Origin of the sequence: Acinetobacter tandoii DSM 14970 = CIP 107469 (assembly GCF_000400735.1) — a bacterium.
Lineage (GTDB): Bacteria > Pseudomonadota > Gammaproteobacteria > Pseudomonadales > Moraxellaceae > Acinetobacter > Acinetobacter tandoii.
The window spans coordinates 91308-148978 of sequence record NZ_KE007360.1 but is presented as its reverse complement, the minus strand read 5'-3'; the positions used below and the strand labels follow the sequence as shown (position 1 = coordinate 148978).

Sequence of the window (57671 nt, the reverse complement as noted above, 5' to 3'; positions counted from 1 at the left end):
CTAAAGCAATACCCACAAACCCAAGTGCTATTTTCTCGTCAACTGACTGAGTTTAGCCAAGATGCTCAATCTGTCACGCTTAAAATGCAAAATAAGCAGGGGCAAAATGAAGTCGTTAAAGCTCAGTACCTGATTGCTTGCGATGGCGGCAACTCTGTTGTGCGTCGTACTTTAAATATCGGCTTCGATGGTAAAACAGCACCAAATCAATGGATTGTGATTGATATTGAAAATGATCCATTGGCAACACCACATATCTATTTATGCTGTGACCCAGTACGCCCATATGTATCGGCTGCATTACCACATGGTATTCGCCGTTTCGAATTTATGGTGATGCCTGGTGAAACCCAAGAAGAGCTCAGCAAACCAGAAAACATCAATAAACTTTTGGCAAAAGTATTACCCAATACTCAAAATATTGAAGTGATCCGTCAACGTGTTTATACCCACAATGCTCGTATTGCAGACGAATTCCGTGTAGATCGTATTTTACTGGCAGGTGATGCTGCCCATATTATGCCTGTCTGGCAAGGTCAGGGGTATAACAGTGGTATGCGAGATGCCTTTAACTTAGGCTGGAAGATGGCATTGGTCGTAAAAGGAAAAGCTGGACCTGAACTCTTAGATTCATACCAAATTGAACGTAAAGATCATGCCAAGGCGATGATTGATCTTTCGGTTATGGCGGGTCATGTACTGGCACCACCGAAAAAATGGCAAGGTTTTGTCCGTGATGGGATTGCTTATGCACTTAATTATATTAAGCCAATTAAACAATACTTATTGGAAATGCGTTTTAAACCCATGCCGCAATACCATGATGGCGTGTTGATTCAAAATAAGCTGAAAAACTCACCTGTCGGTAAAATGTTTATTCAGCCAAAAATTGAATTGGTTTCTGGTGAACAAGTTTTATTAGATGAAATCATTGGCAATGACTTTGCGATTCTGGCTTGGGGTGTAGATCCGCAATGGGGATTGTCTGAGACAAGCTTGCAGCAATGGAAAAAATTGGGGGTGAAATTCATTCAGGTTTTACCTGCTGTTCAGCTACAAAACGAAAAGCGCAAACAATACGATGGTGTCATTTGTGTTGGCGATATTGGGACTGACATTCGGACTTGGTTTGGTCGTACCAATGACTCGATGGTGATTTTACGCCCTGATCGCTTTGTCGCAGCCCTCGCAATTCCACAAAGTGTCGATCAAATTAGCCAAGCCTTGTTCTCAAAACTACATAGCAAAGCTTAAGTTATTTGAATTATCTCCCCCTGTAAAATGACAAAGCCCAGAACATATTCTGGGCTTTGCTCACTCATCAAAACAATTATTCAAAGGCATCAAACCAAGCGATTCCTTGTAGCGAAGCTCGAGTTTTCATCTGTCTTAAAAATGGTTTCGCTTCTTCAAAATACGGAATCAACTTAAACGACATGGCATACACCAACCAATATGCCAAATATAAATCTGCCGCGGTGCACTTTTCTCCAAGTAAATAAGGGTTTGCCTGACTTAGACCTTGCTTTAAAAATTGGAATAATCGTTGCTCATCGCCAAAACTTAAGCCCATTTTCTTACTTTCAATCAGATCATCAGCAACATTCAAGTTTTTAATGTCCATATATTCAGTTAATGGACCATGAATGTAGAACAGCCACTTTAAATAAGCTCCGCGCTTCGGGTCATTCAGTGCGGGAGCAAAATCCTGCTGAATATATTTATCTGCCAGATAGGCAATAATTGCAGGTACTTCAGTGATGACAATGTCGCCATCTTTCAAACAAGGTACTTTTGCCATGGGATTAATGGCTAAATATGTTGCCTGATGCATCTCTTCATAGCTGATATTTATCAGTTCGACCTGATCTTCAATCTTTAGCTCTTTGAGGAATGGTAAAATGATATTACCGCGAGATTGCGGATTGGTATAAAGCTGCATCATTGTTATTGCTCCACTATTGTTATTTTGCGCTACCTTAGCATAGCTTAGCTCATCACTGCGTAGCGATTCTGTCATCCATGACCTAGAATTGGAGCATATTTTCAGTGCTGAATTAGAAAATTCCAGTATAAAATTGTTCTTTTAAAATTTTTAAAATCAGTTCAATCGCTTCACTACGCTGCTCTTTACGATAGCTGGCATACAAACCAATGGTCGGCAAAGGTTCAATGGTATTTTTTACCACAATTTTATCGCCCAATAAGGGAATCACATAAGCAGGCACCAAACTCCAACCTACACCCATTCCCACCAAATTCACATTTAAAAGAATGTTGGTTGAATGCTGAACTACATTTACATTGAGTTTGGATTGTTTAAAAAAGTCCTGAATAATTTTATAAAGTTGAGGCGAAGCCCCTTCATCGCTGATAATAAAATCTTGCTGATTAAAACTTTTGATACTGACGTGACGCTGTGCTGCTGCGGCTGAATCTTTAGGCACAATGAGTGCCAATGGTTCATTAAAGATTTGTACAAATTCCAATTCACTCGATTCATCAACATAACGGGTAAAAGCAATATCAATGTCGCCTTTCTTTAAGGCTCTGAATTGATCTGCATCAGTCAAACTATGGAAATGAATTTTTAAATCAGGAAAATGCGCCCGAATATTGGGCATGATGTAGGGAAAAATTTTCATTTCTGCTACAGGTACAAAACCAATATGCAATTGGTCTTTGCTAATATTTGCGACTTTACGCGCATCCTGAATGGCTTTTTCTGCATGCTCCAAACTGAGCAAAGCTTCTTTTAAAAATGCTTTCCCTTCTTCTGTTAATTCCACTTTACGGTTAGAGCGAACTAATAATTGCACCCCAACCTCTTGCTCTAAATCTTTAATTTGCTGGCTTAAAGAAGGTTGCACGGTACACATGCGCTGTGCTGCTTTGGTAAAATTTAACTCTTCAGCCACTGCAACAAAATAGCGTAAATGACGTAATTCCATCAGTGTTCTCCTTCCTGTTGAACAGATACAACCTTAGCTGCCACTTTTACTCGATACACCATCAGTGTAACTAAAGTCATCATGGCACAAAACAGATAAGTCACAGCATAGCCCCAATAGGCAATTAATACGCCCATAATGACGGAACCCACCGCTAAACCTAAATCAAACAACGTAAAGTAGGTCGAAATTGCATGTCCAATCCGTTGCCTTGGTACACTCTGAATCGCAACAGTCTGCAAGCATGGAAATAGCGTGCCATAACCTATACCAATGAGAACTGCTGATAACCAGAGCACCCACGGTTGATTCAACTGACTCACCACCGCCAAACCAATCGCAAATAGTATAAAGGACGGATAAATCACCACACTGGCACCTTTTTGGTCAAACCAACGTCCTACCCAAGGTCGAACCAAAATCATGGAACAGGCAAAGACCAGAAAAAAACTACTGGTGTACGCCATCAACTGTTTGGTTTCAGTATAAGCTGCAATAAAGCTCATCACACTCGAATAAGCAAATGCAGTTAATAACGCCACCATCCCCACTGACAGAACTCGAAACTCAATAATATCGTGTCGTGTTAAACTGGATAATGATGGCTTGACTAAAGACTGGCTGTCTTCATCATGAATAGGAATACACAAACAGAAAATAAATCCTAGCGTCATCAGTCCCGATAAAATGGCAAATAACACTGTAAAACTGGCATATTGGGTAATGGTTAAAGCCAATAAGGGGCCAAACACAACCCCTAAATTGGTCGACATGACAAAATAGCCCATGCCTTCGCCTTTGCGTTGCTCAGGAATAAACTCATTGGCAACAGGTACCGTGACTGTCGTTAAAATACTGAACCATATGCCATGAATAAAACGCACCAATAACAGGCTCCACATGCTGTCGATACATAAATAACTAAATGCAAACAGCACAAAGAATAATTCTGAGCCACGAAAACTGAGCTTCTTGCCAATTTTTTCCGAAATCAGTCCTGAAAATGGACGTACCAAAATGGATGAAATCAGAAATAATGTCAGTGCCAAGCCTGCTTCTTTGACTGTGCCACCCAAATCTTTCATGATGTACACAGGTAAAATTGCCAGCAAGGCAAAATAATAGGTAAATAAAAATAGATTATTTAAAACACAAAATATGAATGCCCGATTCCATAGCCTGTCTACACATAGTGCCGATTTCATTTATGGACTCACTTTCTTGCCAGCATTCACACGGGCAGGTTGTAGCACCATGTCCAGCAATGCCTGAATATAAGCATCATCAGGCTGATGATTAAAGAAGATCATCTGATAATGAATCGGTGCATATAAGGTATCCAGCATCAGTTCAAATGGATAATCGGCACGAATCTCTCCATTTTGAATGGCCAATTGAATTAACTTGCGGGTCGCTTCACGGCGGGGTAATAAATACTGGCTAAAGAACTCCCCTGCGGCTTGACGATGCTCGGATAACACCACCAATAATGCTCGTCCTATTGGACGATTTAAAGCATGCGATAACTTGAGTAATTGTTGTTTTAAATTAAATTCCAAACTTTGTGCATAATCCAGTTCAAATACCGAAGCCGTTTCCTGCTTAAATGCTTCAAAGACCAAGTCAGATTTATGTTTCCACCAACGGTAGATGGTGGACTTACCCACACCTGCCCGAGCAGCGATCTCTTCAATTGTCAATTTACTGTATTCATAATCTTCTAAAGCTGTGATTACAGCATCTAAAATACATTGCTTACGACGTGAAGATTTTTCTAACTCAGACATAAACCACCATAAATCGAAACGATACGTATCGTTTTATATTAATGTAATTTCACTGGCTAAACTAGAGGATTAAGACTAAGGACTATAAATCAGTGACATAAAAAAACCCGTAAGTTAGTACACTCACGGGCTTCGCTTGAACACAGTTAAATTTTAACTGGCTGCTGAAGACTTTTTATAAATACTACAAGAAGGGTGATGATTTTCCTGCAAACGAGCTACTTTGCGCTGTTCTGCAGCTTCAAAACGACAACGCTTCCATTCATTGCTTAAGTCTAATGGTGGAATTTGTTTAGGCTTACCTGTTTCGTCCACTGCAACCATGGTGAAGTAGCAGCTATTGGTATGTCGTACCGTACGCTTTTGAATATTTTGTGCTTCTACACGAATACCGATTTCCATAGAAGTACGGCCTACGTGGTTTACACTGGCAAGGAAAGTGACCAATTCGCCGACATGAATCGGCTCTTTAAAATTCACTTTATCAACTGATAGTGTCACAACATAACTACCCGAATAGCGACTTGCACAGGCATAAGCCACCTGATCCAGCAACTTTAAAATAGTTCCACCATGAACATTACCCGAGAAATTTGCCATATCTGGAGTCATCAATACAGACATGGTCAACTCCGACTGATCATCTAAAATTGGAGTAATTTGATCTAATGGGGACATCGCGTTCTCTAGACTCTTGCAAAGATAGTAGAATATGTACGCATTATTATATAACTTTTGTCATAAATAACATGTTCAAATCGGCAATTAAGTCATCACTATTATTTATAGTGATTACCATATCATTCAGTAAAATATATATTAATGCGCTCAACTTTAATATAAGCCTATAATTTTATTATATTTATATTAAAGACATTCAATAATGATCATAACTTAATCACCGACCTTATCTTCGCAAAGTTCTATTTCAATGACTTAGAACCTGAAAAAAACACTCCACCAGCAGAAATGAGAAAGTGAAAGTTTTTGAAAATTTTAAAATTGGATGAATTTAGACAGATCAGTTGAAAATGACATTCTGCTTAAATTAACTGGTCTCTCCACAAGAAACGGGCTAATCGTTGTTCTTATTTTCACGCGCTCGATAAAATGAATTAAAACAGTAAACTCTAATGTTTCTGAGTGGCACAAAGCTAGTTTTGAACAGAATATTGAGGAATTTTATAACCGCGTGAATAATTCTGTTGATCGAAGACTTTCAGAATATTGCTTAATTGTTTATCCGCAGCATTCATACCTGCCTGCATGGTTTCTTCACGCCCTTTGATATCAAAGATATGCGCTTTTTCACGTAAATCTGGCTGAATGACAATATCAGCATGTTTTAATTCTTCTTGAGCCAAACGATTCTGCATAATGTTGATATTTTGGTTAAAGAGACCCCAAACATTCTTGGTTTCGGTATGTTCAGGTTGCGCCAAAATATCTACAGCTATCACAATATCTGCACCTAATTCCCGAGCAACATTCACAGGCACAGGGCTGACGAGTCCACCATCGACATATTCCTCTCCTGCAATTTTTGTGGGAATGAACATACTGGGGATAGAAACTGAGGCGCGGACTGCTTGTCCCGTATTACCATAATTGAAAACTACTTTTTTACCTTCTTTTAGCTCAGTCGCCACTACATACATTGGCGTTTTTAAAAGTTCCAATGGTGTGTCGAGCACTTGTTCATTAACATAATTTTCAACTTTTTGACCGTCAAAGAAACCCGTCATTGCCAGTTTTATATCACGGACATCATTGGCTTTCATATTCAGCGCAATCTCACGTAATTGTTGGGCATTTTTCCCACTGGCATAAATTGAACCCACTACACTGCCTGCACTGGTGCCCACAATCAAATCTGGATGAATCCCGTATTGCTCTAGCACCTGAATTACGCCAATATGTGCATAACCACGTGCACCACCACTACCCAAAACCAATGCCACAATCGGACGATGTTCTGTTTGTTTGAGTTTTTTGAAGTCGATACGATTCGCCTGCACTTGAGCTTCAGCAACTATAGGTGTAGTTGTTGGCTGGACAGAGGGCAATAATGATGACTGAGCCATACTCTGCCCCGAGAACATTCCCAAAATAATGCCAATAACTAAACTAGATTGAAGCGGTTTCAAGGTAGGTAAACTCTCTGATCGTGACTCATAGTTATTCTATGCAAAATAGATGGTTTCACTGTTGCATTTCGTAAAAATGAAACCTTAGCTCATTAAGATAATGAATAAAAAACGTAAAATCATGAAGACTGTGCTGCATTTTTGCAATGTGGTTTCAATGTGCTAGGTTAAAACCTTTATCTAATCAGATCATCATCAGCAAAATAAAAAAGCCAGCCTTGCAGATGCAGACTGGCTTTTTTAGTATCAGGTAATCTTTTTTATGACCAGATATCTGAATCGACTTTTTTCTTCAACTCTGGATATTTATTAATTTTAAATTCTGGTTCTTTAATACCTTGTTTTAATTGCTCGCGGTAATCTTTCAACAATGTGCGTGCCATCGGTGTTAACAATAAAATTGCAATCAGGTTAATGGTTGCCATGATACCCATAAACAAGTCAGCCATTGACCAAACGAGCGGAACACTACCAATTGCACCGAAGTACACCATCACCAATACAAAAATACGGAAGATGAACATGACTTTCGGGTTGTTATTAATAAACTGTACATTACCTTCTGCATAAGCATAGTTACCGAGTACAGCTGAATAACAGAATAAGAATAATAGAACTGCAAGGAAGTCTGACCCCCAATGTCCCACTTGAGTCTCTAATGCACGTTGAGTTAATTCAACACCAACAAAGCCTGCCTCTTGGTATACACCAGAAACCAAAATGATGATTGCTGTACTTGTACAGACAATGAACGTATCTACAAACACACCCAGCATTTGTACCAAACCTTGGTTTACAGGATGTTTTACATCAGACGCAGCCGCTGCGTTTGGTGCAGAACCCATACCTGCTTCGTTTGAGAACAAACCACGTTTAATCCCTTGCATCATCGCCATAGATATAGCAGCACCAAAGAAACCACCTGCCGCAGCATTAAAATGGAAAGCTTCAGTCACAATCAGCTTTAAAATATCAGGCAAAATTGCATAGTTACTGATTGCAATATAGAGAGCAACAGATAGGTAAAGACCTGCTTTTAAAGGTACAAACATCTCTGCAAATTTAGCGATACGCTTAATACCACCAAAAATTGCCAATGCCACTAAAACGACAAGCGCAAGACCAACCCAAGAGATTTCTAAATCAACACCACCTAAATGAGCAATAAGATTGGCTTTATCCCAACCCCATGCATGTGAAGATGCATTAGCAATTGCATTGATTTGTACTGAGTTAAATACAAAACCGTAAGTAAAGATTAATGCTAGTGCGAAAACCACGCCAAAGGTTTTACTACGTAAACCTTGGGTAATGTAGTAAGCTGGTCCACCGCGGAACTGTTTGCTCTTGCTATCTCTAACTTTAAAGAGCTGAGCAAGCGTAGACTCAATAAAAGCCGAGCTCATCCCAAGAACAGCGGTTACCCACATCCAGAACACTGCACCAGGACCACCAATTGCAATAGCGATTGCTACACCAGCAATGTTACCTACCCCAACACGGCTCGCAAGACCTGTTACAAATGCTTGGAAAGGTGTAAGACCATGCTCATCTTCGCCTTCTGTACGACTGCTTTTCATCACTCGGATACTTTGCAAGAACATGCGAATTTGCACTGCACCTGTTAAGACCGTATAAAAAATACCGACAGCCAGTAAGAAAATAACTAGGAAATCCCATAAAGGGTCATTAAAAAATTTTACCCACGACATCAGTGTGGCATTGAGTTGTTCGTTCATTTCCTTATTCCTAAAGACTCAGCAGATAGTATTTCGCAATTCAAAAAAGGCCTTGTGACCAAGACCTTTTGCTTTCTCTTAAGCAAAGAACTTAAGAATAATTTGAATAACAGTTGCGTTGATTAAGTCAACGAAGAATGCCCCACAAAGTGGAACAATCAAAAATGCTTTATGTGAAGCGCCATACATGTTCGTGATGGCTTGCATATTGGCAACCGCAGTCGGTGTTGCCCCCATACCAAAACCACAATGACCCGCAGAAAGTACGGCTGCATCGTAATTTTTACCCATGACTCGGAAGGTCACAAATGCTGCATACAATGCCATAGTGATGGTTTGCGCACCTAGAATCACAACCAATGGGCCAGCAAGGTCTGCAAGTTGCCATAATTTCAGCGAAAGTAAAGCCATTGCTAAGTACAGAGAAAGTGATGCATTACCAAACACATCAATCGCACGGTCAAAGATATTTACTTTGAATACACCTTCAAGGATGTTACGAAGAATTACGCCTCCACCCAGAGTCCAAACAAAAGTTGGTAATTCAAACCATGTACCCTTACTAAAACCTGTCATGAACTCGGCAAAAGCCAGACATGCGGCGAACATCCCTAAGGTAGTGATTGCATTATCTGCTGTAATTAAGCGTACTTGATGCGGATATTCAAACGGCGCAGACTCTTCCGCCTCTTGGTCTGTCATTGGCGTATGATCACGCTTCTCGATCTGAGCATCTGTATTGGCTTGAGCAAGTTGATAGCGATTAATCAACATTTTCGCCAATGGACCACCAATTAAACCGCCGATGATTAGACCAAAAGTCGCACTTGCCATACCCAGTGCCAATGCACCATGAATGCCATGCTTAACTTCTAAAATTTCACCCCAAGCACCCGCAGTACCATGACCACCTGTTAAAGTAATTGAACCTGCAATTAAGCCAATGAGTGGATCAATCCCAAGTAAAGTCGCCAGACTTATACCAACAAAGTTCTGTACCACAATGAATGAAGCAACAGCGATCAGGAAGATCACCAAGCCCATGCCACCCTCTTTAAGTTTAGAGAAGTTTGCACTTAAACCAATCGAAGCAAAGAAAATCAACATGAAACTGGTTTGCAACTCGCTACTGGTACTAATGCTGAACCCCCAAATGTTGTATACAACAAGAGAGAGAACAGCCGCAACTAAACCACCTGCCACAGGTTCAGGGATATTATAACGACGTAAGAAGTCGATGCGATTCACAAGGAATCGACCCAACAACAATACAATGACTGCTGCAATCAGTGTATAAAACGCATTAAAAGTAAGTGCCATAATTCTTGTCCGTCAATTTTATCTGTTGTTATACAGATAAATAATAACGCTCTATGTCAAAAAAGCTGCAATTCGCTTTGTACAAACAGTGAAACACGCGGCTGGTACAAAGCGTTTGTAGTTTGACTTTTAGAGCAAGAGTTTTTAGAAATCGTAACGTGTCATAACACCAACGCGATTATCTTTCCTTATTTCCCAGCGAAAGTTTCTCGCTTCCCTTAGACATATTTCATCCCTAGCGTGACTGGCATCATATTGCGCCAACCTTGTTGCAAGGTCTTAATCTGTATTGCATCTGTGGATGCTAAGTTGTCAGCAAAGTTATTCATATCATTTGCCAACATAAGGCCATCTCCTAAAGTACTCTGAGCCTTAGGATGGAATTGATAAGTTGTGTTTACGGTTGTTGCAGCAGAATGAACCGGTGTTTTCTCAACAACTGTAGATATTGTCGTTTTTAGTTTTATTGTGTTGCTTACCAATGGTGCTTGTTTTACTTGTGGAAAATTTTGTTGAATCAAAGCTTTTAATACTTCGACATCCACGCGTAATTGTGCAATTTCCTCTTGCTCAGCAGACGCTGCATGAGTCACTGTCATCATCAAAGTTGCCATGGTAACTGCCAAACTTTGACGAATTGCAGGCTTCTTCATGAGGGATAAACTCATTCTAAGCTCCTTGTTCGTTTGGTAATTTGCAAGTGATAAATCTATTTACATTGGGTAAACACAAATAGAGCTATACGACAATATCAATTTTTTAATCAATATCTATCAAAAACGAAAGCGCAACATTATGCTTAATTTTTACTAAAAATCTTATTATTTTTTTTAAACTCTACTTTAAGTGTTTCTAATTTAATCTACTTTCTGTTCAGGAATTATCTTTTTGTACCTTTTGTTTTAGGTTAAGTAGTTGTTTAAATAAACAAAAAAAGAGGCATAAGCCTCTTTTTTTGTTTGAACAGAATATTTAGAAATTATACAGTGCAACCACGTTTACACGGTTTTCTTCACCTGTTTTACTAGTTAAGGTTGGTGTAGAGAATGTTTCACGTTCACCGTAGGTATATTCAAGACCTAAACTCACTGGTTTGATTGGGCTATAAAATACATTCGCCCAAGCTTGCCATAAGTCTTTGTTTAATGCAGCAGGGTTCGCTGAGGCATTAATATAATCCAAGTCCTCATCATGAGTCATATAACCATAACCCAACGTGCCACGCCACTTTGGATTAAACTGCTGAGTAATACCGACCGTAATTGAATCAAATTCACTTTGTTGAATATTCCCACCAGGTTTTTCAATTGAATAACCAGGGTTCGACCAAGAGACAAAACTACTATCCCCTTTGACATGGTAGTAATCAGCTTTTAAGGTTGTACTTGGCGTTACATTATATTTTGTTCCTAAGCCTACGCCCCAAGCCACTTTTTCATCATCAGAAGTTTGCTTGTCTGCTACCATAGTACGTGCTGAAATAATACCAGCATTGTTGGCAAATTTATGATTCAAACGTGCTGTGAGTGCTGGAATTCGCATTTGGTTATCTGGATCTGAACCTAAAGTAGTACCCGAATTATCGCTATATTTAGAATCTTCCAATGCAAAGATCAAGTTGGTTTCTGGACTAAAAGTACTGGTATAACGTACTTGTGGCGTACGCTTAACAGCACCACCCACATAGCCTAAAGCATCAATCGTTTCTGGCATATAATCAGGCACAGCAAAGTTTGACCATGTTTGACCAATGAGCCAGTTAGCATAAGTTAAGTATGCATGACGGATACGTAAAGTATCATTGCTACCCAAAAAGTCGACTTCGACTTTACCAGCAACATCCCCCGCTTGAGTTGGCGTCTTAAAGTCAAAACCTAAACGTGTTGCAGCCAAAGTCGATTTGAAAATATCGCTATTGCCTGTTGTCCCTTCTAAAGCAGCTTTATTAATTTGGTTATATGGATGCGCTCTGCTTGGGCCACCATCAATTTGATAAGTTGCATCTGCGCGAACATTGCCATAGAAATTAACTTCAGCCCCACCTACTGTAATCCCTAAGCCTTTTTTTTCTGCTACTGGTTTTGCAGGTGCAGGTTGAGCAGTTGCCTGAACCTGATAATTCTGCTGCTGTGTGTTCATTTGCTTTTGCTGCTGTGCATATTGCTCTAACATGCCTCGCAACTCTTGAACTTCTTTACGTAATTGTTCAACTTCCGTATTGGTATCTGCCTGTACAGTTCCTGCTGCAACCACACCCATCGCTAATACTAACGTTTTTAAACGTACAGATATCTTTTGAGTCGTCATCCTAAATTCCCTATCCATCACAGTTTAAATTATTGTTTGTTCATTCCACTGAACATTTCTTGAGCCAAAATGTGACAGATAAGTGTTATATCGACTATATATGCTTTAGTCGAAGACTATTTTTTTGTTTTTTATATAAATTACCATTCCGTTTGCAACAAAATTAAGACTAAGTCTTTGTCTTTTCGATATAAGTATCGAATTATTATTCATAAATAGTGAATCATAATTCATTATTTTAAAAGTAACGTTTAAATAAGATGATGATTCTCATCAAAAGCAATACCTTTAAGGTATTGAAATCAACCTATTAGATGTGGTTTTTTCTTAAATTAATACCTTTGAATTTCCTATTTCCACGTGTAATTCTTTAACGCATATTTCACAATATCCTGCTTATTTACTGAAATAACAAAGTCAGAACATCAATACAAACATCGAACTACTGCTGTAAATACGACATTTAAACTTCACATGTGTGCAATGCTTTAACCTTCTCGCTATATCATCTCTAACCAAACTTAAACATCAATATTTAAGTCAGTCATAAGATCTAAAATGCTTTGAATACAATGCATGCTCAATACAACCTTATGGTATAAAAAAAGGCGCAATTTTAATTACGCCTTTTGTATTCGCTTAAAGACTAAATCGGTTGCTTAAAGGTATCGCAGTCTTTCAAGTTGCCTGATTTAAGACCTGCTTGAAACCATTTCATCCTCTGCTGACTAGAACCATGGGTGAAGCTGTCAGGAACAACCTGCCCAGTTGATTGCTTCTGTAAGTAATCATCTCCAATTTTATGCGCAGCATCCATCGCTTCTTCAATATCACCCTGTTGCAAAAATTGAGTGCGCTGCTGGTTATGATAGGCCCAAATACCTGCTAAACAATCGGCTTGTAATTCTTGACGCACGGACAATTGATTCGCTTCAACTTTCGAAGTCTGCGTGCGTGCTTTATGAACCTGATCAGAAATTCCCAAAAGGTTCTGCACATGGTGTCCAACCTCATGTGCAACCACATAGGCTTGAGCAAAGTCCCCAGCTTGATCTTGACGAGTTAATTCAGTCTGGTTTTGTTCACCACCAATGCCCATTTGCTGACGCATATCTTTAAAGAAAGTCGTATCAATATAAACTTTTTGATCGACTGGACAATAAAACGGCCCCATAGCCGCTTGTGCCGCACCACAACCTGAATTCACAGCCCCAGTAAACATGACTAGTTTTGGTGCGGTATATTGCTGATTCAATTGCTGTTGAAACACCACATTCCAAGTGTCTTCGGTATCAGCCAAGACTGTTCCAACAAAATCCATGGCTTCTTGTTGCTCGGGCGTTGGATTATCTAAACCTTTGGTTTCCGTACTGACCGAAGCTTGTTGTGTCACTTGTTGCGTGACTTGATACGCTTGCTGCGGATCTACTCCAAAAAATTTCCACGCGACAAATGCAACCACCAAGCCAAGAATACTGAAGCCACCCATTTTGCGACCTGCACCACCGCCACGACGGTCTTCAATATTGCTACTGACACGACGACCTTTCCAACGCATAGCCTTATTCCTTATTTTTATGAAGTAGACCCTTTAAGCTTAAGCCTGTTTTGAGTTCGGCCAAATCTTTTTAAACACAGTTAGTACAAGAATCACCGCCAAGCCTGCGGTAACACCAATCATCAAGTTAATTAAAGTTGGCGTTAATGCACCGACAATACTGCCAAAGTTAGGAATTAACTCTAAGTGATCAACTGTATCTTCTGTAAAATGATGGATAAGCGGTACCGCATGATTAATAATCCCTCCGCCCACCAAGAACATTGCAATTGTGCCAACTACAGTTAATGTTTTCATGAGCTTAGGTGCAAAAGCCAATAAAAAGTGTCCTACTTTCTGTTTCGCATTCGAGCTTTGTTGAGTTAGGTACAGCCCAATATCATCAATTTTGACAATCAATCCGACAAATCCGTATACCCCAATAGTCATTACAATCGCAATAATGCTGAGTACCGTCAATTTACTCATAAACGTAGCTGTTGCTACTGTACCCAAAGAAATCACCACAATTTCTGCTGACAAAATAAAGTCGGTACGAACTGCACCTTTGATTTTCTCTTTCTCATAAGTAACGAGGTCAGTTTCAATAGTGTGAAGTTCTTCTTCTGCCTCCTGCTCATTGGTCGCCTTTCGATGTTGCAAACTGTGTAAAACTTTTTCCACACCTTCATAACATAAGAATAGACCACCAATCATCAATAAAGGATTAATCAGCCACGGCGCCACTACACTAATTAACAGTGCCAGCGGGACTAAAATCAGTTTATTGACAAAAGAACCCTTCGCGACACTCCAGACTACAGGCAATTCGCGTTCTGCTCGTAAACCGCTGACTTGTTGCGCATTGAGCGCCAAGTCATCCCCCAAAACACCCGCTGTTTTCTTGGCAGCCACTTTGCTCATGACAGCAACGTCATCTAATACAGTCGCAATATCATCTAATAATATTAATAAGCTACTTGCCATTATATTTATCCTAAGAAATTTGCTCTATTTTAATGGGATCTGAAGAAAAAAACTGTATTTACCTGATGATTTATGTTCGGATTTAATTTTTTTCTACTTCTATTTTTTTCTGACTGACATTAAAAAAAATTATGCCGTACAATGTAGCCCATTAATTGACTGCAGATGTAGTAAATACACTACTTTTTGGAAAAGAAAATGAGTAATCAAGATAATCGTCCAGTCATTTTGACTGGCGACCGTCCGACTGGGCAACTTCACTTAGGTCATTTTGTTGGTTCATTACGTTCACGTGTGGGTCTACAAGATTCACATCATCAACATCTTTTATTGGCTGATGCACAAGCATTGACTGATAATGCAGACAACTTTGAAAAAGTACGTCGTAATATCCTTGAAGTTGCAACAGATTACTTAGCTGTTGGTATTGACCCAACCAAAACTACCATCTGTGTTCAATCGTGTTTACCTGCGTTAAATGAACTTACGATGTTGTATCTCAACTTCGTGACCGTTTCACGTTTAGAGCGTAACCCAACCATTAAATCTGAAATTCAGATGCGTGGTTTTGAACGCGATATTCCAGCAGGCTTCCTATGTTATCCAGTCGCTCAAGCTGCTGACATTACCGCATTTAAAGCCACTGTTGTTCCTGTTGGTGAAGACCAAATTCCAATGATTGAACAAACCAACGAGATTGTTCGTCGCATCAACCGTCAAATCGGTCAGGACTTATTACCAGAATGTAAGGCACTACTCTCTAATATGAGTCGTTTACCTGGCTTTGATGGTAAGGCAAAAATGTCAAAATCTTTAGGTAATACGATTGTGCTTGATGCCAGCGATAAAGACATTAAAAAAGCCGTAAATGCGATGTATACCGACCCGAACCACCTGCGTATTGAAGATCCAGGTCAAGTTGAAGGGAATATCGTATTCACTTATTTAGATGCTTTTGATCCGAATAAAGAAGAAGTCGAAGAATTAAAAGCACACTATCGTCGTGGTGGTTTAGGTGATGGTACGGTGAAAAAACGCTTGGAAGGTGTGTTGAAAGAATTAATCGGACCAATTCGTGAACGTCGTATCGAACTTGCTAAAGACCCTGATTATATTATGGATATTTTGAAAGCAGGCACAGATAAATGCCGAGATATTACACAACAAACTTTGGATGAAGTGAAGTCAGGTTTAGGTGTATTCCACTTCTAAATACATTTGAGTAACATCGCAAATTAAAGGTCTTTCATAAGGCCTTTAATTTTTTAGAATAAAAAAACATCGCCCCAATCACAAGACTCTCCAATTATTAACGTGATTTAACATGAAGTAACGTGATTGCTCATGACCTTGAGACTCATTACGATTAACATTCTCCCATGATTTAGGAAATCCTAAATTGTTAACATTTCTCCTTAACCGAACTGTGCAAACAGATTCGTTGTTCTACGCAATGGTCACCCCAATCATTGCGTATTTTTTTGCCTAAAGTTTTTTAGACTTATTCTCATTTCGATGCTATCTTATATATTAAAGAATAAATTTGTATTTTATTTGTTATAAATATCATTAAAAAAAGAGAATTCGATCATGTGGGAACTTGTGACGCACCCGTCAAATCTCATTTTTAGCATTTCAATATGCCTTCTCTTTCTCTTTGCCTTTTTTGAGCTAACGTTATTGTTACTGGGTGGAGGTACTCAAGGTATTCTTGACCAACTTTTACCTGCTGATCTCACTTCACCTGAAGTCGATATAGATACTGAAGCCAGTTGGTTATTACAGGTATTGGACTGGTTATATCTGGGGCGTGTGCCTTTATTAATCTGGTTTATTATCTTTCTCACGATTTTTGGTTTATTTGGGCTACTACTACAAACAATTGCTCACTTATTTACAGGAGCCTATTGGAGTGCTTGGCTTTTAGCACCTGCAAGTTTCTTTTTGTGTATGCCATTGGTACGTTTCACCGCAAAAGTTACCTCAAGAATTTTACCGCAAGATGAGACTACAGCAATATTTAGTGAAGAATTGGTGGGGCGTACGGCGGTCATTGTGATTGGTATTGCTAAGCCTCATTCCCCTGCTCAAGCCAAAGTCAAAGATCAATTTGGACAAATTCATTATATTCTGGTCGAACCAGAACAAGAAGATGCTTTTAAACAAGGTCAACAAGTAGTTCTGACCCAAAAAACAAAAATTGGCTTTCAAGCCATACGTTCTGAAACTTAACAACACTTAAATTTTGAGTATACGATGCTAAATTCAAATCTTATCAATTTGTTACTAATTGCAGGCATTATTTTTGTCGCAATTATTGTTATTGGCTTTATAGTCGCCCGTTTATATCAACGTTCAAGTAAAGAAATTTCATTTGTCCGTACAGGATTTGGTGGCGAGAAGGTCATCTTGAATGGTGGTGCCATCGTTCTGCCTGTATTGCATGAAATTATTCCAGTAAATATGAATACTCTTCGACTCGAAGTGGTTCGTGCAGAAGAACAAGCCCTCATTACACGTGATCGTATGCGTGTCGATGTAATGGCAGAGTTTTATGTGCGGGTAAAACCAACTGCTGAATCTATTGCAACAGCAGCTCAAACCCTTGGTCGAAAAACCATGTCACCCAATGAACTTAAAAATTTGGTTGAAGGTAAATTTGTTGACTCTTTGCGCGCAGTCGCTGCTGAAATGGCGATGGAAGAGCTACATGAAAAGCGTGTAGATTTTGTACAAAAAGTTCAACAAGTCGTATCAGAAGATTTATTCAAGAATGGTTTAGAGCTTGAAACAGTCTCTTTAACTGGTTTAGATCAGACCAGTTTTAAATACTTTAACCCGCAAAATGCGTTCGATGCAGAAGGTTTAACCAAACTTACAGAAACCATTGAAGACCGTCGTAAAAAACGCAATGTAATTGAACAAGATGCAGATCTTGCAATTAAAACTAAAAACTTAGAAGCTGAGCAAGCACGTTTACAAATTTTACGTGAAGAAGAGTACGCCAAATTACAACAAGAACGTGAAATTTCAGTCCGTCGAGCAGAACAGCTTGCTGAAATTGCAGCACAAGAAGCAGCTAAAAAACGTGATGCAGAAGAAGCACAAATTGCAGCTGAACGTGAAGTTGAATTAAAGCGTATCGCTTCTGCCCGCGATGTAGAAAATGAAAATATTTTGAAAGCTCAACTTATTCAAAAAGCTCAGGTCGAGCAAAAAAAAACCATTGAATTGGCAGAGCAAGATCGCGCAATTGCGATTGCTGAAAAGTCTCGCGCAGAATCAGAAGCCAAAGCTCAAGCAGACCAAGCTCGTGCTCAGGCAGTTAAAGCAGAAGAAGAAGTTCTCACCGTCCGTGAAACGCAACGTGCTGAACGTGAAAAAGCGGTTGAATTGGTTGCAGCAAAACAAGCTGCTGAAAAAGATGCGATTGCGATTACTGTTGCGGCTGAAGCTGGTAAAAAAGCAGCGGTGGACGAAGCGGAAGCAATTCGAATTGCTGCGGAAGCTGAAGCTGAAAAAGCCCGCCTACACGCCAAAGGTGAAGCAGATGCCAAAGTTTTACTGGCACAAGCTATGGAAAAACAATATCAGGTTGATGCTGAAGGTACTCGTGCCGTGCATGAGGCAAATAACACCTTATCGTCTGAGCAAGTTGAAATGCAAATTCGACTGGCTTTACTGAAATATCTACCTGAAATTATTCGCGAAAGTGTTAAACCAATGGAAGGTATTGATGATATTAAAATTTTGCAGGTCAATGGTTTAGGAAGTGTTGCACATCCTCATGGTCATGAATCGACTCCTGAACATTCAACTGCTTCACTGTCCGATCAAGTCGTGAATAGTGCTTTACGCTATCGTTCACAAGCTCCATTAATCGATAGCCTTATGAGTGAACTTGGACTGCATGGTGGTGATATCAATGGTTTGACCCAACAACTGAAACCGCAAAGCAAAGTATAAATTCCATTTATAAAATTAAGCGCAACTTAAGTTGCGCTTTTTTCATCAAAATATTACATATTGCCACGTCATACTCAGTTAAAATTCAACCTTATAGGACCTAAACACAAGGACCATGCATGCATCTTACGATCTATCCTGCTTTGTGGTTTGATAATCAAGCGTTAGAAGCATTTGAATTCTATTGCTCAGTTTTTCCAAACAGCATAGTCCTTGAACATAATCAGACAGTCGTAAAAGCATCTTTGTCCAATCAATGCTTTATTGGGATAAATGGTGGTCCCTATTTCTTACCTAATCCAGCCATCTCTTTTACAGTGATTTGCGATAGTCGCGAAGAAATTAACGCGCTATGGCAAAAACTTATTCTCGGCGGTGCAAGCATTATTGATCTCGGTCATTATTCTTGGAACGCTTATTATGGTTGGGTTCAAGATCAATTTGGCTATACCTGGCAATTACAACTAGGTAACGGAGGTAAAACACAACAACACATTCTTCCCAATTTATTATTTTGTGGTATGCATCAGAACCAGTGTTCGCAAGCCCTACAATACTATCAGAAGATTTTTCCAGAATTTCAGCGCCATCAATTGCTTCGCTACCCTTCTGGTGACTTTGAAGGAAAAATACAAAATAGCATTTTTAGCTTGAACCACCTGAAATTTATAGCAAAAGATAGCCCCCATAAGCATATTTTTGATTTTAATGAATCCGTTTCTTTTGTGATTCCGTGTAAAACACAGCAAGAAATTGATTATTACTGGAATTATTTTACCGAACATGGTTCGGAAAGTTGGTGTGGCTGGTGCAAAGATGTTTTTGGTATTAGTTGGCAGGTCATTCCAAAAAACCTTGCACAAATCTTAGCGAGTCATCCCGAAGCCTATTCAACGCTAACACGTATGAAAAAAATTATTATCGAAGATTTACTTATTTCAAAAAATGAATAAAAAAATATTCGTGCATTTTAGAATAACTGTACCCAAAAGATTCGAATTAACTGCCCTCGATCATAGGGAAAATTTGACAAATATTCATAGCCAAGTTTATTACGCTTATTTAATTTAATTTCAATACCATAACCAAATGATATCTTTAAGGCATCTAAATCTGCACTGTTGAATTCACCTGTTCCTAGTTTATTGGTGAAATTTTCAGAATTATAAGCGGTATAATTAAAAACTCGAATATATTCATTTTCATAAAAGTCATTATTCGCTACGCTATAGTCATTTTCTTTTTCATTATGCTGCTCCGCAAGATACTGATAATAATAAAAAATTTCATCACCAATAAATTCATCCATGTAGACGTCTTCATTTTCAGCCATAGCAGCACTCATCAATAGAATAATCAGAGCGAATATCCTGAAAAAGAACACATAAACATGTCTTAACATCTGCAATACGGTGTCGAAAAAATAGAATTTTATGCATAAATATAGCATAGTTAAACAACATCACATACCATGCCAAATTAAACTACAACCCTGATTTTTCAGAAAATAAAAATCCTATTAAAAAAAGGCTTCATCATATTGAAGCCTCTTCTCACTTTAAAATAATTATTTTCTGGATTAGAACTGTTTGGTCAAAGAGAATACGACAGTTCCTTTCATAATATTGGCATCACTATCAATATTATTGTCAATCCATACTAACTCTGAATTTAACCCCAAAACTTCTGCACCTAAACCAATTTTATAGTCAAAATAATCATCTTGCTGACCATCACCACCAAATGCTTTAGCAAACTGTTCGTTGTCTTCCAGTTTGGTATAGCCCAAGCTCGAAACAAGTTTAATATTTTTATACACTGGAAATTTGTAACTGGTATTCAAATAGATTTCTTTACCTGATTTAAAAGCGAACTCAGGTGAGTAAAACACTCCTGCTGTAAAATAGTCACCACCCTTCATTAAATCACTATGATTATAATTCACGCCAAACTCACTAAAATCGGTGTGATATTCTTTGATCGTGCCAGGATAATTCACATCGGCATAGTTAATATCTAGGAATGATTTTTCGGTGATGGGTAGAATATAGCCCACAAAGAAGTCAGCTTCGACATTCCCTCCTGCCCCAACATCCGCATTCGATGCCCATAAACTTAGATAGACGCCTGATTTATGCGAAAAGTTTAAAGCCCCTTGAACGGCAGGATCACGATTCGACATAGACACTCCACGGAAGCGATAATCCGTCAACATTGCCATAGAGCCTGCAACTGTAATTGCAGGTATTGATTCAGAAGTCGTTGCTTCCTCTGCTAATACTGAAACTGATGACATTAAAAGTGATACAGTCAACAACCGTTGAACACATGATTTAAACATAGATTCCCCCAAATCTTAAGATTTGCCACATCAAAGTTTTGATATGGCATGTTTTAGTGCTATCGCAGCATTAATGTGAATGTGTCGCCGTATCTTTTGGTGTGTTTAGATTCAAAGTTGGTGTTTCATCGAAGAAGTTCCATGGTTTAAGCAGTACATTCACCCACTCCGTTGGCATGATTGGCCATTCTTCTGCTCGAGCAACATGGGTTGTACCCGTGGTTAACCACACGACCAAGTCTTTGTTATCAATGTTGTCATTATTTTTAACAAATTGCCCCAAGCCTGTATCTTTGTCAGAACGGTTTGGATACGCACCCTCTGGATAGAGTTCAGTCGGATTGTATTTAGTGACCCAAATTTGCTTATCCATAAAGTTTAAACGTTTGAATAACCATTCATCTGGACTAAAGTTTGCGCCTTTGGCAATTGGGTGCGTGCCACCAGCAAATGGAATCAGTTGATAAGAAACGGGATTGCCAACTTTGTTCTCTTTCGAATAGTTACTGATTAAACGAATGGTTGATGGATTAAATTTCTCTGCTGCTTCTTGTTCATTACTCACCACATGTTTTTCGATTTCCATCGTGCTTTTACGCACACCTTTTTTATTCACATTTACAACAGGGTTCATGTGGGTCAGTGTATTGTTCTCACCATCGACATCTAAGTCTAAACGGAAGTTATAAATATGCTGATGGGTTGTTCCCACAATATTATGATCAATCAAAGTTCCGTAACGGGTATCTTCTTTGGCTGTTGCATCATGCATAGTTGATGCTTTTACCCCTTTAACCGCTTCAATACCTGTAGCACCCGCATTAATCCCTATGGTGCCATTGTCTGAGAAGACCCAATCAAACATGTAGTCATAGTTACCAACTGTACTAATCCAGCGCACCACAAGCTCACGGCGCTCGGCACTTACATTGCTTTGTCCCATTTCTTGATGTTTAAACTCGGGTCCCGCATAACGTTCAAATACAGCAATTGCATTTGGAATCGTCATTGGTTTACCTTCGTAATCAGCAATCACTGCATCAAGCAGTACAGCATTCTCAGGAACATCCTTACCCCGCTCAATAGATGAGGTCAACGTACCCATTCCATATTCACCAGAGTCGAGATAAGACTTGAAGTACCAACCCATATCTGGATCACCATAAGGCACAACCATTCCCCCAAGATTGCCTTGGTACATGACTTTACGTTTTACGCCCTTATCTTTAAAAGTGACTGTGCCAACTTGTAAACCTACACGAGAATCAAGCCCGACATGGAAGCACCAGTTGCCCCAATGAATATACTGACCCGTGATGCTGTAGTTTTTACCCTCAGGTTCTACAATATTCAGAGGCTTACGTGTTTCTGCTTTTTTATCACGACCATCATAAGGACGTGGTGTCATGGGTACAGGCACTAAACTGCCCTCTTCAATTTTGACAATTTTCTTTTTGTCTAAATCGACGACAGCAACCAAATTCTCAATAGGATGTGCCCAATAGTTTCCATCACCTACATCAAGATAGCTGACAATTTTCAGTAAGCTAAGTTCTTTATTTAAACCATCTTCACCACCAAAGTATCCTACAGTCAGTGGTGTACCCACGACTTTAGTGACATCTGTAATGCCACGTTTTGCTAACGCAGCTTTATACTCTGGACTCTTCTGAATAACCTCTTGTACCATCATAAAGTCATCCAACAACACCATTCCATGCGTTGCAGGTAAGACCTTCCAAGCCTTTACTTGTTGTGTGTTCAGATCAACCACACCCTCAATAATATTATCGCTTTGTAATAAGCTAAATTCGGCTAAACGTGGACCTTTATATTCAGTATGATTCAGCACACTGTTCCAAACTGCATTTTTTTCAGGTTCTTGTAAACGAATACGGCTGAAACGTAATGCTTTCGGTGCACGTTGATCTGCCTGAATGATCTTCGTCACTGACTGGATTTCTTCTGTCGTTAAGGTATTTAACGGGTGCTTTACAGTTTCAACTTGAAAGGTTTGATCAAGGCCAGATTGGAAAATCTCATTTGCCAATGTTTCCGATGCCATGGCTTGACCGTCTTTTACAATAATGGGTGCCGAAATTTTTAAAGGCTTTCCATTCACCATAATGGTGGTTGAATTTGGTTTTGCTCGGACTAAGGTCGAATTTTTGCTGATGGTATAGATATTGGCATATTGGTCTTGCTGTACCGTTGCACCAACCGATTGCATGGCTTGTTGTAACGGTAACATTTTCGCTGCTTCACCATGTGCCATCGCTTGATTTGCACATGCACCAATTGCCATTACACCAACAACATTTGATATTTGTTTAAGATATTTTTTCAGCATTTGTGAATGTAATGTTTTCATCTCGGATTTCCTTAGCCTTACAAACTGTTTTTCTATGCTGAAAAATTACGCTGTTCCCTATGCAAAAAAATCATCCCAAAGGATGATTTTTAAAATTGAAGATAGATCGATCTTATATTTATTATGAATGTCAGCCAGACAGTACTCGGCTCATCAATTCCTGACGGCTTCTGACCTGTGTTTTTTGATAGATATGCTGTAGATGGGTCTTAATAGTTGATATTCCACAATGCATTTCATTGGCAAGTGCCTGATTATTTAGACCTTTACATAACAAGCCTAATATTTTAGATTCTTGTCGCGTTAGTGACTCAGTTAAACCTTCATTAAATAGGCTAACCTGATGACTAGAAACATCATAAATTTGATTAAAACAACATGTGGTCAAATCATAAAATGACTCTATTATTTTTAATTCTTGATTAGAAAATTCCGTATAGGCTGAAGATCGAACCAAACTCATTCCTCTGACTGGAACACCATTCTTGCGAAAGAATAATTCAACCGTATCTTTCACGTCCCATTTTTGGCAGAAATCTTCATACATTGCATTTGATGCTGCCGCTTGTAATACACTAAATTTCATTTCCGCTTTATCAAAAGCAAAACGATAATGTACAGGATCATAATGCTGCATATGCCCCAAGTATTCATCTACAGCGATATGATTCACACCTTTAAATGAATATTGACTGGCTGATGTTTCTGAATTGATATTAAACGCAACCAGTCCATCAAATGGAATAACTTTCTGAATGTTGCGACTAAACTCTTCGCTGAATTGATTCCAATTTAAAGTTTGCATCGTATACGGACACTAATAAAGCTCATATCCGTGCACAGCAATTTGTATACCAAATGTAATTTTTAAACATGAAAAAGAGCGTATGCTGCCTAGGCAACATACGCTCTTTATGATGATAATTCAGTAACTTAAGCTAGACCTTGCTCTTTTAATACTTGTAACATGGTTGCACCTAACTCCGCAGGGCTACGAGTATATGCCATTCCTGCTCGTTCAAAAGCTGCGAATTTTTCTTCGGCTGTCCCCTTACCACCAGAGATAATTGCACCAGCATGTCCCATACGTTTACCTTTTGGCGCTGTTACCCCTGCAATATAACCCACTACAGGTTTAGAAACATTAGACTGAATATATTCCGCAGCTTCTTCTTCAGCCGTGCCCCCAATTTCGCCAATCATGATAATCGCATCAGTATCTGGATCATCTTGGAACAGTTTTAATGCATCAATTTGGTTCATACCCGGAATTGGATCTCCTCCAATACCGATACAGGTCGATTGCCCTAGACCCAGTTTAGTGGTCTGAGCAACCGCTTCGTAAGTCAGGGTTCCTGAACGTGAAATAATTCCGATGCGCCCTGGTTGATGAATATGACCTGGCATAATTCCAATCTTACATTCGCCTGGTGTGATCACCCCAGGACAGTTGGGACCGACTAGACGCGTACCATTGCCATTGGTTTCTAAATAGCGCTTGGCTTTAAGCATATCTATAGTCGGTACACCTTCGGTAATTACCACAATCAGTCCAACACCTGAATCTACCGCTTCAATGATTGAATCAAGCACATAAGGTGCTGGCACATAAATCACCGATGCATCAGCTTGCGTTTCACGCACAGCATCTTTCATGGTATTAAAAACGGGTAAATCTAAATGTGTGGTTCCACCTTTACCTGGGGTTACACCGCCCACCACTTTGGTTCCATAATCCAGCGCTTGTGCAGAATGAAACGTACCATTCTTACCTGTGAAGCCTTGTACCAATACTTTTGTGTTTTTATTAATTAATACGCTCATGATGGCACTCCTTATGCTTTTACTGCTGCAACAATTTTTTCTGCTGCATCAGCCAAGCCGTTTGCAGAAGTTAATTTCAAACCTGATTCATCTAGAATTTTTGCACCCAATTCCGCATTGTTGCCTTCTAAACGAACCACGACAGGAACACTCACATGTACTTCCTGCACCGCAGCAATAATGGCTTCCGCAATCATGTCACAGCGAACAATACCACCAAAAATATTAATCAATACACCCTGTACCGAGGTATCTGCCAAAATCAATTTGAAAGCTTCAATTACACGTTCTTTGGTTGCACCCCCACCAACATCAAGGAAGTTTGCAGGCTGCCCACCATAAAGTTTAATGATGTCCATAGTAGCCATTGCCAAACCTGCACCATTGACCATACAGCCAATATTGCCTTCAAGTGCAACATAGTTCAGATCAAATTCAGATGCTTTAAGCTCACGTTCATTTTCTTGCGACTTGTCACGTAGTGCAGAAACTTCTGGCAAACGATATAAGGCATTCGAATCAATACCAACTTTGGCATCAACACATAAAATTTCACCATTTTCACGAACAGATAATGGATTAATCTCGAATAAAGCAAAATCATTTTCAATAAATGCCTGATATGCAGCCGTCATAATTTTGACAAATTGTGCAATCTGAGCATCTTTTAATTTCAAAGCAAATGCTACTTCACGTGCTTGGAAAGGCTGTAAACCCACCAAAGGGTCTACTTCTACTTTGATAATTTTTTCTGGAGTTTCTTCTGCAACTTTCTCAATTTCAACGCCACCTTCGGTCGATGCCATAAAAGTTACACGTCGACTTGAACGATCAACGACTGCTCCAAGATATAACTCACGTTCTACTGGATAGACATCTTCACAAACCAAAACACTATTCACAGGCTGACCATTAGCATCGGTTTGATAAGTCACTAAACGAGTACCGATGATATGGTTTGCGTAATCTGCCGCTTCAATGCTGGATTTGACGACTTTAACGCCACCAGCCTTACCTCGACCACCAGCGTGCACCTGCGCTTTCATGACTGCGAATTTTCCGCCAAGCTGCTCAAAGGCTTTTACTGCTTCTTCAGCATTGGTTGCCAATACACCTTCTTGAACAGGCATACCATATTTTTTTAATAACGCTTTGGCTTGATACTCATGTAGATTCATTGACTAACCTTTTACTACTTCTTTGCTTTGTTATGGACCGACTAATTCCTAGACTCACGTCTTATTTGGTATTAGTCCTTTTACATTTTTTCTTTCTTATTTGTAGTAGATTGTTCTGGTAAAAACAACCTTTAATCAAAAAAAAGAGCGGTTAAAACCGCTCTTTTCTTGTCTTATTTACGTTTACGCTGAATCGCGTGAATTGCTCGACCATCGACAGCCAATGCAGCTTCATGAACAACTTCAGAGAATGTTGGGTGACCAAAAGTCATCAACTGCAAGTCTTCAACAGAAGATACAAACTCAAGTGCGATCATACCTTGGTGTACGATATCAGATGCAGCAGGTCCGATTACGTGCATACCCAATAAACGGTCAGTTTTTGCATCCGCAACGAACTTCACGAAACCTGCATTTTCACCAGCAGCCATTGCACGACCATTTGCAGCGAAACCGAATTGACCAGTTTTAACTTCATGGCCTTTTTCTTTCGCTTGCTCTTCTGTTAGACCTACCCACGCCGCTTCTGGGTGTGTATAGATTACAGAAATGATTGTGTCATAGTTGACTTGTGCAGCATGACCGTGAATACGTTCAACAGCCATTACGCCTTCTTCCATTGCTTTATGTGCAAGCATTGGACCACGTACCAAGTCACCAATCGCATATACACCTTCAACAGAAGTTGCACACCAATCGTTCACTTCAACTAAACCACGTTCAGTGAGTTTAATACCTGAATCATCAGCCAATAAACCCTCTGCATAAGCACGACGACCAACACAAACGATTAATTTATCGAAAGTTTGAGTCTTGTCTTCGCCACCTTGCGTGTACTTAACTGTCACTTCACGACCGTTAACTTCAGTACCAGCAACTTTAGCGCCTACGCGAATGTCTAAACCTTGTTTAGTCAATACTTTTTGGTAGTCTTTAGCCAATGCTTTATCAGCCATTGGTAAAAATGCATCCATTGCTTCAAATACAACAACTTCAGCACCAAGACGACGCCATACTGAACCAAGTTCTAAACCAATTACGCCAGCACCAATAACACCTAAACGCTTAGGAACTTCTTGGAATTCTAAAGCACCAGTTGAATCAACAATAATGTCTTGATCAACAGGAGCTACAGGAATATTTACAGGCACAGAACCAGATGCAAGAATCACATATTTTGGCTCTAAAATTTGAGTTTCACCTTCATGAGAAACAAACTCAACTTTTTTACCAGCAAGTAATTTACCAGTCCCTTTTAACCATTCGATACCATTACCTTTAAGAAGTCCGTCGACACCCATAGTTAATTGGTTGACGATTTTATCCTTACGGTCAAGCATTTTAGCCAAGTCAAACTTCACTTCACTTGTTGTAATACCGTGATCATCTAAATGATGAACTGTATCTTCGTAGCGGTGAGAAGAATCAAGTAAAGCTTTAGAAGGGATACAACCCACGTTTAAGCAAGTACCACCTAAAGATGGCTTGCCTTTGTGAATACGTTTTTCGATACAAGCAACTTTAAAACCTAATTGCGCTGCACGAATCGCTGCTTCATAGCCACCTGGGCCACCGCCAATTACAACAAGATCAAATTGTTGAGACATGTTTATCTCCAAATACAGGCTTAGAGGATCGCTCTAAGCCTGTTATTTTTATTCTATCAATTAAAGGTCAAGGATCAATTTAGCTGGTTCTTCTAACAATTCTTTGATTGTTACAAGGAAACCTACAGCTTCTTTACCATCGATTAAACGGTGGTCATAAGAAAGCGCTAAATACATCATTGGCAAGATTTCTACTTGACCATTCACTGCCATAGGACGCTCTTGGATTTTGTGCATACCTAAAATTGCAGTTTGTGGTGTGTTCAAAATTGGCGTAGAAAGCAATGAACCGAATGTACCACCGTTAGTGATAGTGAACGTACCGCCAGTCATGTCTTCGATACCTAATTTACCATCACGCGCTTTGTAAGCGTAATCACGGATACCATTTTCAACTTCAGCATAGTTCATACGGTCTGTATCACGAAGCACTGGTACCACTAAACCACGGTCAGAAGATACGGCTACACCGATGTCATAGTAACCATGGTAAACAATGTCGTCGCCATCAATTGATGCATTAACCGCTGGATAGCGTTTAAGTGCTTCAGTTGCCGCTTTAACAAAGAAAGACATAAAGCCAAGACGCGCACCATGACGCTTCTCGAATGCGTCTTTGTATTGCGCACGCATTTCCATGATTGGCTTCATGTTCACTTCGTTGAACGTCGTTAACATTGCAGTTTCTTGAGTCGCTGCAAGTAAACGCTCAGCAACACGCTTACGAAGACGTGTCATTGGAACACGTTTCTCAATACGCTCGCCAACTGCAACACTTAAAGGTGCAACAGCAGCAGCAGGTTTAGTTTGATGGTTTGCAACATCTTCTTTAGTGATACGACCACCACGGCCTGTACCCGCAACATCAGCAGCAGGAATACCAGACTCAGTTAATGCTTTACGAACAGCAGGAGCTTGATCTTGAACTTGTTGAGCACGTTCAACGACTGGTGCAGCACCTGCTTGAGTGTTTGCAGCAGCTTGTTCAACTTTCGCTTCATCTTGAACTGCTTCAGTTGCAGCAGCACCAGAAACCGCACCTTCTTCAAACTGAGCAATCACTTCAGCTGAAAGCACTGTGTCGCCTTCATTTTTAATAATTGTAACGATTGTACCGTCAGCAGGAGCAACGACTTCTAAAACAACTTTGTCTGTTTCAATGTCACAGATCACTTCATCACGTGATACTGCCTCACCTGGTTGTTTGTGCCAAGTTGCAATCGTACCGTCTGCAACTGACTCTGGGAATACCGGTGCTTTAATTTCGGTTGCCATTACTTAGAATCTCCTGATTGTTCAGCTACGATCGCTAAAGCGTCATTAACCAGCTGAGCTTGTTGTTTTGCATGCAAATATGGTGAACCACAAGCCGGTGCAGCAGAAGCTTCACGACCTGCATAACTGATACGTACTTGTTTACCTGATTTCATCACATCATCGTATAAACGTGGTGCGATAAATAACCAAGCACCTTGGTTCTTCGGCTCTTCTTGCGTCCAAACAATTTCTTTTACGTTTGGATATTGAGCAAGGACTTCAGCAATACGTTGTTCTGGGTATGGATACAATTGTTCAATACGAATGATTGCAGTGTTATTTAACTCTTGCTCACGACGTTTCTCAAGTAAATCGTAGTAAACCTTACCACCACAAAGTACCAAACGGGTTACGTCTGCTTTGTTGATGTTATCGATCTCATCAATCACTGTCTGGAATGTGCCGTTTGCAAGCTCACTTAAAGTAGACGTTGCAAGTTTGTGACGAAGCAAAGACTTCGGCGACATGATGATCATTGGCTTACGAATTGGGCGAATCGCTTGACGACGTAAAGCATGGAAAATCTGTGCAGGTGTAGTCGGTGTCATCACTTGCATGTTGTCTTCAGCACATAGCTGTAAGAAACGTTCTAAACGTGCAGATGAGTGCTCTGGACCTTGACCTTCAAAACCATGCGGAAGAAGTAAAGTTAAACCACAAACACGTTCCCACTTCGTTTCACCTGAAGCGATAAACTGATCGATTACAACCTGTGCACAGTTTGCGAAGTCACCAAATTGCGCTTCCCAAATCACCAAGCTCTTAGGAAGCGTGGTTGCATAACCATACTCAAAACCTAACACCGCCATTTCTGACAATAATGAGTCATAAATTGCTGTACGTGGTTGATTTTCTTTGATGTGGCAAAGTGGGATGTAAGTTGAACCATCTACTTGGTTATGCAACTTCGCATGACGGTGTGAGAATGTACCACGACCAACGTCTTCACCTGTTAAACGAACAAGGAAACCTTCATCCAAAAGTGATGCATAAGCTAAAGTTTCAGCAGCACCCCAGTTCAATGGCATTTCACCAGTTTGCATTTTCAGGCGATCATCAATCACTTTTGCAACCTGACGCTGCATTACGAAGCCTTCAGGAAGCTCACGCATTTTGCGACCAAGTTCTTTTAAGCGATCTTCAGAGAAAGTTGTATCCCAAATGTCTGTGTATTCATGGCCTAGGTATGGCGTCCAATCTACAAACATTTTTGTATTTGGCTCTAATACCAATGCGTTAGCAACATGCTTGCCCGCTTCTAGATCAGAACGGTAATCTTCTACCATTTGGTCAGCAGCAGCACGATCTAACACATTTTGCTGAACCAATTGGTCTGCATACAATGCACGAGTCGTCGTTTTCTTGTTGATGACTTGATACATCATTGGCTGAGTTGCTGCTGGCTCATCCGCTTCGTTATGACCACGACGACGGTAACAGAACATGTCAATTACAACGTCTTTACGGAATGTATGACGGAAATCATGTGCTAATTGAGCAACGAACAATACTGATTCAGGATCATCACCGTTCACATGGAAAATCGGTGCTTGGATCATTTTTGCAATGTCTGTACAGTATTCTGTAGAACGCGCATCACGTGGATCAGAAGTAGTGAAACCTACTTGGTTATTCACAACAATGTGAACCGTACCACCTACTGTATAGCCACGTGTTTGTGACATTTGGAAGGTTTCTTGGTTAACACCTTGTCCAGCAAATGCCGCATCACCATGAACAATCACTGGCAATACATCATCACCGCCAATGTCTTTACGACGAACTTGACGTGCACGTACCGAACCTTCTACTACTGGTCCAACGATTTCTAAATGTGATGGGTTAAATGCCAATGCCAAGTGAACTTCGCCACCTGGAGTCATTACATTTGAAGAGAAACCTTGGTGGTATTTAACATCACCAGAACCCTTTTTATGTAAGCTCTTACCTTCGAACTCACCAAATAGGTCAGCAGGGTTTTTACCCATGATGTTAACCAAAAGGTTTAAACGACCACGGTGTGGCATACCAATGACAACTTCTTTACAACCTACAGAACCTGCACGTTGAATCAAAGCATCAACCATTGGAATGAAAGATTCACCACCTTCAACACCAAAACGTTTTGCACCGACGTATTTATTACCAAGGAATTTTTCAAGACCTTCAGCAGCAGTTAAACGCTCTAATACGTGTTTTTTCTGTTCTGCTGTAAAATTGAATTGGCCACGAGCACCTTCAAGACGTTGTTGAATCCAGCGTTTTTCTTTGGTATCAACAATGTGCATGTATTCTGCACCAATCGAAGCACAATACGTTGCTTCCATGGCTTGAACCATTTCACCTAAAGTGGCTTCATCTTTACCAATCAACAGATTACCTGTATTAAATACAGTGTCTAAATCCGATTGAGTTAAGCCATGTGCTGCAAGATCAAGATCAGGCACGATTTCACGTTTTGCCAAACCTAAAGGATCAAGCTTCGCTTTCTGATGACCACGGTTACGATACGCTGCAATAAGTTGTAATACGCCAATTTGACGACGCTCATGTTCAGTACTAACTGTGCTTTGCACCACCGCCTGAACACGGCTTGAATTGCGGCCTAATAAGAGGAATTGCTCACGTACATTGCTGTGTGGTTGATCACCTTTCGGGAATTTATCGAAGTATTCGCGCCAATCAGCACCAACTGATTCCGGTGACGTCAAATACTGCTCATAAAGTTCTTCAATATACGCTGCACTATCAGCGGAAAGTTCAGTGTCAAGACGCAAAGCGTCAGCAACTTCTTGCATTTGTGGACCCATTTCCTATTGCAAAAATATTTTAGGTGCCTTTTAAGCAACCCCATGATTGATAATGTCAAATTGGTAACATGACATTAGTCCCCAGCAGACATCAGCCTCAGGGCGTTATCACCACATTAGGAGTATCCTGATGTGAAAAATGAACAACAACACCCTCAATGGCATCATCACTCATCCATATATACTCGACCGAAACCGAGCAATTTTTTGCAAAATCGTTTTAGAAAAGATAAATTCTCGATTTAGCTTTTCTAAAACCACTTAGAAAATAGGTAAGCACTCAATTTATATCAAAAAACGGGTAATAATTAACCATGGTTTTTTCAATATAACGATGCATTAAATCGTAACATGTTCCACTTTCACCAATTGATTTTTTTGACACATACCATCCATAAATCAGCGAAATACACTCCACATTTTATGCTGTAAACTATGGTGATTTATCATCAATTAAGATGCAATCTAGACCAAAGTTCTATTTAAGTTTTTCAAATAGCAAAAAAGAGCACCTTCTTACAAACTGCCCTTTTCTAACGTTATATAATAGCATTTATTCTACGCAACAACCGCTTTTCAGCATAAATAATCCCTTCGTTTTACACGAATCGCACAAATTATGTCTATGTGCTTTCACTGGAAGTGTAAAACTGTATAACAAACTATTTTTGCATTTCATAAAAAAGCACACCCGAAAGTGTGCTTTTTTTAAGTCTCATTAATCTTTAAAGATTAGCCAGCCATATCTAAAAGCATATTACGGATATGACCGATTGCTTTAGTTGGGTTTAAGCCCTTAGGACATACTGATACACAGTTCATGATGCCTTTACAACGGAACAATGAGAATGGGTCATCAAGACGAGCCAAACGCTCTTGAGTCGCTGTATCACGCGAATCGATAATGAAACGATACGCATTTAATAATGCAGATGGACCTAAGAATTTGTCTGGGTTCCACCAGAATGATGGGCATGAAGTTGAACAACATGCACACAAAATACATTCATATAGACCATCTAAGTGTTCACGCTCTTCAGGAGACTGTAAACGCTCCTTCGGTGGCGCAGGTTGATTATTAATCAAGAATGGATGGATTTTATTGTACTGATCGTAGAACTGGTTCATATCCACAACCAAGTCTTTCACAACAGGAAGACCTGGAAGCGGACGAACAGTAATCACATCCGGCAAATCATTGAGATTCCAAAGACATGCTAAACCGTTTTTACCATTGATGTTTACACCATCAGAACCACAAATACCTTCGCGGCACGAACGACGGAATGTTAACGATTCATCCTGTACTTTCAATGCAAGAAGTGCATCAAGCAACATACGATGCTTATCAGTCAATTCAAGCTTAAAAGTCTGCATGTACGGTGCTGCATCCTTATCAGGATCGTAGCGGTAGATATTAAATGTACGAGTACCTCTACTCATCTTACTTCTCCTAATTAGAACGTACGTGGTTTAGGTGGAATAGCAGCGACAGATAATGGCTTGTAACGCACTGGTTTGTACTCTAGACGATTGTCAGCAGAGAACCATAATGTGTGCTTCATCCACTCATCATCACGACGACCATATGGGTATTCTGGATGATCTGGAGATTCTTCAAAATCTACAACTGTATGTGCACCACGGCATTCTTTACGTGCAGCAGCAGAAATCAAGGTCGCTTTAGCAACTTCATACAAGTTTTCAACTTCTAAAGCTTCAATACGTGCCGTGTTGAATACCTTAGATTTGTCTTTCAAATGAATGTTACGAACACGTGATTCAATCGCAAGAATTTCTTTCACGCCTTTATCAAGCAACGCTTGTGTACGGAATACACCAGCATGGTCTTGTACGATGTCACGAATTGCATCAGCAACTTCTTGTGCATTTTCACCTGTTGTTGACTCATCCAATTTACGGATACGTGCAACAGTTTGCTCAAGTACAGTTGTAGGAAGCGGTTGGTATTCATCACCATGGTGTTTAGTCACGTAGTCGATGATGTGTTCACCAGCAGCTTTACCAAATACAACCAAGTCAAGCAGAGAATTCGTACCCAAACGGTTTGCACCATGTACAGATACGCAAGAACATTCACCAATTGCATAGAAACCTTTTACTGGTTTAGTGAAGTTACGTTCACCTGCATTGGTAGAATAAACATCAGTCTCTTTATTGTAGTTCGCTTCAAGCGGTGAAGTTTCACGGCTTTCTGGCACTACAACTTGACCATGAATGTTTGTAGGAATACCACCCATTTGGTAATGGATTGTCGGTACTACAGGAATTGGCTCTTTCGTGATGTCAACGTTCGCGAATTTCTTACCAATCTCAAATACAGATGGAAGACGTTTCATGATTGTTTCAGCACCCAAGTGCGTCATATCAAGCAAGATGTAGTCTTTCTTAGGACCACAACCGCGACCTTCTTTAATTTCTTGGTCCATCGAACGTGATACGAAGTCACGTGGCGCCAAGTCTTTTAAAGTTGGTGCATAGCGTTCCATGAACGGCTCACCAGCATCGTTACGAAGGATCGCACCTTCACCACGACAACCTTCTGTCAACAATACACCTGCGCCCGCAACACCTGTAGGGTGGAACTGCCAGAATTCCATATCTTGTAATGGAATACCTGCACGAGCTGCCATACCAAGACCGTCACCAGTGTTGATATATGCGTTAGTAGATGCACGGTAAACACGACCTGCACCGCCAGTAGCAAACAATGTCGCTTTAGCTTGGAATACTGCAATTTTACCTGTTTCTTGGTCGTATGCAGTTACACCGAGTACATCACCCGCTTCATTACGGATAAGGTCAAGCGCAATCCATTCAACAAAGAATTGAGTACCCATTTTCACGTTGCTTTGATAAAGCGTGTGAAGAAGCGCATGACCTGTACGGTCAGCAGCAGCACAAGCACGTGGAACGGCTTTTTCACCATAGTTTGCAGAGTGACCACCAAATGGACGTTGGTAAATCGTACCATCTGCGTTACGGTCAAATGGCATACCCAAGTGTTCTAATTCATAAACAACTTGTGGTGCTTCACGCGTCATGAATTCGATTGCGTCTTGGTCACCTAACCAGTCTGAACCTTTTACAGTGTCATAGAAGTGGTAGTGCCAGTTATCTTCTTGCATGTTTCCAAGAGATGCACCAATACCGCCCTGCGCTGCAACTGTATGTGAACGTGTTGGGAATACTTTAGTCAAAACCGCAACTTTTAAACCAGCTTGAGCAAGTTGGTAAGACGCGCGCATACCTGAACCACCACCACCAACGATGACAGCATCGAAAGTTTCGTGTGGAATATTTGTGTAATCTTCTTTAGGGGTTATAGCGCCCATGATCTCTTCCTATCAATTCGCCCAAAAAATCTGGATTGCCCAGATCGCATATGCAAATACAGCAATAATTACTGCTGAAGTCAGTACAAGGCGTAAACCTGAAGCCGAAGGCCCCATTTGACGAGTAGTCACATAGTCAGTGAATACTTGCCACATACCAATCCATGCATGTGCAACAAGAGATAAGACTGCTAATAAAGATAAGATCTTCATTGGAGCTGTCATCATAAAGCCGTACCACTGTTCGTAGCTAAAACCACCATTGCATAGGATCCAACCTAAAACAACAACAGTATAAACTGCTAATACGACAGCACTTACGCGCTGGATAAACCAATCGCGAGAACCTGAACCCGTTAAACCAGTAGCACTTTTCATTAGATAACAATCCATACAAATGCCGCAATGATACCGATTGCAGACAAGATCAATGAAATAGTAGCTGCGACACGACCACTTTGCAGTTCTTCAGCAATACCTAGATCCGCAAGTAAATGCTTAACACCCGCAATAAAGTGGAAAATTAAGCCGGCTACAAATACCCATACGATAAAACGCACGATAAAACTATTAAAAATAGCTTGTACTTGCGCAAAACCTTCAGGAGAAGACAATGACTTGTCTAAAATCCATAAAAGTACCGGTACGAGTAAAAATACGATGACACCAGATAGACGGTGTAAAATTGATGCAATAGCCACAGGGGATTTTAAGTTTACTTCTAAAACTTGACCCATGGACAAATTGACAGGTCTGTTGCTTTTCACAGCGGGCATCCTGTAAGTAAAAACTCCATCCGGAGTTTGTTGGAATTAATTCGAAGGAAAGCTGGCATTGTCAGGCAAGCAAATGCCTAAACTCAAAACGACACCGAATTATAAAACGCGAAAAGTCAAAATACAAACAATCAAAGACTGGTTTTTTAACAAAAAACCTTTAAATAAGAATCATTAACAAAATTAACATTCTATAAAAACCAATAATTTAGCTCAAATTCATTGCTATGCTATTGGTTTTTATCATTTATCCTCTCAGTTCTGACCTTTCTAACCCTAATTCGATGTTTTTGTATTTTTAGACTAAAGATAAGCAAGATATGTGCTCTATTTGATAATCCTTTCCTTTATATGGAAAGACTTGCATTTCCTATCAAAATGTTCACTATTTATTTAGAACAATAATTTTATGATATAACGTGATTAAATAATGACTTAGCCATAATTAAATACAAACTACTTATAAATTTTAAGGGTTTAAATTGCTCAGAAATTGCAAAAAATTACGTCTAAAGCCTATTTTTTAATCAAAATTCAAAATTCAATGAGTTATTTTTTGATCAATTGAATCAAACTTTAGGATTAGAACTTAATGCCAAATTTAGCTAAAAAATGAAATAAAATATGAACAAAAATGAATGTAAGTTATGAAAATTAGATGAATTTCGATTCAGTTTGACCCCACCATTTGTTCAAAAATACTCTCCTCATATTTTTTATAAATATTTACAATTCAGATGGAGCACTATTTTTTTTCTGCACCTCAAGAATATTTTGACATATCATAGCGCGGCGGTGCTGTGATTTTACTCATTGCTCTAAGGAAGGATTTGACTAAACCTCTGTGAGGGCGTCAGTTTTTATCCATAAGTATAATTGACAAAATTTCAGTACTCTCTAATCTAATTAGCAAATTTTTGATCCGTCTGATTCGCGCATTAAAAGATTCGTATTACGAGTCAGATTAAACATTCACCGGGACAGGAGATCTATTGAATGTCTGAAGCAACTGGCAAAAAAGCCGTATTACAGCTTGATGGCAAAGAAATTGAATTACCAATTTACAGCGGCACATTGGGCCCAGATGTAATCGACGTTAAGGATGTGTTGGCCGCAGGTCACTTTACTTTTGATCCTGGTTTTATGGCTACAGCAGCTTGCGAATCAAAAATTACCTTCATTGATGGTAACAAAGGTGTACTTTTACACCGTGGTTACCCAATTGACCAACTTGCAACTAAAGCAGACTACTTAGAAACTTGCTACCTATTATTAAATGGTGAGCTTCCTACTGCTGAACAAAAAGTTGAATTTGATGCTAAAGTACGTAACCACACTATGGTTCACGACCAAGTAAGCCGTTTCTTCAATGGTTTCCGTCGTGACGCTCACCCTATGGCAATCATGGTGGGTGTAGTAGGTGCGCTTTCTGCGTTCTATCACAATGGTTTAGACATTGAAGATGTTAACCACCGTGAAATCACTGCTATTCGCTTAATCGCGAAAGTTCCTACTCTTGCAGCTTGGAGCTACAAGTACACTGTAGGTCAACCATTTGTTTACCCACGTAATGACTTAAGCTATGCAGAAAACTTCTTGCATATGATGTTTGCTACCCCAGCAGACCGCGATTACAAAGTAAACCCAATTCTTGCGAAAGCAATGGATCGTATCTTCACGCTTCATGCTGACCACGAACAAAACGCGTCTACTTCTACTGTTCGTTTAGCTGGTTCTACCGGTGCTAACCCGTATGCATGTATCGCTGCTGGTATCTCTGCACTTTGGGGTCCTGCTCACGGTGGTGCGAACGAAGCTGTTCTTAAGATGCTTGATGAAATCGGCACTGTAGAAAACGTTGCTGGCTTCATGGAAAAAGTGAAGACTAAAGAAGTTAAGTTAATGGGCTTCGGTCACCGCGTTTATAAGAACTTTGACCCACGCGCTAAAGTAATGAAAGAGACTTGTGACGAAGTTCTTGGTGCACTTGGTATTAACGATCCACAGCTTGAACTTGCTATGGAACTTGAGCGTATCGCGTTATCTGATGAATACTTCATCAAGCGTAACCTTTACCCGAACGTAGATTTCTACTCAGGTATCATCCTTAAAGCGATTGGTATCCCAACAGAAATGTTTACTGTAATCTTCGCACTTGCACGTACTGTTGGTTGGATCAGCCACTGGTTAGAAATGCACAGCGGACCTTACAAAATTGGTCGTCCACGTCAGCTTTACACTGGTGAAGTTCAACGTGACATCCAAGGTCGTTAATTCAAAAGAATTGATGATTAAAAAAACCACCCTTCGGGTGGTTTTTTTATTTCGTGTGGAATAAAACTAAATATCAAGCGATATCATAATCAGCCAAGTCCAATTTTTTTAGTTGTTGTTTCAATTGCTTTAACGACCACGGCCATGCAGCAAAATTTCGCCCATTTTTATCTAAATAATAAGATTTACAACCACCACGGTTAAAAACAGTCTTCTGCAAGTTCTTTTGTACTGCAACATTATGTTCATGAAGTACTTTAGGCTTAATTTGTATCCGCTTAATGCCCTGATCTCGCATTTGCAGTAAACCGCTCATAATGTAATCCAGTTGCGCTTCAGCAATTCCAATAAATGAATCATAGACCAGAATATTTGGACCCAACACCAAAAAGGCATTAGGTACATGTTCCAAGCTTGCACCTAAAAATGCCTCTGGAGAGCTTTCTTTCCAACGCTCAGCCAAGAGTTGCTCATTCGTATCATAAACCCGCTTACCTATAGGCGGGTGTGAAACTTCAAAGCCTGTCCCCCAGATAATCACATCGACCTCGTACTGTTCACCATTCGCAGCAATCAATTTATTCCCTTGTATTTCAATCAAACCCTGTGGCACAAGCTGTACATTTTCTTGTTGTAAGGCAGGATAATAATTATTGGCAAATAAAAGTCGTTTACAACCAATTGAGAAATTAGGTGTCACATTTTTACGTAATGTATGATCTTGAATTTGTAATTTTAATAGCTGTTTGCTCAGCAGATTAATCGGTTCTAATATTTGAGGATGACGCAATCCAAAGTTAATCCCATTTAAAATTTGCGCAACACCTCCACGCCACAACTGTTGAATTACAGGATATTTTGCAATGATGCCTTTAGCAGCATCATTCAAGGCGAGATCTGCTTTAGGTAATACCCAAGGTGCAGTACGTTGAAAAACAATCAACTCTTTAACATCAGGTTGAATTTGAGGAATAAACTGGATTGCAGATGCACCTGTGCCAATTACCGCAACCCGTTTATCTGTTAAATCGTAGTCATGTTTCCAACGTGCCGAATGAAACATTTCCCCCTGGAAGGTATCAATCCCCTTAACTTGAGGCACAGAAGGTTCTGTAATCGGGCCAGTAGAGAAAACCACTGTCTTAGCGAGAAATTTCCCCTGTGATGTTTCTAAAACCCATTGTTGCTGCGCTTCATTCCATTTGGCAGACAAAAGCTCATGCTTAAATTTGATTTTGTCATTCAAATTGAATTGCTTCGTGACCTGCTCTAAATAGGCCAAAATTTCTGTTTGCTTAGCAAAGAGATGACTCCAAGCATGACTTGGCGCAAATGAAAAAGAATACAAGGCAGATGGTACGTCACAACCACAGCCTGGATAAGTGTTGTCACGCCATGTTCCACCGACGCGATCTGCTTTTTCAAACACTAAAAAGTCAGTATAGCCTGCTTGTATCATCTTATAAGCAGCTGCTATACCAGATATTCCTGCACCAATCACAATACAATCATATACACGCGTTGGCTGTGGCTGTTTCGCTTTAGTTCGTATTTTGGCTTTTTTTTGAGTCACGGAAGTTAGGTTTTCCTTTACCCCAATAGATTCAGCACCTTCTTCTAAGGCGGATTCAATTTTCTGATCTGAATTTTCCAGTAAAATATTCTCTGTCATGATAAGTCTCTTATTGTTATTTCACATATTTTTGCAACAACGGATAGCCAATTCCAAGTAACTTTGCATACAAACTTGGGGCAGCTCGTTTTAACCACCAAAATAGCTTGGCATCTGTTTGTGGAATGGTATACAGCTCATTCGCATCTAGCCGATCCAAGGTTTTAATTGCGACTTGATCGCTATTAATAAAAGCATGATTCATCAGCAAATGATCAGCCAAACCAGAGTAACGTTGTGGCAAACGGCCATTTTTCATAATGTTAGTAGGCACCAGCGTTGGACAAAGCACATTGACACGAATATTGGCACTGCGAAGTTCTGCGGACAGCGTTTCAGATAATGCCAAAACGCTCGATTTGGTGACGTTATATGCTGTCATTTCGGGTGCAGCAGTAAACCCTGCGGCAGAGGCGACATTAATAATCGCACCATAGCCTTGCTGTTTAAATTGCGGCACAAAATAATGGCATCCATGAATCACTCCCCATAAATTGACATGCATACACCATTGCCAATCTTCTAGGCTGACTTCATCAAACTTTCCACCCAGACCAACTCCTGCATTGTTAACAATGAGAGTGGTTGCATGCCCCATTAATTGCTCAGCGTGCTCCGCCAATGCTTTCACTTGCTCAGCATACCCCACATCACATTGCACAGCAAAAGCATCCGTTTGATGTTGATTTTGAATCAAGCTCATGGTTTCTTCAGCAGCATTGAGATCAATATCTGCACAAACCACCACCCCTCCGCGCCGAGCTAGCTCCAGCGCAAAACTCCGCCCAATACCACTCCCTGCACCTGTTACCACGGCGTAAGCATGCTTGCTTGGTTTACTTTTTTTATTAAAAATTGTCATTTTAAAATTCCCACTTTGTTATAAACGTAAACTGGGGGTAAATTCACGCGTAAAATAAGGCGTTAAAATGCCGTGTTCAGGGTTTAATAACTTTTCTTTGTAATAGCTTAAATAAGCAGAAGTATCATGATCATTGGGATGAAAATCAGGACGCAAATAATCAAAAATATGCTGCATGGTGCTGCCATAAACACCATCTTTCAGTCCAAAAATCAACGCGATGCTATACGGCATTTCCTTCCAGTAGCTCCAACGAATTAAATTCTTCGGTTCTCGATAGAATGGCACCATAAGTGAGGCAACTGAAATTAAAATAAGAATCGTGATGAGCGCAGGGAAAAAGCCTGCTATACGCAGTGCATAATTATTGGATAAAGCTTGAAATACATCATATGCAATGTCTTTATGCTCAGACTCTTCAAGCATATGCCACATCCAGATGGCACGCTGCTTTTCATCTCGAGAACGGAAGAAAATTTCCTCATGCTTCATCATGTATTCAGCCAATACAGCAGTGAAATGCTCAATACCCGCCATGAGCGATAATTTCATGGGTTGTGGTAAACGGTTAAATCCATAGTCAAATACCCAACCCGCCCACGTACGAAACAACTGCACAGGATAATCCGCTTCTCGAAACGCATCATTTAACTCATTATGCATTTTGGAATGAATCGCCTCTTGGCCAATCAAAGCCGTCACACGCTGTTTCAGCAGTGGATCTTTTACCAGTTCACGATGATAGCGTGCCGTATCTATCACCAAATCCTCTCCAAATGTTAGAAAAATGGAAAGTGATGCGAAATATGCACTCGCCAATTCTGCATTGAGATAAAATTTAGGATCAATTTCTTTCGGGTCGAAGTCAAACCGCATATGCCGAATCGGAATCATCGAGGACTGTTTCAAAGTATTAAAACGAGAACCAGAAAATACATGATTCAATGTATTTTTAAGTGGTGTAATGAATTGCATGATCATTCCTTATTTTTCTACTGTAAGTGCAATTTTGTGGTATTGCGCATACTGCTTAAACATGTAGCTACAGTAAAAAACTAAGTGAGCCTATGCGGCTTGCCACTAGCAATTCAGGTCATTTCATTTGCAATTTCTGCCTTTCCTCATGCTTGTCCGACAGTTTTCCGACAAAATTATCTGCATGGGACAAAATCATGCTTTGGGTGCCAAAAAAGGAATGCATTGTTCATAAGCATCGCAATTCTGGCCTTGTGTTTTTTTTATAAAATAATCTTGCACTATTTGTGCCTGCTGCTCGATTCCATAATGCAAAAATAGTTTTCCTTGCTGGATTACATAGTGGTAACGACGATCAAACAATGCCTTACGAACCACCGCAATGCCTTGTTGATACTGCCAAACATGTGTCATTTCATGAATAAACCATGACTGTAAAGCAACCGAACATTTTGAAAAGTCATGACAGTAATTTTGTACATGAAAATAGATATGCCCATTTGGACTGATGGCATGATTTTTGAGAACTGCCTTATGTGCAATAATTTGTACTTGATCCAACTGAATCGCATCCGCGAAAATCCAGCGTACCAATGATTTTTCACCTTCGGTCAAAGGTCGTCGCGACAAAATGCCAAAGCTTCGAATATTCTGTATCAATGCTGATAAATATCGTGACATATCTTTAACCTTTTCAGTGAAATATCAATAACGGCTCAGGTACAATTATGAATAATTTTTCTAAATGCAAATAAGAATTTTTTTTGGATTTATACACTACATTTGTCGCAATTCGTATATAGTATCAACGCAAATTATTTATTCATTGTTTTGTCGTTGATTACACAGTACTGAACCGATAACGATAAAAAACTCAGCCATATGTGTACACATCCCTATAGCTTTAGGATTAAGTTGGAATGAAAAGTTTTAAAATTGCCATAGCACAATTCTCTCCGCATATTGGTAATATCGAAGCAAATGCTGAAAAAATGCAACAATTGGCAAACGAAGCCAAAGCGCAAAAATCAGATTTAATTATCTTCCCTGAATTATCAACTATTGGTTACCCTGCCGAAGACTTACTATTGCGCCCAAGCTTATCTAAACGCACACAACAAGCGTTTGAACAGCTTAGCAAAGTGAAAGACATTGTCATGGTCTTTGGTTTCGTCAATCAAACCGAAGATGGTCAACGCTATAACTCTGCCGCTGTCATGAAAGACGGTAAGATCCTAGGGATTTATAATAAGCAAAACTTGCCAAACTATGGTGTTTTTGATGAAAAACGTTATTTTAACGAAGGGCATCAGCACTTAGTATTTGAATACCTCGGGCATAAATTTGGCGTACTGATTTGTGAAGATATCTGGTCACTGAATACCGTACAACAATTAGCTCAATTAAATGTTGAAACTGTGCTTGTACTCAATGCTTCACCGTATGAAGTAGGTAAACCTCAGCACCGTATCAACACCATGCAAGAACTTGCAAAACAATTAAATATTCATTTGGTTTATGCTAACCAAGTCGGTGGTCAGGACGATTTAATTTTTGACGGCACCAGCTTTGTCATCAATAAAGACGGCGCAGTTGCTCTACAAGCACCGAGCTTTCAGCAAGCCCTGTTCTATTCAGACTATCTTGCTGAACAACAAAGCTACCAAGTGGCCGAAAACACTCCAACTCTTGACACTATGGCCGAGATTTATCAAGCCTTGGTGATGTCAACGCGTGACTACGTTCAACGCTCAGGCTTCCCAGGTGTGATTCTGGGTCTTTCTGGTGGAATTGACTCAGCACTAACCCTTGCAATTGCTGTAGATGCAATTGGTGCTGACAAAGTACAAGCCGTAATGATGCCTTATACTTATACTTCGCAAATCAGTGTAGAAGATGCAGCGGCACAAGCGAAGAATATGGGCATTACATTCGGTATCGCGGAAATTAATCCAATTGTAAACAGCTTCATGCAGACACTTTATCCATTCTTTGGTAATGCCCCTGCTGATGCCACAGAAGAAAATCTACAAGCTCGTACACGCGGTACGCTGTTGATGGGCTTATCCAATAAATTTGGTAATCTGGTTCTTTCTACAGGCAATAAATCGGAGCTTTCTGTTGGCTACTGCACGCTATATGGCGACATGGTCGGTGGCTTTGCTGTTCTGAAAGATGTGTATAAGACCATTGTGTTTGAATTGGCGAAATATCGTAACAGCATCTCTGAAACTCCTGTAATTCCAGAACGCGTGATTACTCGTCCGCCTTCAGCAGAACTCCGTCCAGACCAAACTGACCAAGACTCATTGCCTGCTTATGACGTCCTCGATGCGATTCTATATGCCTACATCGAAGAAGACATGAGTCAAGACGACATTATTGCCAAAGGCTTTGATGCAGAGGTTGTGAAAAAAGTGATTCGCCTCGTCGACTTTAATGAATATAAACGTCGCCAAGGCTCTATTGGACCGCGCATTAGCTCGCGTGCCTTTAGTCGTGAACGTCGTTATCCAATTATCAATGGTTGGAAAGCTGGCGTATAACCGCAAATAGCAACATGGAAGCCCAAACTTTTGTTTGGGCTTTTTTATACGTTATATATTTTCTTATCTTTTTGACGCACAAAAAAAGAGACCAAGCTGAGAGCTTGGTCTATAAAAATGGTGGCTATGACGAGACTTGAACTTGTGACCCCCGCATTATGAGTGCGGTGCTCTAACCAACTGAGCTACATAGCCGTAAACTGTGTGCGCATTATCTAAATTTCATGTCTATGCGTCAAGCCTTTTTAAGCCCAAATGCTCAGAGTTTATACAACCAATCTTTCTCAAGGCAAAAAATACCCCATAACTGTATATTTTTCATCATGTTATCTATTAAAAATACAAAAAATCATAGACTGCATATTTTCCAGTCTCTATTTGTTTTCGATCAAAATTCCAATTTGTTGTTCTATCCTACTCAATTTCGGCACTCAAAAAATAAGCCCCAAATCACTTCTTACATCAATTTATTTTTTTGGATTTAGCTAGAACTAAACAACACTCATCATAATGAAAATTATCCAAGAACTTTTTCGCGTTATTTCTTATAGTTCGACCATACTGCTTAGCAAGTCATTTCAATAAATAACCGTGCAGTAAATAGCGCCAAACTAAATTTTAGACAAAAAAAATCACGTTATAGGAACGTGATTTATAAAATGGTGGCTATGACGAGACTTGAACTTGTGACCCCCGCATTATGAGTGCGGTGCTCTAACCAACTGAGCTACATAGCCGTAAACTGTGCGCGCATTATGTTGTTTTATTTACAGTACGTCAAGTACCTAATGCACTTAATTGATCAAAATTTGGTGAAGTGAGCCGATAAGCCGGGTTCTGTCGTGAACGATCATTCCTCTAGGCGTACAATCACTCATACGCTCCAGCGACCTACCCGGATCCAGCATGGGCCATGCCTAAAGGATCCCTATTTGGTCTTGCTTCCGGTGGGGTTTACCATGCCATGAACTGTTACCAGTCATGCGGTGCGCTCTTACCGCACCCTTTCACCCTTACCTCCGATCTCAATTGCTTGAAACCATAATGAAGGCGGTCTACTCTCTGCTGTACTTTCCGTCGGCTCACGCCGCCCAGGCGTTACCTGGCACCTTGCCCGTTGAAGCCCGGACTTTCCTCCCCTGCTTTAGTCACGGAGACCTCCACAGCAGCGATCGTCTGGCTCACTTCGAGGCGCATCTTACCAAATTTAAAAACTAATTGCTTGTGCTTTTTTGAGCAATTAAACGTTGATACTTATCCAACAACTGTTCTTGCGTCTCCGCATGGTTTGGATCAAGTGGAATACAATCTACAGGACAAAAAAGCTGACACTGCGGTTGATCGTGATGTCCCACACATTCGGTACATAAATCTGGGTTAATTTCGTAAATCAATTCGCCCATAAAAATTGCTTCATTGGGGCAAACAGGTTCACAAACATCACAATTGATGCATTCATCAGTTATATATAAAGACACTCTACCAACCTTGTTGATGCTTTTGCTCAAAAGCTTTGACCACCGCTTCAGGAACGAATTTGGTGACATCGCCTTTCAGACGAGCAATTTCACGAATTAACGTGGAAGAAATAAATGAATATTGTTCAGACGGTGTAAGAAACACGGCTTCAAAGCGTGAATCGAGTTGACGGTTCATATTTGCCAATTGAAACTCATATTCAAAGTCCGAAACTGCACGTAAACCGCGTAAAACGGCTGTGGCATTCTGTTCTCGGAAAAAGTTTACCAATAAACCATCAAATCCTACAAACTCTACATTAGGCAAATGACTCAAAGAAGCCTGCGCTAATGCTACGCGCTCTTCTAACTTGAACAATGGATTCTTATGATGCCCAATCGCGATTGCAACCACAACCTCATCAAACATTTTTGATGCACGCGTCACAAGGTCGACATGCCCATTGGTAATTGGATCAAATGTTCCTGGATAGATTACGCGAGTTTTAGACATCCATTTGTACTCTGATTTATTTTATTGGAATGTATTTTAACAAAATCTTGTTTTTTTGGTGAAGAAACTGCATAAATTTGAAAAATCTTCACTATTTGTGCCAAAACGACTCAGCAAATTCCCTTAAGAAAAATAAGGGTATGTCAATTTTGTTGCGTATTTGATTTAGATTAAATCTTTCCGATCTTATTTAAGAATTGTCAGTAGGTTCATGTTGGGGCACAATAGTCATAACTTTGGAAGTAACTGATTATGGCGAAAGCAACTGTAGTTAAAAAACATAATGGCGGTACGATTGCCCAAAATAAGCGTGCCCGTCATGATTATTTTATTGAAGAAAAATTTGAAGCGGGACTGTCTCTACAAGGCTGGGAAGTTAAATCATTGCGTGCTGGGCGCATGACCCTCACGGAAAGTTATATCCTATTTAAAAATGGGGAAGCCTATTTATTTGGTGCACAGATTCAACCTTTGTTGTCGGCTTCTACACATGTGGTGCCTGAAGCGACACGCACACGTAAATTATTGTTAAATCGCAATGAAATTGCCAAGTTACTTGGTGCAGTAAATCAAAAAGGTTTCTCTTGTGTACCTTTAGCCTGCTATTGGAAAGGTCCTTTGGTCAAGCTTGAAATTGCTTTAGTAAAAGGTAAACAATTGCACGATAAACGTGCGACTGAAAAAGATCGTGACTGGCAGCGTGATAAAGCCCGCCTGTTCCACAAATAATAAAAAACCTCCGATTGGGAGGTTTTTTATTTTTCGGACTATCAATAATCAGCTTTTAGCTCGACCAAATACTTACCAAACTTGCGTGCTGTTTCTAAGTCGCCTTCTGGTGGCGTCACTTCCACACCGGCATTATCAGACTGGGTCATTAACCCTAAAAAGCTCGACATACGGTTAATATCTTGTTGACTACGGCCAGTTGGCATAAACGGCAAACCTGCCCATAACATGCCGTGTTGCATGGCAAATAAGTTAATCTGTTGCAGAACAGCCAACTTATCGCCACTTAAGCCACCACCATTGGTAAATCCTGCGGCCAACTTACCTAGCCAAGCACGGGCTAACCAACGCTTAGAGGAATCTTCCATAAACTGTTTCAGTGCCGAAGTCAGGCTTCCCATATATGTTGGGCAGCCAATAATAATAATATCTGCTTGATCTAAAAGCTCCCACTGGACTGCTGCCACAGAAATCAAATGCACATCAGCACCTGCCTGTTCTGCACCTTGCGCAATATATTGAGCCACTTTAGCTGTATGCCCATAAGGACTATGATAAACCACACAGACATGAACAGGAGCAGAAGAAACGAGATCAGTGACAGACATGGAAACTTTTAAAACCAAATAATTAAGTCAAGTTTAACACTTTTCGTTCGCCTGAGGCGAGTGCATAGCACAATGTAAAAATTGTTGCACCCATCAAGCGTGCCATGTTCATTTTAAAAATACAAAGGTTGCCATTCTTCCAGTTTTAGCATTACGACGATAAGAATAATATTCTTCAGTTTGTCTATAAGTACACTGGTCACCACCTAAAATCTTGGTGATACCATGTTGCTGCAAAATATAACGTGCAATGGCATATAAATCAGCAAAGTATTTTCCCTGTTCTTTCGATGGTTCGAAGGCTGAGGCCAATGCAGGATATTTGTCACAGAAGATTTGTTTTACTTCAGCCCCTACTTCAAAGCAAGGTTGACTAATGGCTGCCCCTAACCATGCCCAAGCGGGAGGATGTTGCATCGCTGCAATGGTGTTTTCCACAATACCATTCGCCAGTCCACGCCAGCCTGCATGTAGGTTGGCCACCTCAACCGCATCAGCATCCCCAAGGACAATAGGTAGACAATCCGCAGTCATCATCATTAAGGCATGCTGCTTCTGTTGGGTCACTAAACCATCGCCTTCTAGCGCTTCGAAACAGATCTGTTCATTCACAGTGTGACAAATCGTGCTATGGGTCTGTGTCATCCAAGTTATTTTTTTCACGCCAAAAGCAGAGAACTCTTCGAGTAGCTGCATACGATGTTGCTGCACTCGATGGGCATTATCCTGAACATGTAAAGCCAAATTGAAACCATCTAGTTCTGGTTTATCCGATACGAGAGTATGTTCATGTTGCACACGCGTTTGTCCGACAAAAACACCTTCTGGAAAGCCTTGAACAAATTGCATGTTAAATCCCTTCTTTAACTTAAATCATCTTTGCGTTATTCCCTGTCAGGAAACTTCGCAAAGATTACATTTTCAACTGCTTTTAATAAGCTGTATTTTCACTACGCAATACATCGACTAATGTTGCAAAATCTTCTGACCACGGCGCTTCAAACATCATGTCTTTACCCGTACGCGGGTGAACTAAACCCAATTGCACAGCATGTAATGCCTGACGTCTAAAACCACGTAAAGTATCATTCAATAATTCAGATGCCCCTGCAGGAACACGTACACGTGGCATATAGACTGGATCGCCAACCAAACCATAACCAATATATGCAAAATGCACACGAATTTGGTGCGTGCGTCCAGTCTCTAAGCGAGCTTGTACACGAGTAAAGTGCTGAAAACGTTCTTTTACATTGTAGTGCGTTACAGCATCTTTCCCACCTGGTAAAACGGTCATTTTAACGCGATCAACAGGATGACGTTTAATTGGCTCATCGATGGTGCCGCCTGCAATCATGTTGCCATATACGATTAAATCATAGACACGATAGACTGACTTATCTGCCAGTTGCTTGCTTAATGCAAACTGAGCTTCTAGGTTTTTCGCCACAACCAATAAACCACTGGTGTCTTTATCAATACGATGAACCAAACCTGCTCGTGACAGTTCAGCCGACTTTGGATAATGATAAAGTAAGGCATTCACCAAAGTGCCCGTGGTATTTCCAGCGCCAGGATGCACCACCATTCCAACAGGTTTGTTAATCACAATGATGTCATCATCTTCATAAACAATATTGAGTGGAATGTTTTCAGGCTGACTGCTGGTTTGTGCTTCTAGCTCAACATCTAGAGTCAGTTGCTCAAATCCTTCGCATTTGTACTTTGGCTTAACAATGTTACCATTTACCAACAAATGCCCATCCTTCAGCCACTGCTTAAGTTTTTCGCGTGAAAAATCGCTCCAAACATTCGCTGCAACCTGATCAATACGCTGACCGATATAGCTTTCATCCAATTGAAATTGCAACGATAAACGTGTTGCAGTTGCATCAGAAGTATGGTTATCTGCTTCGTCTGTATCTTCAAGTAAATTGAAATCAGTTTCTGCAAAATTTGTATTAGTAGATTGTGCTTGGGTCATTTGATCATTCAAACAAAAGTGGTTTAATAGCGCAATTGTAGCTCATTGCCCGTATTAACAGAGGAATTTTTATGTCGCTACCACGTTATAAAATTACAATGCTCGCTCTTTCTTTAGGCATTGCATCTGCAATGGTGGGCTGTAGCAGTAATCCAAAAAAAGAAGTGGTGGATACAGGCCCACAATTAAGTGAGCAAGTGTATATACAAAAAGCTGAGAAAGCGCTAGATAATGGTCAATATACTGATGCAGCCAAGTATCTAGAAGCGATTGATACTTACTACCCAACGGGTGATTATGCACAGCAAGCCCAGCTTGAGTTGTTGTACACGAAATTCCAGCAAAAAGATTATGAAGGCACGATTAGCCTTGCAGAGCGTTTTATTCGCTTAAACCCGCAGCATCCAAATGTAGATTATGCTTATTATGTTCGCGGTGTAGCGAATATGGAACAAAACTATGATGGTTTAATGCGCTATACATCATTAAAACAGTCACATCGTGATACCAGTTATTTAAAACTGGCTTACCAAAACTTTGTCGATTTCATTCGTCGCTATCCATCAAGCACATATGCAGTAGATGCAGCCCAACGAATGAAATATATTGGCAATGAGTTGGCTGAAAGTGAAATGAACGTGGCCCGCTTTAATATTAAGCGTAAAGCATGGCTCGCTGCTGTAGAGCGTTCGCAATGGGTGATTGAACATTACCCTCAAACTCCACAAATTCCAGAAGCATTGGCAACCGTTGCCTATGGTTATGAACAATTGGGGGACAAAGCCACAGCACAACAGTATATCGATGTTCTAAAATTGAACTATCCAAATCTGGTGAAGTCTGATGGCAGCGTAAATTTACGTGCTGCACGCAAAGAAGGCAGTTGGCTCAACCGTGCAACTTTAGGCGTCTTTGGTCGTGAAGAACAAAGCACTGTTGAAACACCAAAAACTGCTGCACCTGCTGAGCAACGCAGCCTGACTAACCGCATGACGTTTGGTTTGCTTGATCGTCCTGCAACTTCGACAGAAGCACCCGCATCGAGCACTTCTGCTGAATAAAAACCACAACACATCGTGCAATTTGATTAAGGGCAAGTTATCATACTTGCCCTTTTATATTTTGTGTATCACTTGATCGGACTGATCAAACCATATACAAATAAATAGTTTTCTTTTGCAAAAGTTGGGTTCAAGCAAATCTGGCCTTGCATTTTCATTTTGCTGCATATATCACGATAACGACTATGGCCATTCCTCAGCACACGATAGATCAAATTCTCGATCGAACTGATATTGTCGATTTAATTGGTCAACGCGTGAAACTTAAAAAAACGGGACGCACATACTCAGGTTGCTGCCCGTTTCATCAGGAAAAGTCGCCCTCTTTCCATGTCTATCGTGATAAACAGTATTATCACTGCTTTGGCTGTCAGGCCAATGGTAATGCTATTCGCTTTTTAATGGACATCGACAATCGTAACTTTGTCGATGTAATGAAAGACCTGTCCAGTCAAACAGGTATTGAATTACCCAAAGACAATCAAGATTCCAAACGTCTGTCTTATAAACGTGAAGCAAAAACGGTTGCAGAGCCATCCAAAACAGCGCCTGTTACTCCTGTTCAATCGCCCCCTACAACTGAGCTGCAAATTGATCACGATCCTTTTGAAGAATTTCGTAATGTCGATGATCCCTTTGCCCAGTTTGAACCGTTCCAAACATTCAATGAAGCCCCAGCGCAAGAGGGTAATCTATACGACTTGCTCGAAAATGTAGCGCAATTTTACGAACGACAGTTACCACAGAGCCAAAGTGCACAACAATACTTTAGACACCGTGGCTTAGGCGTAGAAACCATTCAATTCTGGCGTTTAGGTTATGCACCAGAAGATTGGCAACATCTGGAAAAGGCTTTTCCGCAAGACGTTCAGGGTTTAAAATTATTGGGCTTAATCCGTACCAGTGACAAAGGACGAGATTTTGACTTGCTACGTGATCGCGTGATTTTCCCGATTCGTGATGCCAAAGGTCGTGTAGTCGGCTTTGGTGGTCGTGCCTTGAATGATGAAATTAAACCGAAATATATTAACTCCCCAGATTCCGAAGTTTTCCATAAAAACCAGTTACTGTATGGACTTTATGAAGGTCGTAAGCAAAAAGCCCAAGACTGGCTTATGGTTGAAGGCTACATGGATGTCATCGCGCTACAACAAAATGGCATTTATGGCGCAGTTGCAACATTGGGAACTGCAAGTAATACAGAGCACTTAAATATTCTATTCAAACAGAATAATCGGATCACCATTGCCTTTGATGGTGATGCCGCAGGTCAAAAAGCGGCACGACGTACCTTAGAAATTGCCTTGCCCTTATTAAATGATGGTCGCGAACTGAAGTTTTTTGTACTCCCCAATGACCATGATCCAGACTCGCTAATTCGTCGAGAAGGCTTAGAAAATTTCCAGCGCTTATTACAGCAAGCCCCATTACTGTCCGATTTTGTATTTGCACATTTAACCCAAAATCAAGATATCAGTAGCCCCGAAGGTAAAAGTCTTGTGATGGCTGAACTGCGTCAATTGACTGAACTATTGCCGAAAACGGGTTCTTTTCGTTATCTTTTAAATCAATCCTTTAAAGAAAAATTGGGTTTTGGTAAACGTTGGACACCTCAACTCAGTAATGATGCTTCTTTATCATTTAACATTCGCACCAAAGATGAAGACTTTGCAATTGCAATTCTGATGCATCATCCATTCTTATATATTCATTTTGAAACTTTACGAGCCTTTGTTCCAAGCCATGAATTACTCTCGCATATCCTCAACATTCTCAATCGAATTTTTGATAACTTGCCTGATGACCAAGAGCTAGCAACCTATTATGTATTGGGTGCTTGTAGTACTTTCAGTTTAGAAATTGCTGATATTATGCGACGTACCAATATTGAAGTGCTCACCCATGCACCAGAAATGGCGGATAAACTGGCAACCGAATACGCGTTGGGATTACAAGAAAAATATTTACGGCAGAAATTAAAAGACCCGAATTCATTGCTTGAGTCACGTAATTTACGTCAACAATTGAACGAACTAACCAAGAAAATTGGGCTGCGTCTATTATCTTAAACCACAGAGATCATTGTTATTTTTTAGCTTTACGTCGATGTGCTGCAACGTTGGCTAAACTTTGCTGTAATTGTTCAAAATAAGCAGGATCTTCTGCTTTGGCTGCATCACGCAACACAATAGAGGTTGGATGTAGCAATTTCTGCGTTAGACGATGCGCAAAATCTTGCATAATTTGCGCAGCATTTTCGCCTTTGGCTAAACGAGATAGGGCCAACTGTAATTCTTCTTGTTGTAATTCATGTCCATGTTGACGATATTGATGAATAGTTTCGCCCGCTTCATTGACTCGTTCATGGGTAATTAGCTCAATAGCTAATTGATTTACCATCACTTCCGCTTCAACTGCTGCCTGACGGCGCTGCGCAAGATTTTCATCAATGACCGACTGTAAATCATCTACACCGTAAAGATAAACGCCATCCAAAGATTCGACTTTAGGCTCTATATCACGCGGTACAGCAAGATCAACCAAAAGCATTTGCTGATAACGGCGCTTCTTCAAGGCACGCTTTACATCTTGATAAGAAATAACCTGATGCAAGCTTCCAGTACAGCTTGAAATCACATCCGCACGATGTAGATTCTCCGCTAAATCGGCAAACTCAAGAATTTCGACTTCGACCTGATGGGCAATTTCTTGAGCTAACAATTCGGCACGTTCACGGGTGCGGTTACAAATCAGTACTTTGCCAACCCCCATTTCCGCCAAATGTTTTGCAACCAAGCTATTCATTTCACCTGCCGCCACAATCAGCACGGTCATTTTTTCAGGTTGGCTAAAAACTTGTAAGGCTAGCTGCGCAACGGCATACCCCATTGAAACAGCATGACTTCCCACCGCAGTTTCTGAACGAACGCGTTTTGCCGCATAAAAAGCATATTCGAAAATTCGATTTAAATTACCTGAAACCGTATGTGCATCTTTGGCTAAAGACAGTGCAGATTTTACCTGCCCTAAAATTTGCGGTTCACCGAGCATCAAAGAATCTAGCCCACTAGCTACGCGCATTAAATGCGTCACTGCTTGCGCATCTTCATAACGGTAAACATGATTGACCAGTTGCTTTACATCTAGATCATTTGCTTGGGCGAGCCAATTGAGTACCATATCTGCATTTTCAGATATGGCATAAACCTCAGTGCGGTTACACGTCGACACGACCACCAAATCATTTAATTCAGTGTTGTGACTTTGCTGAGCAAGCAATACACTAAGCTTTTCAGCATTAAATGCGATTTGCTCACGCAACGCTACTGACGCGGTTTGATGGTTGACCCCCAATGCAAAGAAAGACATATCAAATCATCAATTCACTAAATTTATGCTATTGTGCAACATCGGTGTCATAAAAAGCATTACTTGGATCAAGAAAAAATTGCGTCAAACAAACAGCCGTATAAACGGCACGACGGTAAAACAGTATTCTACCACATTCTTACTGCTTGGTAGCATGGCTTCTGGTACTCATGTAAGAGCATCGGAGGTTGTTTATCATGCAAATTCAAATAATAATGCCATAAAACAAAGCATGATTGCCGAATTTGCTTTGGCTTATCACGATATTCCAACGGCTCTGCATAACTACACCGTTCTGGCCATTCGTAGCAATTCTACTCTCGTGAAACAACGCGCACTCAATATTGCTTTGGAACAAGATGACTTAAAAGCAGCACTCGATATTGCGACACACTGGGTGGTACAAGAACCCGAAGATGTACCCGCACTATTTTATTTATCGCATATCGCCTTAAAAGCACATGAATACGAGCTGGCAGCAGAAACGCTCGATAAAATATTAATGATTGATCCGAATGCGGATTTAGAGCAAATTTTGGCAGGTATTTCACCAGAATCGCAAACTGACCGTGAAGTCCTGCTCAAGACCTTGTCCACAAGTAAAGAAAAGGACAATCCATCCATTTTGGTACTGATCGCTGGTTTAGAAGCGCAAAATGGTCAATTTGATCATGCATTAATTACCATTAACCGTGCTTTACGCAAGCGCCCGAAAGTCACAGGCTTTATTCTCATGAAAGCCAACTTGCTGACTGTATTGGGTGATGAGCAAGAAACCTTGAAATGGTATGATAAATCTAGCCGTAAACATCGTGACAATTTAGAAGTTCGACTTGCAGAAGCCAAATACTTAATTAAATTAAATCAGTCCGAGACTGCGCTTAAAAAGCTCGAAAGCATCTTAAAAAAATGGCCCAAGCAAGAAGAGGCTCTCTTTTTAGCAGGTCTGACCAGTATTGACTTAAAACAATATGAAGATGCAGAAAAATTTTTGGTCGAACTAAGATATTCAGCTCAATATCAAAATGATGCCTACTACTATTTGGCTGTCAATGCTGAACGCAAGCAGCACTTTGAAACAGCCAAAGCTTACTACCGCTTGGTCGATGGTAACCTCTATCCTGTGTCTAGACGCAGTATGATTAATATTTTTGCACAGCAAAACAAGCTACAAGATGCCTTGCGCTTTTTAACTCAAGAACGAGTGAATTATCCGCAACATGCCAGTTTCCTCTATCAGGCGCAAGCCGATATTTTAAAACGCATGAACAATAGTAAGGCGGCCCGTCGTTTATTAGATGAAGCCATCAAAAATCTGCCAGACGATCCTGACTTGATTTATGCCGAAGTATTATTACTCGATCCATTTCAAGACCGTGTTAAGTTAGAACAACTCCTCAATCGCTTATTGGAAATTGAACCGAATAGCCCAACCTATTTAAATGCCTACGCCTATACACTTGCTTTACAAAATCGACGTTTAGACGATGCACGGCATTATGTTGAACTCGCACTAGAATACACCCCAGATCAGGCATCTATTTTAGATACATTAGGCTATATCACCTATTTACAGAATGACTTTGAGACTTCGGCACAAGTGCTTGGACGGGCTTACACCCTAAGCAATAGCATTTCAATAGGTGTTCGATACGCTAAGGCACTATATATGCAAGGAAAAATTACCGAATTTAGTACTGTGTTACAACAATTAAAACAAAAACATCCAAATGATCCTCAATTGGAACAACTGAGTTCGTTACTGTTACCTTAACAAATGAAAAAGAGCTAATTGATTTTGATGCGTGTATTTTCAAAAGTCGGTCTGACCATATTTGCCAGTAGTGTTTTATTTCTAACTGGTTGTCAGCAATTTACCAAACCGCAAATTCCTGCTGAAGGCCCAAATGCTGCTGAACAGAATCATTTTAATTTACAAGGTAAAATAGGTGTTCGTACCCCACAACAATCGGGTAGCGCCTTTTTTACATGGCAGCAACAACAGCAAGAATTTGATATCGAACTCAGTGGTATTCTTGGTGTCGGTAAAACTCAAATTACTGGAAAACCCGGTGCTGTAAGCCTCAATAGTGCTAAAACAGGTTTAATTCAAGCCGCTACGCCAGAAGAATTGCTAGAACAGGCAACAGGTTGGCAAGCGCCTATTACTCATTTAATTGATTGGGTACAGGCTCGACCAGCAACACTGCAAGCACAAATTAGTAAAGATGCAGCGAATCGTCCGCAACAAATTATTGAAGATGGTTGGAAAGTCGATCTTAGTTATAATGATACTGCTCAACTACCAAATAAATTAGTTCTGAAACAAGAACTTGAATCTGGTAAAGAAAATCGTATTACAATGCTTATCCAAAACCGTTAATTCTGGCTAGCTATGATTCGCGTACCTTCTCCTGCAAAACTCAATCTGTTTTTACACATCACTGGACGTCGTGAAAATGGATATCACGAGCTGCAAACTATTTTTCAGCTTATAGACTTATGCGATTGGTTGGAATTTGAACCTACTCAACAAAATGACATTCAGATCGAAGGCTTAAATACCATCGATCTAGAACAGAATTTAATTTACAAAGCCACACAAATGTTAAAGCCTTTGGCCAAACATCTCACTGGCTTAAAAATAAACATTGAGAAAAATATTCCAATGGGTGCAGGACTTGGTGGTGGATCATCTAATGCTGCGACCACCCTCATTGTTGTGAACCAACTCTGGCAATGTGGATTAAACACTGAACAATTGGCAGAGCTGGGTGTGAAACTTGGTGCAGACGTTCCTATTTTTGTACATGGGCAAAATGCATGGGCAGAGGGCATTGGTGAACACTTAACATTCATCAACTTAGATCAAAAACAGTACATAGTGCTGAAACCTGATTGTTTTATCAGCACTCAACTGCTTTTTTCACAAAAAACGTTGACAAGAAACTCGAAGCCATCTAAATTTTGCGCCTATCAGATAAAGCCATCTGACTTTGGAAATAACTTTGAACCTTTGGCAAAAAGTCTATACCCTGAAGTCAATGAAGCAATGCAATATTTAGATCAGTTCGGTATTGCAAAACTTACAGGTACAGGTGCTTGTGTTTTTACTGAAGTAACTGCTGAAATGCATGTCAATGAAATTCTTAAACATGCACCTTGTAAATCTTACTTGGTGAACAGTTTAAATGAATCTCCATTACGTCATTTTAAAGTTCAATAGGGGCGTCGCCAAGTGGTAAGGCAGCGGGTTTTGATCTCGCCATCCGTTGGTTCGAATCCAGCCGCCCCTGCCA

The 57671-nt window shown here is 40.2% G+C and carries 48 protein-coding genes, 3 tRNA genes and 1 other RNA gene (1 of these 52 only partly in view); 14 read left to right on the top strand and 38 right to left on the bottom strand.

The genetic code is table 11. The annotated features are described in order from the left end of the window. A protein-coding gene (locus I593_RS01635) for a bifunctional 3-(3-hydroxy-phenyl)propionate/3-hydroxycinnamic acid hydroxylase (protein ID WP_016165846.1) crosses the window boundary here: on the top strand, positions 1 to 1254 show its 3' portion. 372 nt of this gene lie to the left of the window's left edge; only the last 1254 of its 1626 coding nucleotides appear in the window; the start codon falls outside the window, past its left edge; it ends in the stop codon at positions 1252 to 1254. 76 nt (positions 1255 to 1330) lie between these two features. Here the strand turns inward: I593_RS01635 and I593_RS01630 are convergent, their stop codons facing one another. From I593_RS01630 to I593_RS01575, 12 genes are all read right to left on the bottom strand, one after another. Continuing rightward, positions 1331 to 1942: a glutathione S-transferase family protein gene (locus I593_RS01630; protein WP_026441303.1), complete on the bottom strand. Its 612-nt coding sequence runs from the start codon at positions 1940 to 1942 to the stop codon at positions 1331 to 1333. 115 nt (positions 1943 to 2057) lie between these two features. Beyond that, entirely contained in the window at positions 2058 to 2951 is an 894-nt protein-coding gene (locus I593_RS01625) for a LysR substrate-binding domain-containing protein (protein WP_016165844.1), read from the bottom strand. Then, complete coding sequence (locus I593_RS01620; RefSeq protein ID WP_016165843.1) at positions 2951 to 4156, bottom strand: MFS transporter; 1206 nt, start codon at positions 4154 to 4156, stop codon at positions 2951 to 2953. The genes I593_RS01625 and I593_RS01620 overlap by 1 nt, the downstream gene beginning before the upstream one ends. Beyond that, entirely contained in the window at positions 4157 to 4738 is a 582-nt protein-coding gene (locus I593_RS01615; RefSeq protein WP_016165842.1) for a TetR/AcrR family transcriptional regulator, read from the bottom strand. It lies immediately after the preceding gene. Between the two features lie 153 nt (positions 4739 to 4891). After that, entirely contained in the window at positions 4892 to 5416 is a 525-nt protein-coding gene (locus tag I593_RS01610) for an acyl-CoA thioesterase (protein ID WP_016165841.1), read from the bottom strand. A 476-nt stretch (positions 5417 to 5892) separates the two neighbouring features. Then, positions 5893 to 6822, bottom strand: coding sequence for a patatin-like phospholipase family protein (locus I593_RS01605; RefSeq protein ID WP_228130553.1), 930 nt, complete (start codon positions 6820 to 6822; stop codon positions 5893 to 5895). 323 nt (positions 6823 to 7145) lie between these two features. Continuing rightward, positions 7146 to 8624, bottom strand: a complete 1479-nt coding sequence (locus I593_RS01600) for an alanine/glycine:cation symporter family protein (protein WP_016165839.1) — start codon at positions 8622 to 8624, stop codon at positions 7146 to 7148. A gap of 78 nt (positions 8625 to 8702) precedes the next feature. Further along, positions 8703 to 9944 (bottom strand): sodium/glutamate symporter, encoded by a 1242-nt coding sequence (gene gltS / locus I593_RS01595; protein ID WP_016165838.1) that lies wholly within the window; start codon positions 9942 to 9944, stop codon positions 8703 to 8705. 218 nt (positions 9945 to 10162) lie between these two features. Then, entirely contained in the window at positions 10163 to 10612 is a 450-nt protein-coding gene (locus tag I593_RS19700) for a hypothetical protein (protein WP_016165837.1), read from the bottom strand. Positions 10613 to 10916: 304 nt separating this feature from the next. Then, complete coding sequence (locus tag I593_RS01585) at positions 10917 to 12251, bottom strand: DcaP family trimeric outer membrane transporter (protein WP_016165836.1); 1335 nt, start codon at positions 12249 to 12251, stop codon at positions 10917 to 10919. A gap of 646 nt (positions 12252 to 12897) precedes the next feature. Next, positions 12898 to 13809 carry a KPN_02809 family neutral zinc metallopeptidase gene (gene ypfJ / locus I593_RS01580; RefSeq protein ID WP_016165835.1) on the bottom strand — a complete coding sequence of 304 codons (912 nt, stop codon included), beginning with the start codon at positions 13807 to 13809 and terminating at the stop codon, positions 12898 to 12900. A 39-nt stretch (positions 13810 to 13848) separates the two neighbouring features. Next, positions 13849 to 14775: a DUF808 domain-containing protein gene (locus I593_RS01575; RefSeq protein WP_016165834.1), complete on the bottom strand. Its 927-nt coding sequence runs from the start codon at positions 14773 to 14775 to the stop codon at positions 13849 to 13851. 198 nt (positions 14776 to 14973) lie between these two features. On the opposite strand from I593_RS01575, the gene trpS reads away from it, so the two are divergent. The 4 genes from trpS to I593_RS01555 all read left to right on the top strand — a co-directional run bounded on the left by trpS (position 14974) and on the right by I593_RS01555 (position 19694). Next, the gene (gene trpS, locus I593_RS01570) at positions 14974 to 15987 is read left to right on the top strand and encodes a tryptophan--tRNA ligase (RefSeq protein WP_016165833.1); all 1014 of its coding nucleotides are present in this window, start codon (positions 14974 to 14976) and stop codon (positions 15985 to 15987) included. 378 nt (positions 15988 to 16365) lie between these two features. Beyond that, positions 16366 to 17007 carry a YqiJ family protein gene (locus tag I593_RS01565; RefSeq protein WP_016165832.1) on the top strand — a complete coding sequence of 214 codons (642 nt, stop codon included), beginning with the start codon at positions 16366 to 16368 and terminating at the stop codon, positions 17005 to 17007. Positions 17008 to 17031: 24 nt separating this feature from the next. Next, positions 17032 to 18741: a flotillin family protein gene (locus tag I593_RS01560; RefSeq protein ID WP_016165831.1), complete on the top strand. Its 1710-nt coding sequence runs from the start codon at positions 17032 to 17034 to the stop codon at positions 18739 to 18741. A 143-nt stretch (positions 18742 to 18884) separates the two neighbouring features. Next, entirely contained in the window at positions 18885 to 19694 is an 810-nt protein-coding gene (locus I593_RS01555) for a VOC family protein (RefSeq protein WP_161635108.1), read from the top strand. 17 nt (positions 19695 to 19711) lie between these two features. Here I593_RS01555 and I593_RS01550 read toward each other — a convergent pair whose 3' ends face one another. From I593_RS01550 to sdhC, 13 genes are all read right to left on the bottom strand, one after another. After that, on the bottom strand, positions 19712 to 20074 hold the full coding sequence (locus I593_RS01550; protein WP_016165829.1) for a hypothetical protein: 363 nt from the start codon (positions 20072 to 20074) through the stop codon (positions 19712 to 19714). A 246-nt stretch (positions 20075 to 20320) separates the two neighbouring features. Beyond that, on the bottom strand, positions 20321 to 21082 hold the full coding sequence (locus I593_RS01545) for a TorF family putative porin (protein ID WP_016165828.1): 762 nt from the start codon (positions 21080 to 21082) through the stop codon (positions 20321 to 20323). Between the two features lie 70 nt (positions 21083 to 21152). Then, a complete protein-coding gene (gene tynA / locus I593_RS01540; RefSeq protein ID WP_016165827.1) occupies positions 21153 to 23453 on the bottom strand; it encodes a primary-amine oxidase in 2301 nt (766 codons plus the stop codon). A 130-nt stretch (positions 23454 to 23583) separates the two neighbouring features. Continuing rightward, positions 23584 to 24258 (bottom strand): response regulator transcription factor, encoded by a 675-nt coding sequence (locus I593_RS01535; RefSeq protein ID WP_016165826.1) that lies wholly within the window; start codon positions 24256 to 24258, stop codon positions 23584 to 23586. 128 nt (positions 24259 to 24386) lie between these two features. Continuing rightward, on the bottom strand, positions 24387 to 25277 hold the full coding sequence (sucD, locus tag I593_RS01530; protein WP_016165825.1) for a succinate--CoA ligase subunit alpha: 891 nt from the start codon (positions 25275 to 25277) through the stop codon (positions 24387 to 24389). Positions 25278 to 25288: 11 nt separating this feature from the next. Next, positions 25289 to 26455, bottom strand: coding sequence for an ADP-forming succinate--CoA ligase subunit beta (sucC, locus tag I593_RS01525; RefSeq protein ID WP_016165824.1), 1167 nt, complete (start codon positions 26453 to 26455; stop codon positions 25289 to 25291). Positions 26456 to 26628: 173 nt separating this feature from the next. Further along, the gene (lpdA, locus tag I593_RS01520) at positions 26629 to 28062 is read right to left on the bottom strand and encodes a dihydrolipoyl dehydrogenase (RefSeq protein WP_016165823.1); all 1434 of its coding nucleotides are present in this window, start codon (positions 28060 to 28062) and stop codon (positions 26629 to 26631) included. 60 nt (positions 28063 to 28122) lie between these two features. After that, positions 28123 to 29337 (bottom strand): 2-oxoglutarate dehydrogenase complex dihydrolipoyllysine-residue succinyltransferase, encoded by a 1215-nt coding sequence (gene odhB / locus I593_RS01515; RefSeq protein ID WP_016165822.1) that lies wholly within the window; start codon positions 29335 to 29337, stop codon positions 28123 to 28125. Next, a complete protein-coding gene (locus I593_RS01510; protein WP_016165821.1) occupies positions 29337 to 32177 on the bottom strand; it encodes a 2-oxoglutarate dehydrogenase E1 component in 2841 nt (946 codons plus the stop codon). The genes odhB and I593_RS01510 overlap by 1 nt, the downstream gene beginning before the upstream one ends. 744 nt (positions 32178 to 32921) lie before the next feature. Then, a complete protein-coding gene (locus I593_RS01505; protein ID WP_016165820.1) occupies positions 32922 to 33632 on the bottom strand; it encodes a succinate dehydrogenase iron-sulfur subunit in 711 nt (236 codons plus the stop codon). A 14-nt stretch (positions 33633 to 33646) separates the two neighbouring features. Continuing rightward, positions 33647 to 35545 carry an FAD-binding protein gene (locus I593_RS01500; protein WP_016165819.1) on the bottom strand — a complete coding sequence of 633 codons (1899 nt, stop codon included), beginning with the start codon at positions 35543 to 35545 and terminating at the stop codon, positions 33647 to 33649. 12 nt (positions 35546 to 35557) lie between these two features. Further along, positions 35558 to 35923, bottom strand: a complete 366-nt coding sequence (gene sdhD, locus I593_RS01495) for a succinate dehydrogenase, hydrophobic membrane anchor protein (RefSeq protein WP_004695554.1) — start codon at positions 35921 to 35923, stop codon at positions 35558 to 35560. Next, positions 35923 to 36321 (bottom strand): succinate dehydrogenase, cytochrome b556 subunit, encoded by a 399-nt coding sequence (gene sdhC, locus I593_RS01490; protein WP_026441307.1) that lies wholly within the window; start codon positions 36319 to 36321, stop codon positions 35923 to 35925. The genes sdhD and sdhC overlap by 1 nt, the downstream gene beginning before the upstream one ends. 996 nt (positions 36322 to 37317) lie before the next feature. On the opposite strand from sdhC, the gene gltA reads away from it, so the two are divergent. After that, a complete protein-coding gene (gltA, locus tag I593_RS01485; protein ID WP_016165817.1) occupies positions 37318 to 38595 on the top strand; it encodes a citrate synthase in 1278 nt (425 codons plus the stop codon). 73 nt (positions 38596 to 38668) lie between these two features. Here gltA and I593_RS01480 read toward each other — a convergent pair whose 3' ends face one another. The 4 genes from I593_RS01480 to I593_RS01465 all read right to left on the bottom strand — a co-directional run bounded on the left by I593_RS01480 (position 38669) and on the right by I593_RS01465 (position 42785). Then, positions 38669 to 40267, bottom strand: coding sequence for a flavin-containing monooxygenase (locus I593_RS01480; RefSeq protein WP_016165816.1), 1599 nt, complete (start codon positions 40265 to 40267; stop codon positions 38669 to 38671). Positions 40268 to 40283: 16 nt separating this feature from the next. Further along, positions 40284 to 41129, bottom strand: coding sequence for an SDR family NAD(P)-dependent oxidoreductase (locus I593_RS01475; RefSeq protein WP_016165815.1), 846 nt, complete (start codon positions 41127 to 41129; stop codon positions 40284 to 40286). A gap of 18 nt (positions 41130 to 41147) precedes the next feature. After that, positions 41148 to 42104, bottom strand: a complete 957-nt coding sequence (locus tag I593_RS01470) for a metal-dependent hydrolase (protein ID WP_016165814.1) — start codon at positions 42102 to 42104, stop codon at positions 41148 to 41150. 195 nt (positions 42105 to 42299) lie between these two features. Then, positions 42300 to 42785: a hypothetical protein gene (locus I593_RS01465; RefSeq protein ID WP_016165813.1), complete on the bottom strand. Its 486-nt coding sequence runs from the start codon at positions 42783 to 42785 to the stop codon at positions 42300 to 42302. Between the two features lie 239 nt (positions 42786 to 43024). On the opposite strand from I593_RS01465, the gene I593_RS01460 reads away from it, so the two are divergent. Further along, positions 43025 to 44650, top strand: coding sequence for an NAD+ synthase (locus I593_RS01460; protein WP_016165812.1), 1626 nt, complete (start codon positions 43025 to 43027; stop codon positions 44648 to 44650). Between the two features lie 118 nt (positions 44651 to 44768). On the opposite strand, the gene I593_RS01455 is transcribed toward I593_RS01460, so the two are convergent. From I593_RS01455 to coaD, 5 genes are all read right to left on the bottom strand, one after another. Beyond that, positions 44769 to 44845: transfer RNA gene (locus I593_RS01455), tRNA-Met, on the bottom strand. Positions 44846 to 45310: 465 nt separating this feature from the next. Further along, positions 45311 to 45387: transfer RNA gene (locus I593_RS01450), tRNA-Met, on the bottom strand. 73 nt (positions 45388 to 45460) lie between these two features. Beyond that, positions 45461 to 45838, bottom strand: an RNA gene (rnpB, locus tag I593_RS19705) — RNase P RNA component class A. 26 nt (positions 45839 to 45864) lie between these two features. Further along, entirely contained in the window at positions 45865 to 46128 is a 264-nt protein-coding gene (locus I593_RS01445) for a YfhL family 4Fe-4S dicluster ferredoxin (protein WP_016165811.1), read from the bottom strand. A gap of 1 nt (position 46129) precedes the next feature. Beyond that, complete coding sequence (coaD, locus tag I593_RS01440) at positions 46130 to 46621, bottom strand: pantetheine-phosphate adenylyltransferase (RefSeq protein WP_016165810.1); 492 nt, start codon at positions 46619 to 46621, stop codon at positions 46130 to 46132. Positions 46622 to 46873: 252 nt separating this feature from the next. Here coaD and smpB point away from each other — a divergent pair, with 252 nt between their 5' ends. Beyond that, positions 46874 to 47350, top strand: coding sequence for an SsrA-binding protein SmpB (smpB, locus tag I593_RS01435; protein WP_016165809.1), 477 nt, complete (start codon positions 46874 to 46876; stop codon positions 47348 to 47350). 41 nt (positions 47351 to 47391) lie between these two features. On the opposite strand, the gene I593_RS01430 is transcribed toward smpB, so the two are convergent. From I593_RS01430 to rluD, 3 genes are all read right to left on the bottom strand, one after another. Then, the gene (locus tag I593_RS01430) at positions 47392 to 47958 is read right to left on the bottom strand and encodes a flavodoxin family protein (protein WP_016165808.1); all 567 of its coding nucleotides are present in this window, start codon (positions 47956 to 47958) and stop codon (positions 47392 to 47394) included. 108 nt (positions 47959 to 48066) lie between these two features. Further along, positions 48067 to 48807, bottom strand: a complete 741-nt coding sequence (gene pgeF / locus I593_RS01425) for a peptidoglycan editing factor PgeF (RefSeq protein WP_016165807.1) — start codon at positions 48805 to 48807, stop codon at positions 48067 to 48069. 82 nt (positions 48808 to 48889) lie between these two features. Continuing rightward, positions 48890 to 49942, bottom strand: coding sequence for a 23S rRNA pseudouridine(1911/1915/1917) synthase RluD (gene rluD, locus I593_RS01420; protein ID WP_016165806.1), 1053 nt, complete (start codon positions 49940 to 49942; stop codon positions 48890 to 48892). 71 nt (positions 49943 to 50013) lie between these two features. Here rluD and I593_RS01415 point away from each other — a divergent pair, with 71 nt between their 5' ends. Together I593_RS01415 and I593_RS01410 are read left to right on the top strand one after the other, a co-directional pair. Continuing rightward, positions 50014 to 51003 (top strand): outer membrane protein assembly factor BamD, encoded by a 990-nt coding sequence (locus I593_RS01415; protein WP_016165805.1) that lies wholly within the window; start codon positions 50014 to 50016, stop codon positions 51001 to 51003. Between the two features lie 185 nt (positions 51004 to 51188). Next, positions 51189 to 53072, top strand: coding sequence for a DNA primase (locus I593_RS01410; protein ID WP_016165804.1), 1884 nt, complete (start codon positions 51189 to 51191; stop codon positions 53070 to 53072). Positions 53073 to 53088: 16 nt separating this feature from the next. On the opposite strand, the gene hemA is transcribed toward I593_RS01410, so the two are convergent. Beyond that, positions 53089 to 54372, bottom strand: a complete 1284-nt coding sequence (gene hemA, locus I593_RS01405; RefSeq protein WP_016165803.1) for a glutamyl-tRNA reductase — start codon at positions 54370 to 54372, stop codon at positions 53089 to 53091. 79 nt (positions 54373 to 54451) lie between these two features. Here hemA and I593_RS01400 point away from each other — a divergent pair, with 79 nt between their 5' ends. From I593_RS01400 to I593_RS01385, 4 genes are all read left to right on the top strand, one after another. Beyond that, positions 54452 to 56146, top strand: coding sequence for a tetratricopeptide repeat protein (locus tag I593_RS01400; RefSeq protein ID WP_035302723.1), 1695 nt, complete (start codon positions 54452 to 54454; stop codon positions 56144 to 56146). Between the two features lie 27 nt (positions 56147 to 56173). Next, the gene (gene lolB / locus I593_RS01395; protein ID WP_016165801.1) at positions 56174 to 56755 is read left to right on the top strand and encodes a lipoprotein insertase outer membrane protein LolB; all 582 of its coding nucleotides are present in this window, start codon (positions 56174 to 56176) and stop codon (positions 56753 to 56755) included. A 12-nt stretch (positions 56756 to 56767) separates the two neighbouring features. Continuing rightward, entirely contained in the window at positions 56768 to 57598 is an 831-nt protein-coding gene (gene ispE, locus I593_RS01390; protein ID WP_016165800.1) for a 4-(cytidine 5'-diphospho)-2-C-methyl-D-erythritol kinase, read from the top strand. Continuing rightward, positions 57597 to 57671: transfer RNA gene (locus I593_RS01385), tRNA-Gln, on the top strand. Before ispE ends, I593_RS01385 begins: the two co-directional genes overlap by 2 nt.

What these genes read in the sequence shown, in the direction of transcription:
- I593_RS01630 (WP_026441303.1), bottom strand. Translation starts at nt 1,942, where the DNA reads ATGCAGCTTTATACCAATCCGCAATCTCGCGGTAATATCATTTTACCA.
- I593_RS01625 (WP_016165844.1), bottom strand. Translation starts at nt 2,951, where the DNA reads ATGGAATTACGTCATTTACGCTATTTTGTTGCAGTGGCTGAAGAGTTA.
- I593_RS01620 (WP_016165843.1), bottom strand. Translation starts at nt 4,156, where the DNA reads ATGAAATCGGCACTATGTGTAGACAGGCTATGGAATCGGGCATTCATA.
- I593_RS01615 (WP_016165842.1), bottom strand. Translation starts at nt 4,738, where the DNA reads ATGTCTGAGTTAGAAAAATCTTCACGTCGTAAGCAATGTATTTTAGAT.
- I593_RS01610 (WP_016165841.1), bottom strand. Translation starts at nt 5,416, where the DNA reads ATGTCCCCATTAGATCAAATTACTCCAATTTTAGATGATCAGTCGGAG.
- I593_RS01605 (WP_228130553.1), bottom strand. Translation starts at nt 6,822, where the DNA reads ATGGCTCAGTCATCATTATTGCCCTCTGTCCAGCCAACAACTACACCT.
- I593_RS01600 (WP_016165839.1), bottom strand. Translation starts at nt 8,624, where the DNA reads ATGAACGAACAACTCAATGCCACACTGATGTCGTGGGTAAAATTTTTT.
- gltS (WP_016165838.1), bottom strand. Translation starts at nt 9,944, where the DNA reads ATGGCACTTACTTTTAATGCGTTTTATACACTGATTGCAGCAGTCATT.
- I593_RS19700 (WP_016165837.1), bottom strand. Translation starts at nt 10,612, where the DNA reads ATGAGTTTATCCCTCATGAAGAAGCCTGCAATTCGTCAAAGTTTGGCA.
- I593_RS01585 (WP_016165836.1), bottom strand. Translation starts at nt 12,251, where the DNA reads ATGACGACTCAAAAGATATCTGTACGTTTAAAAACGTTAGTATTAGCG.
- ypfJ (WP_016165835.1), bottom strand. Translation starts at nt 13,809, where the DNA reads ATGCGTTGGAAAGGTCGTCGTGTCAGTAGCAATATTGAAGACCGTCGT.
- I593_RS01575 (WP_016165834.1), bottom strand. Translation starts at nt 14,775, where the DNA reads ATGGCAAGTAGCTTATTAATATTATTAGATGATATTGCGACTGTATTA.
- trpS (WP_016165833.1), top strand. Translation starts at nt 14,974, where the DNA reads ATGAGTAATCAAGATAATCGTCCAGTCATTTTGACTGGCGACCGTCCG.
- I593_RS01565 (WP_016165832.1), top strand. Translation starts at nt 16,366, where the DNA reads ATGTGGGAACTTGTGACGCACCCGTCAAATCTCATTTTTAGCATTTCA.
- I593_RS01560 (WP_016165831.1), top strand. Translation starts at nt 17,032, where the DNA reads ATGCTAAATTCAAATCTTATCAATTTGTTACTAATTGCAGGCATTATT.
- I593_RS01550 (WP_016165829.1), bottom strand. Translation starts at nt 20,074, where the DNA reads ATGGCTGAAAATGAAGACGTCTACATGGATGAATTTATTGGTGATGAA.
- I593_RS01545 (WP_016165828.1), bottom strand. Translation starts at nt 21,082, where the DNA reads ATGTTTAAATCATGTGTTCAACGGTTGTTGACTGTATCACTTTTAATG.
- tynA (WP_016165827.1), bottom strand. Translation starts at nt 23,453, where the DNA reads ATGAAAACATTACATTCACAAATGCTGAAAAAATATCTTAAACAAATA.
- I593_RS01535 (WP_016165826.1), bottom strand. Translation starts at nt 24,258, where the DNA reads ATGCAAACTTTAAATTGGAATCAATTCAGCGAAGAGTTTAGTCGCAAC.
- sucD (WP_016165825.1), bottom strand. Translation starts at nt 25,277, where the DNA reads ATGAGCGTATTAATTAATAAAAACACAAAAGTATTGGTACAAGGCTTC.
- sucC (WP_016165824.1), bottom strand. Translation starts at nt 26,455, where the DNA reads ATGAATCTACATGAGTATCAAGCCAAAGCGTTATTAAAAAAATATGGT.
- lpdA (WP_016165823.1), bottom strand. Translation starts at nt 28,062, where the DNA reads ATGTCTCAACAATTTGATCTTGTTGTAATTGGCGGTGGCCCAGGTGGC.
- odhB (WP_016165822.1), bottom strand. Translation starts at nt 29,337, where the DNA reads ATGGCAACCGAAATTAAAGCACCGGTATTCCCAGAGTCAGTTGCAGAC.
- I593_RS01510 (WP_016165821.1), bottom strand. Translation starts at nt 32,177, where the DNA reads ATGCAAGAAGTTGCTGACGCTTTGCGTCTTGACACTGAACTTTCCGCT.
- I593_RS01505 (WP_016165820.1), bottom strand. Translation starts at nt 33,632, where the DNA reads ATGAGTAGAGGTACTCGTACATTTAATATCTACCGCTACGATCCTGAT.
- I593_RS01500 (WP_016165819.1), bottom strand. Translation starts at nt 35,545, where the DNA reads ATGGGCGCTATAACCCCTAAAGAAGATTACACAAATATTCCACACGAA.
- sdhD (WP_004695554.1), bottom strand. Translation starts at nt 35,923, where the DNA reads ATGAAAAGTGCTACTGGTTTAACGGGTTCAGGTTCTCGCGATTGGTTT.
- sdhC (WP_026441307.1), bottom strand. Translation starts at nt 36,321, where the DNA reads ATGCCCGCTGTGAAAAGCAACAGACCTGTCAATTTGTCCATGGGTCAA.
- gltA (WP_016165817.1), top strand. Translation starts at nt 37,318, where the DNA reads ATGTCTGAAGCAACTGGCAAAAAAGCCGTATTACAGCTTGATGGCAAA.
- I593_RS01480 (WP_016165816.1), bottom strand. Translation starts at nt 40,267, where the DNA reads ATGACAGAGAATATTTTACTGGAAAATTCAGATCAGAAAATTGAATCC.
- I593_RS01475 (WP_016165815.1), bottom strand. Translation starts at nt 41,129, where the DNA reads ATGACAATTTTTAATAAAAAAAGTAAACCAAGCAAGCATGCTTACGCC.
- I593_RS01470 (WP_016165814.1), bottom strand. Translation starts at nt 42,104, where the DNA reads ATGCAATTCATTACACCACTTAAAAATACATTGAATCATGTATTTTCT.
- I593_RS01465 (WP_016165813.1), bottom strand. Translation starts at nt 42,785, where the DNA reads ATGTCACGATATTTATCAGCATTGATACAGAATATTCGAAGCTTTGGC.
- I593_RS01460 (WP_016165812.1), top strand. Translation starts at nt 43,025, where the DNA reads ATGAAAAGTTTTAAAATTGCCATAGCACAATTCTCTCCGCATATTGGT.
- coaD (WP_016165810.1), bottom strand. Translation starts at nt 46,621, where the DNA reads ATGTCTAAAACTCGCGTAATCTATCCAGGAACATTTGATCCAATTACC.
- smpB (WP_016165809.1), top strand. Translation starts at nt 46,874, where the DNA reads ATGGCGAAAGCAACTGTAGTTAAAAAACATAATGGCGGTACGATTGCC.
- I593_RS01430 (WP_016165808.1), bottom strand. Translation starts at nt 47,958, where the DNA reads ATGTCTGTCACTGATCTCGTTTCTTCTGCTCCTGTTCATGTCTGTGTG.
- pgeF (WP_016165807.1), bottom strand. Translation starts at nt 48,807, where the DNA reads ATGCAATTTGTTCAAGGCTTTCCAGAAGGTGTTTTTGTCGGACAAACG.
- rluD (WP_016165806.1), bottom strand. Translation starts at nt 49,942, where the DNA reads ATGACCCAAGCACAATCTACTAATACAAATTTTGCAGAAACTGATTTC.
- I593_RS01415 (WP_016165805.1), top strand. Translation starts at nt 50,014, where the DNA reads ATGTCGCTACCACGTTATAAAATTACAATGCTCGCTCTTTCTTTAGGC.
- I593_RS01410 (WP_016165804.1), top strand. Translation starts at nt 51,189, where the DNA reads ATGGCCATTCCTCAGCACACGATAGATCAAATTCTCGATCGAACTGAT.
- hemA (WP_016165803.1), bottom strand. Translation starts at nt 54,372, where the DNA reads ATGTCTTTCTTTGCATTGGGGGTCAACCATCAAACCGCGTCAGTAGCG.
- lolB (WP_016165801.1), top strand. Translation starts at nt 56,174, where the DNA reads ATGCGTGTATTTTCAAAAGTCGGTCTGACCATATTTGCCAGTAGTGTT.
- ispE (WP_016165800.1), top strand. Translation starts at nt 56,768, where the DNA reads ATGATTCGCGTACCTTCTCCTGCAAAACTCAATCTGTTTTTACACATC.